This is a genomic window from Arcticibacter eurypsychrophilus (assembly GCF_001730525.1).
Taxonomy (GTDB): Bacteria; Bacteroidota; Bacteroidia; order Sphingobacteriales; family Sphingobacteriaceae; genus Arcticibacter; species Arcticibacter eurypsychrophilus.
The window spans coordinates 1-57,671 of record NZ_MDFN01000015.1 but is presented as its reverse complement, the minus strand read 5'-3'; the positions used below and the strand labels follow the sequence as shown (position 1 = coordinate 57,671).

Below are 57,671 nucleotides of genomic sequence, written 5' to 3'. Positions count from 1 at the left end.
CTTAGTATATACCTGGAAAGAATTGCTCTTTTTCAGGTATTTATTTAATCCGTCGGGTGTGCAAACCCAGATTGTATGCTTTGAATCCAGGTAAAGATCCCTGACAATATTATTGCTGATGCTGCCTTTATTTTTTTCATTATTTGTGTATACCGTAAACCGCTTTTTTACGGGGTCAAAGCGGTTTAATCCACCACCATAAGTACCAATCCACACTGCATTATCCGCATCTTTTAACAAACTATACAAATGGTTGTTATTGATGGAGTACGAATCTTTTTTGTTATTGTAATAATGAGTAAAGGTATTGCTGCGGCTATGATAAATCTTCAAACCTGCGTCTGTTGCCAGGGCGTATTCCCCCAAACTCAGCTCAACCATATCTCTGAAAACATCTTCATTAAAGAGGTTCCCTATAGAAGAATGATGGTAATGATGAATAAAATTGCCCGTACTTTCGCTGTACTGATCAAATCCGTTTTCCGTCAGGATCCATATAGTTCCCTCCGAATCTAGGTACAACTTGCTGATTTCATTACTTGCCAGGCTTTTTGAATCACTGGTATGCAGGAACAACCTTGAGCTGCCATTTTTATAATCAAATTGATACAACCCGTTATTCGTACCCAGCCAAAGCACTGAATCTTTCAGTACTATACTTTTTACTATTTTCTGGCCAAGGGATAAGCGCAGCAGCTCAAACTTATATTGTTTGTAATCGATCTTGGTCAAACCATCAGATCCACAAATCCAAATCAGCCCATTCTGGTCCGTATAGGTATCACCAAAGGGGTTGTTAGCTAATTCCGGAAGCTTTGTCCAGGTATTATGCATCGTGTTAATCCAATAGAAGCCGGCATTACCACCCGCTACAAGAAGATTCTTTCCTGCCTTTTTAACAGTAAACACCGCAGTATTACCAGGATCGGGACATTTAAGTGCAGTAAACTTTCCGGTAGCAGGGTTGAATTGAAAAAGACCCTTCCAGTACGTGCCTACCCAAATCATTCCCTGATCATCTGTACACAAGTTCCATACATCATTCGGATTCTTCTCACCAGACCGATGGGGCTGTATGTAGTTCGTAAAATGCCGGGTGGTTTTATTGAAACTATTCAGTCCACTGCTCCAGTTTCCCAGCCAGAGCGTATGGAACCGATCTTCAACGATCGCATTAACCGACTTTCCCTTCATCGCATACCGATTTGACGTATCAGGCTGATAGACAATAAATGAATGGTTTTTTTCAACGAACTGATTAAACCCGTCGTCTGTTCCAATCCAAATGAGTCCCTCCTGATCCGCCAGTACAGACCAGATCTTATTATTGCTGATGGAGCCGGTTATGCCTTCGCCATGGTAAAACCGACTGAATTTTTCTGTTAGCGGATTGAGCAGGTTGAGTCCATCCATCGTCCCCACCCAGATCCGGCCACGCTGATCTTCAATTAACGCATTGATGTAATTATTGGTAATGGAAGTAGGATCACCGGGAATGTTGACAAAAGTCTTAAATGTATAGCCATCAAATTTACAAAGGCCGTTCTCCGTACCGATCCACATAAAACCTCGTCTATCTTTAAGCGCAGCGGTGGTGTTTTTAGATGGTAGTCCATCATTAGTGGTATAAGTTTTAATCGCATAATTCTCTGGCCTTAAACCTTTAACCAGGGTGTTGTTCCATACCTGTGCGATTGCCCCGTTGAGTGAAATCACAAAATAGAGTAAAAATAAGCTCAGGCTTAACCCTCTCTTCATAGATTATCAGGTTTTAAGTTTTGTTAGATTGGTAGCAGTTCGAATTGATTCATATAAAGGTAATAAAAATAAGTAAGCATAAAAAAAGCGGCCATTACGGCCGCTTTTTTTATTAAGCTCAATCTGTAATAATTTTAATAACCTGGGTTTTGAGTATATAAGCCTGGGACAGCATCTAACTGTGTTTGAGGTACCGGGTAGATCACATAATTAGCAACAACCGTTTTTATAGCCTTCTGTTGTGTATCCTCTTTAGCGATCCATGCATTCATGATGGTCAATAAGTCACCACTTCTTTGCAGGTCAAACCAGCGCGTTCCTTCATTTGCAAACTCCTTACGGCGTTCAACAAAAAGAGTGGTTAGTGTAGTTCCAGTAACAACAGGCAAGCCGGCTCTTACTCTAACCTGGTTCACAATGCCATCTACATCAGCTTGTGTACCAGCTCCTCCACGTAAAATGCATTCTGCCTTGCGCATTAGGATGTCGGTATAACGCATTGCGATAAAATTAATCCCCCAGTCAAAACGACTTGTAGCAGGGATTTTGGTAATATCAAGCCATTTTTTGTAGAAAGGACGATTTTCAGTACTGCCTGCGTTGGTATAACCAGCTGTGTAAATCGTGAATGCTTTACGTATATCAGCGGTAGCATAGCTGGTTAACAAGTCATTCGATACTGGGATGATCTCTAAAGTTCCATTTGCTTTCGTATCCCCAAGGGATGAAAAATAGCCATTAGGAGTCAAAGCCCAAGGGAAAGAAGCTCCGTAAAGATCGCTGTTCGCGCTGATTTTGTCCAAATACATCACATCAAAGATCGCTTCCTTATTTACTGTAGGATTTTGATTCGTGTACGAAAAGATAGAAGGGTAGCTGGTGTTAAAAACGAACAGACCAGAGTTGATAATATCATTCAACAGGGGTAAAGCCAGATTCCATTCGTTGGATGCAAGACCTGGTCCTTCGATCCCATAAGTAGGTCCTGATTTAGCCATATACATTTGCGCCAATAAACCTTCGGCTGCATATTTGGTTGCACGACCCACATTCACACCAGTATAACTGGTAGGTAGGTTAGCAATTGCAAACTGCAGGTCGGCAGTGATGAAAGCATACACATCAGCCACAGGACTCCGGTCAATCACATTGACTTCTTCTAACGATACCGGATGATCTATAATAGGCGCTTTACCAAAATAGCGAACCAGGTCGAAGTAATAGAAAGCACGCAGGAACCGTGCCTCCGCCTGAAGCCTGGTTGCCAAAGTAGTGGAACCAATAAAGCTGCCATTTTTGTCGATCTGATCCAGCAGGGTATTCGCCCGGAAGATTCCGTTAAAGTTTGCTGCCCATGCTTCGATCACATACGCGTTCGAGGCCAATGATGGTGAAAAGTCATTTATCGGATCCCAGTCACGCACTGTCACAGACACTCCGTAAATATTATCTGAGCGGATCTCTGACATATTAGCCAGGCGGACCGGGTAATTATGCAGGTCGGCATATATCGCATTGGATGCCTGTACAAAATCACTTGGGGATTGATAAAAGGTAGCTGTAGTTGACGCTGAAATAGGGACCAGATCCAAATCCTTATTACAGGAAGTCATCATGATTACGGCCGATATAGTTGATATAAAAAATATCTTTTTCATTGTGGAATTGTTGAAATAATTAAAATGAAACGTTTACCCCGAATATTAATGATTTAGCTAATGGTAATCCACCGTAATCACCTGCTTGCGGGTAGGCGCTGCTCGAGCTGATTGCCGTATTTTGCGCTTCAGGATTGAAACCACCATCATATTTATCATGACCAAAGAAGTTTTCAGCAGTCATATAAAGACGTGCAGCACCTAGTGCTTTCACTTTCATTACACTTTTTAAGTTGTAACCTAACGTAATGTTTCTCACTCTGACATAGTCAGATGAATATAACCAGTCTGTATTGGCCACAAATCCAAAAGTAGAATAAGCTTTACTAACCTTGCCATCACCAGGATCTTCAGCAGATCTCCAGCGGTTGGCATAAAATGCAGGTGCATTATCAGTGAAACCCTGACCAGTACGGGTAATCGCTCTTCCTAATAAAGAGTAAATCGATCCTCCGTTTTGTCCCTGAACCAATACACTCAGATCAAAACCTTTGTAACGGAATGAATTGGTGATACCCCAGGTATAATTCGGGTTTGGATGACCAACTATTTGTTTATCCGTTTCTGTAATCACACCATCAGCATTTAAATCCTGGTATTTAGGGTCACCGACAGTTTGTCCGGTACCATAAAGAGCCACTTTATTAGTAATATCTTCCTGAGTCAGGATGCCTGTTTGTCTCACTACATAAATACTATTCAAAGGCTGTCCCACACGTAAAATGTTATCCGTTACATCAAAAGCATTCGGGATAATAATTTGTTGCTGGTTGCCATATAAGGAGACGATTTTATTTGTATTGTGACTGATGTTGATTGATGTATTCCATTGAAAATTACCTACAAAGTTATGCGTGGTTATTTCCAGTTCCTGACCAATATTACGGACAGAACCTGCATTACGCAGCTGGAAGTCAAATCCTGTTGCTGCAAGGATCGGAACATTCAGTAACAGGTCTGTATTTAATTTGTTATAATAATCAAATGAACCGGTGATCCTGTTTTTTAACAGACCAAAATCCAGACCGAAGTCATAAGTCTGCGATTTTTCCCATTTAATATCAGGATTAGGAATGCCATTTGGAGCCTTGGCGATTGCCGAAGCTGGTGTAGTACCTGTTACATAACCGTATACTCCAATCTGGGAAATACTTCCGTAATCGGCAATACTGTTGTTTCCATTCACCCCATAACTAGCGCGTAGTTTCAAATCACTCACAGCAGTCAGGTCTTTCATAAAGTTCTCTTCTACGATCCTCCATCCGATAGAGGCAGAAGGGAAAATACCCCATTTGGTGTTTGCTCCAAACCTGGAAGAACCATCTTCACGTAAACTGGCAGACAATAAATATTTATCCTTATAGCCATATTGAACACGACTAAAATAAGAAAGCAATACGTTTTTAGTAGAAGTAGAATTACCGGCCACCGCTGCTGCAGCATTTAACGTTTTTATCACGCTACTGGTGTACCCTCCAACAGAAGACATTGTGGATTCATCCAAACGATCCGTATTATATGATTGACCAATTAATATATTCAAGCTGTGCACCGCTTTGAAATTGGCATCATAGGACAGCGTATTTTCGTTTACGAAGGTTTGCCTTTTAAAAGTGTTATAAGATCCGGAAGTATTAACTGTTACATTGGGGTTTTTAATCTCATTAAAAGTCCTGTTAGCCAGGGTACCCGCAATGGTAAAAGGCGTATAACCACTGGAGGCATTGTCCACATTATCCAGATTCAGTGATGTTTTAAAGCGCAAACCTTTAATGATTTCATATTCTCCAAAAATAGTGGCCAGGGTTCTGTATTTTTTACTTTCCCCCACTTTGTTTTCCAGTTTCGCAACAGGACTGTTTGTGGTATTACTCCAGAAATACTGAGCATTCTTAAAAGAATTGGTATAAACACCTACAGAATCTTCCTGTACCGGACTGTGGCTGATTGCCTGATGGAAGATATTGTCCTTACCTTCCACACCAGGGTCTTTGGTGATCGAATAAGTAGGCGCTATGTTTAACCCAAACTTTAATTTTTTTGTCGCTTTAACTTCGATATTCGCTCTGGCAGAAAAGGCCTCATATCCAAGCCCTTTCACAAAACCATCCTGATTTGCATAATTACCCGAAATGAAATAATTAACCGCATCAGTACCACCGCTGGCACTCAGCGCATGATTTTGCATGGCACCATTTTGCTCAATTTCCTTTTGCCAATCTACATATTCTAACCCGGGGTGACCATCCTGAGCCCACCTCGGATCAAGCATATAGGCCGCACTGAAAGCACCTGCATTAAAGGCTTGGCGTGTAGCTGTTGCATCTGTTGCTAAAGCACCTTTAGCGCCAAATTGACGTACATACGCTGCGTTGATCATTTCAGTAGCACGGTCAATCCATTGATCCCCGTTCAACATCGGCAAGGTTTTACTAGCCGCATTATAACCGTAAAACGCATTATAACTAAGGTTAGCTTTCCCGCTTTTTCCTTTTTTCGTGGTAATTAAAACAACCCCATTCGAAGCTCTTGAGCCATAAATAGCAGCAGCTGCCGCATCCTTTAATACCTGGATGTTTTCTATATCATTTGGGTTTATATTATCCAATGGGTTTCCAGAACCATAACTACCACCGCTGCCTATTGGAGTTACCGCTAAAGGAAAACCGTCAATAACATATAAGGGTTCATTACCGGCACTAATGGATCCACTACCACGAACACTTACACTGAAAGCCTTTCCCGGTACACCCGTAGTTTGCTTAACAGAAACACCGGCCATCTGACCAACTAAAGCCTGATCCACACGTACAATACCGCGCTCATCCAGATTGTCCGCTTTGAAGGTGGCTAAAGCACCGGTTACATTCGTTCTTTTTTGAGTACCGTAACCCACCACAACCACTTCATTCAGCTGGTTATTGTTATCCGTCATGGTAATGATCAAACTCGTTCTATCCCCTACGATCACTTCCTGATCATCATATCCAATTGATTTAATTGATAATACCTGCCCTTTCGAAACCTTAATTGTGAATATACCATCCACATCAGCAATAGTACCAAGTTGAGTTCCCTTGATTTTTACCGAAGCCGCGGGTACCGGTATTTTTTTGCTGTCAATTACAGTACCCTTAATTGTTAGTTCTTGTGCGAGAGCTGTGTTAGAATCTAGTGTACTGAAAAAAAACAGTAAGAGCAGGAGGATGCACCTTTGAGTGAGTAATAGTCCTTTCATGAAATTAATTTTATTGGTTAGTCTGCACAGCAGTTTTTATTGATGTACGAACATATATTGAAATTGTTACGTAACCATCCTGTGGCATCCTGCTTTTTACTTACATATGCCTGTCTAATACTAATTGTCCTGAATTATTAGTTAAGTTTCTTTCAAAGACTATTTTATCGTTTAAAATTTAATTGATTTTATTAATAACCTGATTGCAAAAAGTTCATAATGGTGCCTTTTTAATAAATCTTTATTATTTTTAAAAATAAGTATGAAACTGCTTTAATTACGCACAATAACATCAACCATGTTATTGTGGATATTTCATGTTACTGTTGTAATTATGTAACTGAATAAGTTCATGTTTTATTAGCTAGTTCAATTACAGTATGCCAATTTTTACAAACCGCGCTACATAACCCCCTCCTTTTGCCATTGGCAACGTAATAACCGAATTCTTATTCACTTCTAGAGTCTCCATTCTAAAATCACGGGCATTCCGATCCGCATTGATCCCATCTTTCCAAACCAGCATTTTGTAGTTGCCTTCACCGAGGAAAGACGCGCTAACCTTAATTACACGAGCTGTCCAATCCGTCATGCCCCCCAAATACCAATCCCCATTTTTTGCTTTTCTGGCCATCACTACATAGTCGCCCACTTTCGCTTCCAGCGGAACAGTAATATCCCACACAGAAGGAACCGCTTTCAGGAACTCCATACAGGCAGGTTCTTCCATATAATGCGTCGGGATATCACATAACATTTGAAGCGGACTCTCAAAAACTACATACATAGCCATCTGGTTACAGCGGGTCCCTAGCGTCATCGGCTCAGCCGGATTTGCCGCCCATGCCTCTTTTTGCACATTGCGCATTCCACCAGGAGTAAAGTCCATCGGCCCGGCTACCATCCGTATAAAAGGTAAAGTAGTAGTATGCTCCGGATCAATGGCAGCTGCAAACTTGCTGATCTCATTTCCGAGCACCCCTTCAGATGACATCACGTTAGGGTACGTTCTCATCCATCCAGTCGGTTTATAGGCACCATGGAAGTCAACCATCATTTTTCGTTTAGCTGCCGCTTGCGCAATCTTCTCATAATAGTTCACCATATCCTGGTCATCGCGCTGCATAAAATCTACTTTGATGCCTTTAATACCCCATTTCTCAAACTGATCCAGTGCAGTATCCAGTTGCTGATCCAACACCAGCCAGCTGGTCCATAAGATCAAGTCGACCTTTTTCAGTTTCGCATATTCCGCTAACTCCTGCACATCAATGTCCGGTGCTTGTTTCATCAGATCCCTGGTATCGCACCAGCCTTCATCAAGCAGCACATACTCGATCCCGTTTTTCGAAGCAAAATCAATGTAATATTTGTATGTATCGTTGTTGATCCCCGCTTTAAAATCGACCCCATAAATATTGTTGTAATGCCACCAATCCCATTGCACTTTACCCGGTTTTATCCAGTTGTAGTCTCCCAAAGCAGGTCTTGCAAACTGATAGACGAGTTGATTATTCAGCAGATCTTTATCCTTACGGGCGACCATAAGCAGGCGCCAGGGAAAAGAAGCTGGGCCTGATATTTTAGCTATATAATCCTCCCTTGATTCCACTTTCTCGTCCCGGTCACTGTCAATTTTCTTAGTCTTAGGATAATGCGGAAATACGGCTTGAATCCCACCATTGCCCTTACCTCTTACCCACATGCCGGCATAATTAAATAAGTCAGATTCCGTTAGCAGCACCTTGACATCACCCTTGAGTTCAAAAAGAACAGGTAAGCTAGCCAATTTTTGAGCATCAATGCTGTCCAGCCGGTAATTCCGGTACGCTCTTTCATTATGCGAATAGAATCCATCTTCCTGAGGATACCAGGAATGCCCGTTTTTATCAAAGTTAAACGAGGCGCGTTCTTCAGATATGGTATATAAGCCCTTATGGTTGCTGATCCAACGGAAACCAGTACCATTATTGTACACTTTCCATTCCAGCGAAAGTCCGTTCGGAAAATCCAGATGAAGCTGATTGTAGTTGTCTGTTATAGTACTACTTTTTTGTTGGATGACCGGCTTTAAAACAGCCGAATGAGAAGAAGTTTTGGCAGCAGATACCTTCCAGTTATTTCCTTTTAAAACACTGGTTCTGAATGATATCGCAGAAGGCGCTACCAGCTCTTTCTTATCCAGGAAGACACTGTAGTAAATGCTATCCGTTATTTCAATCCTAACCTCCAGACTTTTATCCGGTGAGCTAAGAGTATATCTCTTTTGGGCAAGAACAGAAGTACCCAACAAGGCAGGCAGCATCAGCAATATTAGTTTTACTTTATTCATAATCGGAAATCAAATCTAAATAATGTTAAACGTTTTAGCAAAATATATATAACGAAAATAGATCGCCTGAAAATCTCCATTCCTAACAATTATATAATATTTTTGATATTGTTACTTAATTATCCCTTACTTTACTCTTTAATGAGTTGCCTGATCATCCGGCGGTATCTGAATACAAGAATTACAGGTCTTAAAAGCCTGAAAAGCTCTCAGGAGTTATTAACCATAAACCCGGAGCTGTTAATCATAAGAACAAATGAATCAATATACGGATCAGGAACTGTTAAATTTGCTTAAGGAGGATCATGTCCCTGCTTTTGACGAATTATATGACAGGTACTGGTCAAAGCTATATTCTGCCGCATATAAAAGGATCAAGAGCCGGGAGGATGCAGAGGAGATCGTTCAAAATATTTTTACAGATATATGGACCAAGCGAACCGTGTTGCACATCAGCACATCATTTGAGCACTACCTATTTACTGCGGTAAAATATATGGTATTCGCCACTTTTAAAAAGGAGAATAGCCGAAGATCATACGAAAACTATATCGTTCAAATGAATCAAAACAGTGATAATTCCACAGAGGAAGTTATAGCATCGAACGAGCTGCAGCAAAACCTTGCTAAAATCGTCGAGAATCTTCCGGAAAGATGCAAAGCGGTATATGAAATGAGCCGCAAAGAACATTGTTCAAATAAAGAAATCTCCTCTTCATTAGGCATCTCAGAAAAGACAGTAGAAAACCATCTTACCCGTGCGCTAAAATCCTTGCGCATCCGATTAAAAGAGACCGGAACCCTTTTCCTGTTTTTATTTTAGTATCTGTTGGGGGGTAGGCCCTCGTTAGCACACTCTACTATATACCAGCAATAACCCTTCGCGTATTCAATGAAAATTATAAATCAGTTGATAGATAAATACCTGAACAATGCATGCAGTCCAGAAGAGGAGGCTTATGTTCAAAAATGGTATAACTCTTATGAAAATGATCCCGAGCCTGCAGAACTTCTTGATGCCAGCGAAAGCGATGCAATCAGACAAAGGATCCTTCAGAATATCAAAAGTCAGGTTAACCACAAAAGCTCCGAAATTCAAACCAAAACCTCCAGAGTACGCCGTTTATATTATACCCTTGCCGGAGTTGCCGCAACTTTAATCCTTGCTGTATACACAATAAGCTATATTAATTCCAGAAGCAGTGCAGGTCAGAACAATAATCTGGTAATTATTGTGAACAACACAAGACTTTTAGAAAACCACATTCTTCCTGACGGAAGCAGTCTATGGCTTAAACCCCAGGCCATCATCAATTACCGGATTCCATTCGGAACAAAAAACCGGGAAATAACCCTCAAAGGCGAATCTTTCTTTGATATTAAACACGATACCCTTCATCCCTTTATCATTCACACTAAAGATTTTGACACCCGCGTATTAGGTACGAGTTTTACCATCAACTCCAGTGGAAAGGGGACAGCCAAACTATCCGTTATTTCAGGGAAAGTCTTCGTGTATGTCCCTCTCCGAAATGGTAAGGCATCTAAAGGTGTTATTGTATTACCCAAGCAGAAAGTAATTTATGCCCCGACTCAAAATCAGTTGGAAAAGAGTAAGGAAACAGACCCTGAACTGCGGATCTGGGACAAGAAAAGTTTTGTATTTGACAATGTACCTGTAATAGAAGTGCTGTCAGCCTTAAAAACAAATTTCAATGTGCAGATTAAGGTCGATCCAACAGAAATAGATCATCTCACACTGAAGGCAGATTTTACAGGATTAAACCTCCCGGTGATCCTGAAATTGATGAATAAATCATTAAATGTCAACTTCGGTTTTTGCGATGAAACTATAATTATTGAAAATAGGAATTAACCAAAATAACAAACCTGAAATATATGAAATATAAGAACTAAAACTGGAAACCAAAACCTTAAAGGTCAAGCCATTAAATAAAGGTTAAGATTGCTGACACAATTCTTAACCTTTATCTCAATCTCAAGCCACCTGCATAAAAACGTGCACAGGTGGTTATTGTCTCATTTATAGCTAAATAAAACAAAATAAAAGTATGAAATTTTATTTAAACAGTTCCAAAGACTTTTGGTACATTATGAAAATTACACTCAGTCAGTTCATGCTGTTTTCAGTCTTTTGCTGCGTGTCCTACGCATCTTCAGGAAAAGCCCAGGGGGTATTAAATAATATAGTTGATGTCAACTATCACTCCGTAAAACTGCAAACTATTTTAACGGGAATAGAGAAATCAACAGGCGTAAAGTTTGTATACAGCGTCAATATGATTGATGCTAAACAAAAAGCTTCAATTTCAGCAACAGCATTGAAACTCTCAGATGTGCTGAACAACTTATTGAAAAGCCGTGGTATCCAATACGAAGTGATCAATAATCAGATCGTATTAAATAAAGCAATGCCTGAAGCGGTTATCATTGCCGTCGCAGAAAACCAGATCTCCGTCGCTAGCGCCGCTGATCTCGTTTTAAGGGGTAAAGTGACCGATAGCAAGGGCGTTCCTCTTCCCGGAGTAAGTGTCAAAATCAAAGGAACTTCAATGGGAGCAGCCAGTAATGTAGATGGCGTTTACTCCTTAAAAGTTCCTACCGCCAATGAGAATGGAACCTTAGTTGTTTCTTACATGGGCTTCATCACAAAAGAAATTGCCATTAAGGGAAGTTCAAACATCGATGTAACCTTATTAGAAGATGTAAAAGCATTAGATGAAGTGGTGGTCGTAGGTTATAACATCGTGAAGAAATCAGATGTAACCGGAGCAGTAGTAAGCATTGGAGCCGATCAGATCCGTTCCCGTCCTGTACAAAATGCATTGCAAGCCGTACAAGGTAAAGCTGCAGGGGTAGACATTACCTCAAATGAGCGCCCGGGAGAAATAGGAAAGATCTTTATCCGTGGTACCCGTTCTCTTCTGGCCATCAACAGTCCGCTTTATGTAGTAGATGGAATTCCATTAGCTGCCGGTGGTATTGAGGCCTTAAACCCGAATGATATCGAAACCATTAATATCCTTAAAGATGCCTCCGCAACCGCTATTTATGGTTCCAGAGGTGCTAATGGTGTCGTATTAGTAAGTACCAAAAAAGGTAAAACTGGAAGTGTATCCTTAAATTATGTAGGTACCGCAACCATTGAAAAACAGTATGACCTTGCTGACATGATGAATTCTGCAGAATATGTGGCATTTCGTCGCGCCTCGAAAGGTATAACCGCCGAAACAGCAACCCTTGCATCAGACGTGCTTTTGTTCCCTGGAGATACTTATGCATTATCCAATATCCAAAAAGGTTGGGCAAACGGAGCATGGGATGGAAGTTTGATTCCTACTACCAACTGGGGCGACATGGTATTAAGAACAGGATTGACTCAAGATCATACCTTAAGTGCCAGTGGAGGAACGGATAAAATAAAATCCTATGCATCATTTGGATACCTAAATCAGGAAGGTACTCAACTTGGTCAGGACTATAAACGTTATACAGGAAAGTTCAGTGCAGATCTGAATCCCGTTAAATGGTTTTCTATGGGAGGAAGTATCACTTCAACTTACGGCATTCAAAATTATGGTTATGCAACCAGCAGTGCAACAGGTCCCGGTAATCTATATGCTGCAGCAAGAGGCATGTTGCCTTATGCTGTTCCTTTTGACGATAACGGAAAACGTATCAATCTTCCTGGAGGAGATGTCAATATTCAAAATCCAATTGGCGAAGATGAATACAATATAAATGAGCGAAAGATCCTTCGTACTTTGGGAAATCTATACGCCGAAGTGAAAATTATGGATGGCTTAAAGTATCGCGTTAACTTCGGTCCTGACTTTTATAAGAGAACGAATGGAAGATGGATGGATGCAATGTCCATTAACAGAGGGGCAGGTGAATCCGGTTCTACAAACTATGCGCAACTGAATGAGGAATCAAAATTTGCATGGACATTAGACAATTTGCTTTATTTTGATAAGACATTTAACGGAAAGCATAATGTAGGATTGACCTTACTTCAAAGTGCCTCTTCTTACAATCAGGAAACATCTACGATGACGGCGACCAATCTTCCCTGGAACAGTCAAAAGTGGCATCAGATGAATTCTGTGCCAGCCTTAGATGCTTACGGAACCAATTTAGTTGAATCTTCCCTTAACTCCTATATGGGGCGTTTCAATTATGGCTTTGACAACCGTTATTTATTAACCGCATCCGCCAGATGGGATGGCGCATCCCAATTGGCAGAGGGCAACAAGTGGGATTTCTTTCCTTCCGCTGCTCTTGCATGGAGAATCGATCAGGAAGATTTCATGAAAGGTCTGTCTGCAATTAATCAGTTAAAACTACGGTTAGGAGTAGGAACAACAGGAAATTCGGCTATTGATCCTTACTCCACTCTGGGAGGATTGCAGCCCTTGTATTATACTTGGGCAAGTTTAGTCGAAGCAGGTTATGTATCATCAGATCCTTCATCAGCAAAACCTGTTACCATGGCAAATCCATCCCTTGGTTGGGAACACACTACACAATGGAACTTAGGTCTTGATTTTGACATCTTTAATGGACGAATAAATGGAAGTATAGATGCCTATACCTCTAAAACAAGCGATTTGTTGATGCCTAAGAGCATCCCGTCTATTAACGGCTTTACTGTAACCAATGATAATATTGGGAGAACTTCCAATAAGGGAATTGACATCACGCTGAATACCATTAATGTGAAGACAAAAGATTTTAACTGGTCCAGTAATATCAGCTTCTCAGCCAACAAAGGAAAAATTGACGAAACATCGAATGGTAAAGTAAATGATATTGGCAACAAATGGTTTATAGGCCAAAGTCTGGCAGTATTTTATGATTACGAAAAAGTAGGCATTTGGCAGAATACAGAGGCTGACCTTGCTGAGATGGCCTTATTTAAAGCCAATGGAAATACATTTCTTCCTGGAAGTATTAGGATTAAAGATTTAAACGGTGATTATAAAATTGATGCGAATAATGACCGCAAAATCGTTGGAGACACTAATGCAGATTGGACAGGCGGTTTAACCAACACCTTTAGTTACAAAAACTTTGATCTATCCTTATTCATATATGCAAGGATGGGATTTACTATTGAAACAGGAGCAGAATCGCTTCAAGGACGTTTTGCCCAACGTGTTGTAGATTACTGGACACCTACCAATCCAACAAATGACTATCCTGCCCCTAATTATGCAAGTGCATCCGGGGATTCTTTCAAAAGCTCCATGAACTACCAGGATGGGTCGTTCGTTAAGCTCCGTAATATTTCTCTGGGATATAATTTTTCTCAGGCAGTAGCTACTAAACTTCATTTGAGCAATCTTAAGCTATATGCACAGATCATGAATCCAGGTTTGATTTATTCAAAAGTAGACTGGATCGATCCTGATCTAGGAGGATCAACATTTAACAGAGGTGTTGTATTCGGTGTTAATGTTGGATTTTAATTTTTAAAGCGGTAAATATTAAAGAAACAGTTATGAATAATCTATTAAAACTAATATATAGCAGTATTCTTGTAGTCATTTGCATGGTTTTACCCAGCTCATGCAGCAAGAGTTTTCTGGATGAAGAATATGTTACAGCAAGGAATACGAGTGATTTTGAAACCGCTGTAGGACTTGATGGTGTGGCAACTGGTATGTATCAATCGCTCCGCTATCACTTTAACTATGAATGGGCCTATGCCACCACTAACTATGGAACAGATGAATTTGAAGTAGGAGGAGACCGCACAGAACAAATGTGGAATTCTTACGATGCAAATCTAAATTCGATAACAGGTGATGCAGGAAGTGTATGGGACAATATGTATGGTAATATTAATTCAGCCAACATATTAATTCAGAACGTTCCTTTGTTTTATGGCGATGGAGCAAATAAAAATACCCGTTTAGGTGAAGGTTATTTCATGCGGGCATTCGATTACTTTAAACTGGTAAAACAATTTGGTGGAGTTCCATTAAAGCTGATCCCATCTACGGTTGCAGAGTTTGAGTTTACACGTGCTACAGATCAGGAAGTATACACGCAGATCATCAGTGATTTTATTCAAGCCTATGAGTACTTGCCAGAAACCGCTGCACAAACAGGACGTATTACCAAAAATGCAGCAGCACATTTTCTGGCGAAAGCCTATTTATATCGTGCCAGTGAATTATACAGCGGCTGGAATACAGCTACTAAACAATCCGATCTGGAAAACGCCATTAAATATGCCGATATCGTAATCAACAGCGGTCGTAATGCACTGGCAACTGATTTTCGTTCCTTATGGGAGTTTACAACTGTAGACGGACCCAACGAAAAACTACCTGAAGTTATTCTGGCTGCACAATTTTCAAATAATACCGCTACCCAGGGGCGTTATGGAAACCAACTTCATTTACACTACCCATCGCTATATTCTAATTTGGCCGGGATGCAGAGAGATCTTGCAGGTGACCGTGAGTTTCAGCGATTGAAAGCAACAGATTTCGCATTAGGCGTTTATGACCGGGTTAATGATTCCCGTTTTTGGAAAAGCTTTAAGACCAGGTACCTGTGTAATAAACCAGCAGGCGCACCAGTTTGGACAGCAGCATACGCACCAAGTACTGCTTTAGTGGGTAAGGCAAAGTTTGCCGGTGGCGAAGAATCTATCCTGTATATCATCAACAATCCTGGAGACACCCGTTATACTGCAGCGAATCTTAATCTTCGTGCACCTTTCATGTTTGTTCGCTATTTCAATGGAGAAAACGAGAATCTGTTAGGAGTACATGGAAATTATACCGTAAGCCGGAGTGTTGCACTTTCTAAGTTCATGGACGGATCAAGGAATGCGGTTGCTTCTCAATTTGGACAACGTGACGGAATATTGGCACGAGTAGCAGAAACCTATCTGATCGCAGCGGAAGCTTATGGTCGTTTAGGCCAATATGCTCAAGCATTACCTTACCTGAATAAAGTTCGTGACCGAGCAGCTTACAAAGCTGGTGAAGACCGTTCCAGTTATGCTGATGGAGGTGTAGCTTATAAGACTAATGCCGTTACATCAACAGCCTTTGTTTCATATTCAGATAAGAACACCTACTATGAGTCAAACAATATGGCCAACACAGTAGCAAGTTCGTTAACCACTATGCACTTAAACAGTGTGGCAGACATCTTCAATTCAAGCAACGAATTTTATACCAAACTTGGTGCTACCAGTGATGCCAGTAAGTTCCTTGCTTTTATACTAAACGAACGTTCCCGCGAATTGATGGGCGAGTTGATGCGTTGGGAAGATCTATCCAGAACCAAAACATTATTCGTTCGTGCTAAAGCATTTAATAGTGAAGCAGCACCGGTTGAAAGCAAACATTATTTGCGCCCAATTCCACAAACATTTTTGGATATAATTAAGAGTGGTGGACAAGCATTAACTGCAGATCAAAAAACAGCTATGCAAAATCCAGGTTATTAGGATTTAAAAAGATGATTTGATAAAAAGGTTTTTTAATATAAAAGAGGCTATCGCATATGTGGTAGCCTCTTTTTTTAGTGTGCCGGGCATGGCAATCAGCTATAGGGTGCAAGTCCCGAACCCACTTTGCAGTAGGAAGGGTTAGCCAAAAGCAAGGGTGTTGCAGGTGACTGCGAATCTGAAGGAAGCAAGCGGCAAATATGGGGGCATACGAACAGAAACTGTATATAAGGCGGGATGATGGGGGTAATGTTGCTAAACAAACAAAAGCCCAATACTGCACAGACCATCAACACGTAAATACAGATGCCACATCCATAGAAAGCGGATTATCTTACCCCGGGAGATCTGACTATAATCTGTCAATGGTATGCGCGAATGCCGGAGAAGAAACAGTAACCAGAATAATAATGGTTAACTGATACAGTCAGAAGTCAGCAGAAGTCATAGTACTGATTGATTAACAAACAGGAAGGACTGAATGTTAGAATGGCAAAGGAAACAGGACGTTTATGGCGAAGCGATAACAACAGAACCACATCAGAGGACTACCTGCAGGAGGATAAGCCGGAAGCTTAAAGTAAAGCGTAGGAGGAGTTGAGCAGAGCCATGCAACCAATGTGCACAATGCCTGGGATTAAAAGTTTTTTTTTTAGTAGTATGCTTGAAGAAATATTAGACATCCGCAATGTACAAAAAGCCTTTAAGCAGGTTACTGCCAATAAAGGAGCCGGAGGTATTGATGGTATGCAGACCGAAGAACTTCGTGACTACCTGAACACCAACTGGCAAACATTAAGGACTGATATATTGACAGGCAGTTATCATCCCCAATCGGTGCGGAAGGTAGAGATACCCAAAGCCGGCGGGGGAAAGAGAATGTTGGGCATCCCAACGGTAACCGACCGGTTACTACAGCAAGCCATTTCCCAATGGCTAAGCCCTAAGTACGAGGGCGACTTTTCGATAAACAGTTATGGCTTCCGTCCGAGACGCAGTGCCCATCAGGCAGTGCTGGGAGCACAGGTAAACCTCAATGAAGGCTATACCTGGGTAGTAGAACTGGATCTTGAAAAGTTCTTCGACAAGGTAAACCACGACAAACTGATGAGCCTGCTATCGGGAAGGATAAAAGATAAGCGAACCTTAAAGCTTATCCGTTCTTACCTAAGCAGCGGTATCATGGAGAATGGACTGGTCATCCCCAGAAGAGAAGGAACACCGCAAGGCAGTCCTTTAAGCCCTTTATTGTCCAATATTATCCTGAATGAATTAGACCAGACACTGGAAGAGCGGGGTCATCACTTTATACGTTACGCAGATGACTGCAGTATTTACGTACGGAGCAGGAAATCTGCTTACAGGGTCATGGAAGGAATCACAGGATATTTGGAGGAGGAACTAAAACTTAAGGTAAACCGGGAAAAGAGCAAAATAAGCAGACCAACTAGCAGTACGCTTCTAGGCTTTTCTTTCTACAGGAGCAAAGCAGGGTGGCAAATGCGGATTGCGTCCCAATCTCTGAATAGAATAAAACGGAAGATAAAGGAACAGACCAAACGAAACCACCCGATCAGCACCCATGAACGGATCGCTAAACTGGAAAGTGTAATACGGGGCTGGGTAAACTACTTTCAGATCGCTAAAGCCAAAAGTCAGCTACTTAGATTAGACGAAATGGTTCGAATAAGACTAAGGATGATCATTTGGAAACAGTGGAAGAAAGTTCATACCCGTATGCGGAGCCTGATCAAACTGGGCATCTCAAAGGAGAAAGCCTATGAATGGTCAAACAGCCGGAAATCATACTGCAGGATAGCGCATAGCCCAATATTAAGCCGTACACTAAATAATGCCTACTTTACAAAGCTGAAATACACAGGTTTCGCCAACTACTACTATTGGAAAACGGAACACCAAAAGAAGTTATTCTAACAAACCGCCGTATACCGAACGGTACGTACGGTGGTGTGAGAGGACAGATAGCCAAATAATGGCTATCTTCCTACTCAATTGACCAATTTTTACGTTCTTATTAAGAATAATTCTAAATATTCTTCATTATTTCAATAAAATACACTAGTTTCGAGCACTCTTAGTAATTAGTCTAAATAAAAGACTAGCTTTTATAAGAATGAGAGGACTTAATCTGAAACAATGATCTTCCAAGCATGAAATTGACAGTAAGCCTCAAACTTCAAAAAAGTGTATTTTATACCTTCTTTACACTCTCAATTTTAGGCTCCATAGCCCATGCGCAGTCTTTAGACACCCTAAAATCATTCAAAAACCAAAAGTTGGATGAGGTGAGCATCGCTGGTAAAACAGTAGGCCGTGCCGCAAAAGAGCAGGCTTTCAATGTCAATGTCATCGACGCTAAGAAACTATACAATAGCTCTGCTGATCTAAATCAGGTATTAAGCACCACATCCGGTATCCGGGTCAGAGAAGATGGAGGAGTCGGATCGAACTTTACCTTTTCACTAAATGGCTTTTCAGGGCGACAGGTAAAGTTTTTCCTTGATGGCATCCCCATGGACAACTTTGGATCTTCCCTTACCCTGAATAATTTTCCGGCGAATATGTCCGAAAGGGTAGAAGTATATAAAGGTGTGCTTCCAATAAACCTGGGCGCCGATGCTTTGGGTGGAGCCGTAAATATAATCACCCGAACTGATCCCAACTACCTGGATGTATCCTATGGTTATGGATCTTTCAACACTCATAAGGCATCCATCAACATGGCCTATACCAATCTAAAGAATGGCTTTACTGTTCGTGCAAATGCCTTTTACAATTATTCTGATAACAATTTTAAGGTTAAAGTGCAACCTATAGTAAACAACCAAACGACTCCAGAACAAGAAATTGAACGATTTCATGATGGATATCAGTCCGCAACGGCACAAATAGAGGCTGGCCTTACCGGTCGTAAATATGCCGACAAGTTACTATTCGGCCTTATCGTTTCCGGGAATGATAAAGATATCCAAACAGGTGTAACCATGGAACAAGTTTATGGTGCCAGAACGACCAATTCTACCTCCTTGATTCCTTCATTAAAATATAAAAAGATAAACCTGTTTGTAAAAGGACTCGATCTAAGTTTTTATACGGCCTACAACACGTCAAGAAATAACTTTATTGACACCTCCAGTGTCAAATATAACTGGCTGCAGGAAACGGTATCAAGTACTGGAGGCGAATCCAGACTTAGTCAGCTAAAAAATAAAGATAACGAAGGTCTGTTTACAGCAAATCTGGCTTATCAGGTCGCCTCGCATCATACAATAGCCTACAACATCACCAAGGCCATTTTTCAGAGAAAGCCAAGTGACATAGAAGACGCTGACAATATCACCTTCAAATACCCTCAAAAGCTGAATAAAAGCGTAATGGGATTAGCATGGCAGACCACCTACAACAATTTTAGCGCAACAGCTTTCTCAAAATTGTACTTACTGAAAGCCAATTCCTACGAGTCTATATCAGTCAACAATAATCCCGAATACCAAGCTACCTCTACAAATACCGATAATCTTGGTTATGGAGCAGCTACAGCCTATTTCATCCTTCCAACTTTACAGGCCAAAGCCTCTTACGAACATACCTACCGTTTACCAGAGGCAACTGAATTGTTAGGCGACGGACTTTACTACAGACGAAATTCCGCATTAAAACCTGAGAAAAGTGATAATGTCAATTTAGGTGCTTTGTATGGGCTGAATCTGAAAAATCATCAGATCAACCTAGAAGCCAATTACATCTACCGGAAATCAGATGATTTTATACGTGTAGACCAGTCACAAGTGCAGCCCATTGACCGCCAGTATATCAATATCGGTAAGGTAACGACTAATGGAGTCGAAGGAGAAATCAGGTATTCTTGGATGGACAAATTGACGGCATCGGTCAACATGACCTACCAGTCCATCATTGATAAAGAAAAGTTTATTACCAGTACTAATCTTTCAGGAACAATAACCTCTGTCAATTTAAATCATAACTATCGGATTCCCAATATGCCTTATTTATTTGGTAATGCCGATCTGGGATATGGTTTTAATAAAGTTGCCGGCAGCAGCAATCGATTGAGTTTGAATTACAGTCTGAACTTTGTACAGAAGTATTATCTCAGCCCGAATCAGTTAGGCAATGGTAACGATGACCTTATACCCCGGCAGTTTGCTCATAACCTTATGGCAACCTACATCCTTAACGACGGAAAGTATAACATTTCCCTCGAATGTAGAAATATCGGGAATAACGATCTTTTTGACAATTACAAACTACAAAAACCAGGCAGGTCAGTCTTCCTTAAACTCAGGTATTTCATCAGTAAATAATCAATCAATTTTTAAAAAATAATTTTTAAAGCAATGAATAATAAAAATCTATTTAACACTCTCTTTTTTGCTGCGTTAGCAGTTAGCCTTGCATCCTGCAGTAAAGATAATGATGATACCACCGTTGACGCAGGTACAAAAGTATATGCACTGGGTGTAGGTGTAACTACTACAGAAGCAACGACTAACTATGTCATTCAAACGAGCGATCTCATGAGTGGTACTATCAGCCCGGTAGGCAATGGTCTTCTACAAACAGGTTACCGTGATTATGCTTTTGGTGGTACCATTTTTTACAGTGTAGGTGGTCTTGGTGTAACGGACGTAAATACGATCTCTCTGGATGCTTCCGACAAATTGACAACCAAGACAGGTCTTGTTTTTGACGCAGGAAATACAGATTTTAAAGATGTTGATGGTACCGGAAAAACGATGATCGGGCTATCTTCACCAGGTGGACCAACTGCGGGACTAAACGCCAGTTTTTATACTGTTAATGTGGCTACAAATGCTATTATTACTAAAGTTAATGTACCTGTGAACAGCATTTATCCAAGTGCACAGGACTGGATCTTGCATACAGGATTGGAAGTAAGCGGCTCCAGGTTATATCAAACCTTTTATCCAATCAACGCAACGACCTATGTAACCCAAAATACAGACAATAATTACGTAGCCATTTATAGTTATCCCGGTTTCGTTTTGGAGAAAGTCATCACCGATACCCGTACAGGCCCCTCAGGTGGTTTCAATACCCGCTCTGGTATTTTCAAAACCGAATCCGGCGACCTTTATACCGTTTCACACAATAGCTATGGGTATTCTAAAAAGACCAAAGCAGCAGGGATTCTTAAAATCGCTTCCGGAACCACTGTGTTCGATGCCAACTATTATTTTAACACCGAAACAGCAACCAACGGTGGTAAGATTATTCATGCCATGTACGTAGGAAATAATAAGCTATTTGCTGAAATCACTAATGTTGCAAGTACCGGTCAGTGGGCTGATGCAAGCCTTAAATTTGCTATTGTAGATTTAAGCGCGAAAACGATTACTCCGGTAGTTAACTCCCCTTTATTCGATGGTAATGGTGGAAGAAGTTTCGCCGCATTATTGGAAGATGGAAAGGTATATGCTGCCGCGACTGTAAACAGCGTATGCAATATATACCAGGTAGATCTTGCAACAGCAACAGCTACTAAAGGTGCAACCATTCAGGCTACATTCCTTGGGGGTATTGCCCGACTAAAATAATAAAAGGAATCATAAAAAAGCCTGTTACGAGAAAAACGTAGCAGGCTTTTTTATGATCACTTAGCATAAACCAATTCAGCGATTGTTCTGAAAAATTTGTTATAATTGGGTCTAAATTAGATCACTATGCTAGGTATAACTCAATTGCTGTTTTTGAATGTAGGAAGCGCTGAATTAATATTAATTATGCTTGCCTTAATCCCAATCGTATTAATAATTCTTTGCCTTTTAGATATTATAAAATCGAAGTTTACAGATGAAACAACTAAACTGATTTGGGTACTTATAGTTATTCTAATGCCAATATTAGGATCAATATTATATCTTTTGTTGGGAAAGAAGCAACAGGTAAATTAAAAGCCTAAGCAACAGGATAATTATACTGATCCTGTTGCTTAGGCTTTAATGCAATCACTCGGCCTCTATTGGTATAAATCCAATAAAGACGCTCTATTAAAATTATTTTTTAATACCCTTCTTCCTCTCCTTGTATCCCGCAAACCCTATTCCTCCTATAAGAAGTATAGAAGCTGCCAAAGAGATATTTTCACCGGCATAATAGGATACAGGCTCAAACTTGAACTCCAATTTATGATTTCCTCCCGGAAGCTGTGCAGCACGAAGAATATAGTTTGCCCTGAAATAAGGGATCTTTTCACCGTCAACATAAGCATTCCATCCTTTATCATACCATATTTCTGCAAACACAGCAATCATGTCTTTACCGGCAGTATAGTCATATGTCAGGTGATCAGGATGGTAATCTGTTAACGTTATTTTTGCATTAGGATCAGGTGCTCCTACTTTTTTCCCGTCAATCAGAGGTTTGAAGCTTTCGTCCACAATTGCCTCTTTCGATGGATTAAAGCTACTGATGCCCTGCATTTCCTCGTCAGCGTTTTTAACATATAAGATATTAGATACAAACCAGGCGTTTCCACAAGTAGTGCTTCTGTTTTGAATCCGTTGCGATTGTCCCTTTTCATCGTTGGTAATCACATATTTGGTATTCAGCATATCCAGCACATCCTCATTGATGGAATTATTAAACTGCTTATCCAGCACTTCCTGGAAACGTTTAAGTTTTGCAGCATGGTATCCACCTATAGTTTTATGAAAATAAGATGCATTGGCACTGGAAAAAGTATTGATGGTTAAATCAAGAACACGATAGTCCAAACTAGGATCCCTTAATATCAACTCATCAACCTGACGTGGTTTGAAGTTTTGCTCAATGGTACTTTTATCTACGAACTTATCATTGTTCAAATATCTGCGGTCTACCCCCCACATATCGATTAATATAACAATTGCAAACAATCCGTAGACATATTCCTGCTTGATCGATTTCTTAATCAGTGCCCAAATAAGACCAGCACCAATAAGAACGAAAATCAGTGAGCGGAATGCATCCGTTCTAGCCAGACTTACCCGGTCTTCAATCAATGCGCTTGCTAAAGAATTAGCAAATCCTTGATCTCCGGTAGCCTGAGTAAGCCCTTTTAATACTTCTTCGTGATTTACAGTTTTGAAACCCAGAAATACACTCGGCAGCAGAATGATCAGAAGTAGAATTCCGCCAGTGATATACAAAGAATATAAAGTCTTCTTTAAGAGATCTTTTGCATCCTGTTTACCTTCAGCAATCTCCTGAATCGTCAGGATAGCGAGAACAGGGAACAACAGGCCAGCGATGACTAATATAGACTCCACAGCCCTAAACTTATTGTATAATGGGAAATAGTCGAAAAATAGATCAGAAATAAAAGGTAGGTTCTTCCCAAAGGATAAAAACAAACTTAAAAGTGTAGCACCCACAATCCACCATTTAATCCGATCACGAACTATAAATAAACCGGCGACAAATAAGAAGCATATAACAGCACCAAAGTAATATGGGCCTGATGTAAAAGGTTTATCACCCCAATAGGTGTTCAGCAGTCCATATTGTTGTAATTGTTGCACAGCGCCTTCCAATTGATCCTGTGGGATGCCCTTGGCTGCAAGTGTCTTTCCAACTTCCGAATCTTTATCCAGCTTATGTCCTGACTCTCCGCCATACGCGTTTGGAATAAGAAAAGTGATCGTTTCTCCAACACCCTGACTCCATCCATAAGCATATTCACGATCCAAACCTGAAGATGGTTTACCAGCGTTGGCGTCCTGACTCAGGTTAGATTTGCCACGTATCGTCTCCTGACCGTATTCATAAGTTACCCATAGCGTACCAGCATTAACAGCCGCCGCCAATAATACTGCAGCAGCCAGATAGCCGACGCTTTTTGTAAAAGCAGGCAGCGTTTTATTTTTAATAGCGTGATATAGTTCAATACCTGCCAGTATCAGCAAGGCAATGAATAAATAATAGGTCATCTGGATGTGATTCGCCCGGATCTCTATAGCGAGGAAAAGTGCGGTAAGCATTGCCCCCCATAAATACCGCCCTCTGAATGTGAGTAAGACTCCTGCCAGGATAGGTGCAAAAAATGCTATAGCAAAAGCTTTATTGGTATGCCCGGCTTCAATGATGATGAAGTTATACGATGAAAATGCAATGGCAATGGCACCTGCTAATGCGAGTGCCGGCCTGACCTTAAGTGCTATAAATAATAAATAAGCACCAAGCAGATAAAGCAGAACATTATATACCGGGTTTGGAAATACAGAAGTAAAGAAGCGTATAAAATAAGAAGTTACATTTTTGGGGTATTGCGCCCATATTTGAAATGCGGGCATCCCTCCAAACATGGAGTTTGTCCACAAAGGAGCTTTCCCGTCCTTTATGGTATAATCCATGATTTCCTTCTGCATGGCCTTCGCCTGCAAAACATCACCCTGATACAATACCTTCCCCTGTATGGCCGGACTAAAGTAAACAAAGCATAATACTATGAAAAATACAATAATGGCTACGTGTACGCCATTTCGTTTAAACCAGTTACTCATTCGATCTTTAATTGAAGACCAAAAATAGAACTTTTTAGGGTATAGCAAATAGCTATATGGGTAATTTGCTTATTTTAAATCTTCAAAGTCAATAAAATCGCCTGCTTTATCAGCTGCCCGTGCTTCTTTATCCTTCGGAGGGATAAAATCTATACTAATTTTCCCATTAGTACGGGGCGGATGAGCCTGTTGCTGACCAAAAGGCTGTTGCCCGGTTGATGAATTAAATTTATCCTGCGCTTTTTTCACCATCTTTTTAAACAGAAAAGGCAGTAAAAGTTTGGCTATCATTCTGATAAGCCACATGACGAGGATTGTTATAAGTAAAAATTTAAGTAAAGCTGTCATAATTAATCTGCAAATATGACGATAAAATTGGTTACTTATTACAAATGCACTTTAACATTTACATTTGTACGACGGTAATTAATCCTCATTTTCGTCTGTAATATAGGCAACACGTCCAACCTGGCCATCTTCTAATCTAACTTTAATCCCTCTTGAGTGAAAAGAAGAGCTGGTAAGAAGATTACTCACAATGCCTCTTGTTAATTTACCTGAGCGTTGATCTTGTTTTAAAATAACATCAACCTCAAGTCCCGGATATATATCTTTTCTATTTTGTCCGTTCATGATTTTATTCTCTTATCGCCAAATCGTTCTTCCATCATCTTCTCCAACGCAAACATTTCATCACGGGTTTTGGCTGCCATCAGAAAATCCATGTCTTTCGCTGCCACCATCATATCTTTTTTCGCTTTCTCTATGGCCTTCTTAAGCTCAGCTTTCGTCATATACTGCACGATAGGGTCTGCCGCAATGCTAATTGCTTCGTCATATCCCGTGTACACTTTCTGAATGCCACCTTTAAAATCTACTACAGAGGTTTGTTCCATAATTGCTTCCCTGGACTTTCCTACCGTAGTCGGTGTAATTCCGTTCTCTTCATTATAAAGCATCTGTTTCTCACGACGCCGGTTCGTCTCCTCTATCGTAATCCGCATGCTCTCTGTCGTTTTATCTGCATACATGATCACCCTTCCGCGTACATTTCGCGCAGCTCTTCCTATGGTTTGAATTAAAGAACGATGTGAACGTAAGAACCCTTCTTTGTCGGCATCCAGAATAGCCACCAGGGATACTTCTGGCAGATCTAATCCTTCGCGGAGTAAGTTAATCCCAATCAGCACATCGAACTCGCCTAATCGAAGACCACGCAGTATTTCTACCCTTTCAAGTGTTTTAACCTCCGAATGTATGTAGCGAACCTTAATTCCCAACCTGTCCATGTATTTGGCAAGTTCTTCAGACATGCGCTTGGTTAGTGTAGTCACCAGTATTCGACCTCCATCTTTAACCGTTTTATCCACCTCGTTCAGTAAATCGTCTACTTGGTTTCCAACGGGTCTGATTTCGATAGGAGGGTCCAGTAAACCTGTCGGCCGAATTACCTGTTCCACAACCACACCACCTGATTTTTCCAGTTCAAAATCTCCAGGGGTTGCACTAACATAGATAGTTTGAGGTGCAAGACGTTCAAATTCTTCAAAATTAAGCGGTCTGTTATCTAATGCTGCAGGCAAACGGAATCCATAATCAACCAATGCCATCTTTCTTGAACGGTCACCACCATACATTGCTCTGATTTGTGGTACGGTTACATGGCTTTCATCAATCACCATCAGGTAGTCATCCGGAAAATAATCAAGCAAACAAAATGGTCGCATTCCTGGTGTCCGTCCATCAAAAAAGCGGGAGTAGTTTTCAATACCACTGCAATAGCCAAGCTCACGCATCATCTCCAGATCATAATTAACCCGTTCTTCGAGACGTTTTGCTTCTAAAAATCGCTGATCATCCAATAACTGCTTTTTCCTGATCTCCAGCTCTTCCTGAATGGCCCAGATAGATTCTGTGAAACGTTCTTTAGGCGTTACAAACAGATTTGCAGGATAAAGGACCATATGTACCATTTTCTCCAGTGTTTTACCAGTCTCAGGATCTATTGCCATCAGTTCTTCTATATCATCCCCAAAAAAGGAAATCCGATAGGCATAGTCTAAATAGGCCGGATAAATATCTACCGTATCACCCTTTACCCGGAATGTCCCTCTTTTAAAATCAGCTGTTGTCCGCGAATAAAGGATTTCTACCAGACGGTGCAGAAATGCATTCCTGCTGATCGTTGTGCCTACTGCAAAACTAAATACTGAATTGCTAAAATCTTCAGGATTTCCCATACCATAGATGCAGGAAATTGAAGAAACGACAATGATATCCCTTCGTCCAGACATCAAAGACGAGGTCGTCCTTAAACGGAGTTTCTCAATCTCTTCATTAATCTGAAGATCCTTTTCTATATACGTATTTGTGGTGGCAATGTAGGCCTCCGGCTGATAGTAATCGTAATAGGAAACAAAGTAATTAACCGAATTCTCCGGAAAAAACTGTTTAAACTCTCCATATAATTGAGCCGCCAGGGTTTTATTGTGACTTAGAATAAGTGTTGGCTTTTGCGTCTGTTGAATCACATTGGCTATGGAAAATGTTTTCCCCGAACCGGTTACCCCCAGTAAAGTTTGATAGTTTTCCTCTCTCTCTACACCATCTACTAATTGTCTGATCGCTTCCGGTTGGTCACCCATCGGCTTATAATCTGATATTAACTTAAAATCCATCAACTCAAAAATACGTATTTATAAGGACGAAAACATATCAAATAAAAATGAATAGATAAGGCAGGGATATAAAAAAACAATGCTTTGCATAGCTTGAAGAAATTGGTCAAAATTAGCCCCAAAAATTTTACACTTCATGTATTAAAATGCTTATTTTTAACTTAATGTTTATCTTGACTAATACATCCAGCATCGCCAACAACTTTATTGCTGAACTGAGAGACGCTCAGATTCAGCAGGACAGCATGCGCTTTCGTAGAAACTTAGAACGCATAGGTGAGATTTTTGCCTATGAAATCAGCAAGACATTGAATTTTGTTGAAACAGATTTCGAAACACCTCTAGGTATTGCTTCCGTCCCGGTAATTGATAACTATCCCGTAATTGCAACCATTCTTCGGGCGGGGCTGCCCTTACAACAGGGTTTATTGAATTACTTTGATCGTGCCGATTCAGCCTTTATAGCCGCGTATCGTAAAACCACAAAAGACGGTACTTTTACTATTCAAAAGGAATATGTAAGCAGTCCGGACTTGAACGACAAAGTGCTTATTGTTTCTGATACGGTGATTGCTACAGGCCAAAGTATGGTACTGAGCTGTAAAGAAATCATTGCCCGCTATAACATTAAGCAGCTTCATATCGTTTCCGTTATAGCCAGCGTAGAAGGAATTGCGCATGTCAAAGCAAATCTTCCCCGGGCAAAACTGTGGATAGGCGACATTGATGAGGAAATGACGACTAAAGCCTATATCGTACCTGGTTTAGGCGACGCTGGCGATATTGCTTATGGAATTAAAGACTAAATTCTCTGAATGAAATACAATCATATATTTTTTGATCTGGATCATACCATCTGGGACTTCGATAAGAATGCAGCAGAAACGCTTCACGAACTTTATCTCACTTATTCATTACAGGAACTTGGATTAAGTAGTGTTCATTCATTTGTCGAGCATTATACCTATCATAATCACGCGTTATGGGCATCGTATCATCTTGGTCAAATTACTAAAGAAGAATTGCGGCAGTCCCGTTTTAAAAATACCTTTGAAGCCATGGGCGTTTGTGCCGATCAGATTCCGACGGATTTTGAGGATGTTTATCTGCATACCTGTTCCACCAAGACTAATTTATTCCCACAGGCTCATGAAACGCTTTCCTATCTGTTTAGTAAATACAAACTTCATTTAATTACCAATGGCTTTAGGGAGCAGGCGCTAATGAAAATTAACCTGTCCAATTTGGGTCAATATTTTGAAACCGTAGTGATATCTGAAAATGTAGGGGCAAATAAGCCGCATCGTGACATTTTTGAGTATGCACTAAACGGAGCGGGGGCACTTAAAGAAGAAAGTGTTATGATCGGGGATAGTATTGAAGCTGATATAAGGGGCGCAATGGATTTTGGAATGGATGCCATCTTTTTTAATCCTACCCTTCAGCAAAAACCCTCTGATGTGACTAAGGAAATACACAATTTGGACGATTTACTACTTATCCTATGAGTATTCCCGCAAGTGCGCTTTCTATAAAAGAGGCCATCACTTCTTACCTGGCTTTATTGAAAGAAATAGATGAGGATAATTTTATTAAACCACCACCGCATGGGGGCTGGTCCTCTTCGGAGATTTACTGCCACGTGCTCCAGGTAAACGCAAGGTCTATACTGGCACTGGAGAGGTGTATTCACGCAAAACCCAAACATAGAAGTTCGGGTCCTAACTTAATTGCACGCCTGATTTTTTTTATGGGAATATTCCCTCCACTAAAAATTAAGTCACCACCCAATATTGCCTTCATAGTAAAATGCATCAGTAAAGAAGAAGCTAAAAATGACCTGATTAAATCTAATGATAAAATCAAGGAGCTTCTTCCTAAACTAATTAAAACACCTAAAGATAATAGGATCCGCCATCCCCGGTTTGGGAGACTCAATTCGCATGAATGGTTGCGCTTCATTGAAATTCATACCCGTCATCATTTAAAGCAGTTAGAAAGGATAAGAAAAAGTTCATAATATTGCCTTTCTTATTAGGTATTCATCCGGCATGATCAATCAATTTAGAACATTAAATCCTTTTAACCTGCTTCTTCTTGTATTAGTAGCTGTATTTCTCAGACTTGGAGTGATCTATAATTTACCCCAATCTGTAGATATATCACTTGTTGAGCCCTATACCGGAACATTATTTAACTTGCCTGCCGATTTTTTTAGTCCCTTTAGTGCTGTTTTTTATGCGCTTATCCTCACGTTCTTTCAATCATTGCTCCTAAATCGTATTGTTAATAATTATAATCTGCTGCCCAAGCCGACTTTTCTGCCTGCACTGATGTTCATGACCATGTCAGCGCTTTTACCTTCCTTCCTGATTTTAAGCCAGGTATTAATTGCTAATTTTTTCATGTTATGGCTGATAGAAAAGTTTCTTAGTATCTATAGAAAGGACAAAGCAATAAGCGTTATTTTTGATATGGGAATGATTGTAGGTGCAGGAACCTTGGTGTATTTTCCTTTCCTGGCTATGTTGCCGCTCTTGTGGTTTGTATTGATTATATTCCGACCATTTAACTGGCGCGAATGGGTAGCCGGCATTATTGGTTTTTTAACCGTTTGTCTTCTTCTTACCATGATCAATTATTTGAATGGTTCATGGGCGATATTTATTCAAAATGCCTTTCCTTTCGCCAAAGCCCTTCAACCTTCCTCTGCAATAGATATAAAGGATTATTGGGTGTTTCTGCCTGTGCTATTCATCTTATTCTTTTCTCTTTTAACCATCAGTCAGAAGTTAAACCGGAGTAATGTGCATCTTAGAAAGTCGTACTTAACGCTTCTCTTTATGTTTTTCTTTGCCTTAATCTCGGTATATATCAAAAATCCATATCATACGAACCATTTTTTACTTACCGTTGCACCAGTGTCTGTTTTCATGGCTCATTATTTCATTTCTGCTCAAAAACGATGGTTTTATGAATCTTTATACTTCATTCTAGTCACTTGCATCCTGTATTTTCAGTTTTTTTAACGCTCCAACGGTCCTACATTAACCTTTTTTAACAAAATAAAAGCCATTAGCAATCAAAATTTAAATAGTTTTGTATCATGAAGTTCGGAGTTGTTGTTTTCCCGGGATCAAACTGTGATCAGGATAGTGTTGATGTCTTAGGAAATATATTAGGTCAGGAAGTTGTTAAATTATGGCATAAAGACCATGATCTTCAACAATGCGATTTTATTATTCTTCCTGGAGGTTTTTCTTTTGGCGACTATCTCAGGTCAGGCGCTATCGCCCGGTTTTCTCCTATCATGCAGGAAGTTATTCAGTTTGCCAATAAAGGTGGGTATGTAATGGGAATCTGTAATGGTTTTCAAATACTTGCAGAAGCCGGACTTGTACCAGGGGCACTCTTACATAACGATCATAGAAAATTTAATTGCAAGAATATTTTTCTGAAGCCTCAAACTTTGGATTCACTCGTCACAAACCAGTTGGATCTGAATAAAGCACTGAAAATTCCTGTCGCTCATGGTGAAGGGAATTATTTTGCTGATGCAGATACACTTAAAATGCTGAATGACCAGGATCAAATCCTTTTTAAGTATTGTGATGAAGCAGGAAACGTAACTCTTGAATCTAATCCGAATGGATCTATTCAGAACATTGCCGGCGTTTGTAACAAACAGCGTAATGTATTTGCAGTGATGCCTCATCCTGAACGTGCTGCAGATTCTTTGCTAGGCAATCAGGACGGACTAGGGATCTTTGAATCTATTTTGAAAACGGTTGATGCTTAATGGTTAATTTGGTTATTGACATTGGGAATACTTTTTCTAAAATGGCCTTGTTCAATAACCGGGAACTCAAAGATATACAGGTTATTGATAGCCTTAGCGTGGAAGCTATACATAGTTTTTCGCATTCTTATGCTATCAAAAATGCAATCATATCTTCAGTAAAAGAGCAATCATCAATATATGAGGAATATTTAAAGTCAAGATGTAATTTTATACGTTTTACAACAGCTGTTTCTTCGCGTATTGATAACCAATATCAAACACCTCATACTTTAGGGCTCGATAGATTTGCTGCAATTATAGGTTCTGAAGCAATATTTCCTGAATCAAATTGTCTGGCTATCGATGCTGGTACCTGTATAACGTATGATTTTTTAGATACTAGGTGCAGGTATTCAGGTGGTATAATATCCCCTGGATTGAAAATGAGACTCAAATCTATGCATGCCTTTACGGAAAGGTTACCGTTGGTAGAGCTTGATGAAGATTTTGAAGCGAGTTATGGCAGAAATACACAAGAGTCTTTACTTGCGGGTGTATTAAAAGGATCCGTGCATGAAATGTATGGATTTATAAATGATTATTTTATAAAGTGGCCCGATCTTAAGGTCTTAATATGTGGAGGAGATGCAAATTTTTTTGTCAGACAACTGAAAAATAGCATCTTTGCGCGAATTATAAACCCTGAACCCAATCTGGTGCTTATTGGTTTAAACGAAGTTATTCATCAGCATAATGAGTAGAATTTTTAAAAATTTATTAGTAATATTTGTAGTTTGCGGTAGCTTTAGTGCCTATGCCCAAACTACCACTGGTTCCGCTTATTCGAAATTTGGAATAGGATCCTTAAATGGTTCTTTACTTCCTCAAAGCAGAGCAATGGGTGGAATCTCTGCTGGTCTACGTAAACCAGGGTCTTATAACAACATCAACCTGGCTAATCCCGCCTCTTATTCATCAATCAGACTGACTACGTTTGATGTTGGTCTTTCCTCTGAATATTTAAGCAGAAGTAAGGGTGGTGCTTCAGAAACTGACTTTACAGGTTCCCTCAGTCACCTTATCTTTGCCGTTCCGGTAAACAAAAAATCAGCATTAAGCTTCGGGTTAATTCCTTACAGCAGTTTAGGTTACCAGTCCAGAAAGCGCAGCAAGGTAGATTCCACAACCATAGATAAAGTTTATGGAGGAGATGGAGGGTTATCCAAATTCTACCTGGGTTACGGTGTACAACTGGGCGAGCACTTAAGTGTAGGCTTCAATGCCGGTTATGTATTTGGAAAACTGGAAAAGACCAGTTCGGCTGAATTCCCTTATGATTATAGCGCTTATAATTCCAGAATACAGCAAAATAGTAGCATCGGGGGATTTAACTTTGACTATGGCTTACAATACTTTACCAATCTTTCTCCAAAAGTAAAATTAACCTTGGGTTACTCAGGCAGTGCCAGCCCCGACTTAAATCTAGAAAGAAGCACTGTCGTTACCCGATACCTTAAATCTGCCGAAGGTGAAGATGTAGCATCTGATACCACCTTTTTTAATGAAGCTGCAAAATCAACTATCAAGTTACCGATGATGCATACTGCCGGGTTTACTATTGAAAAAACTAATAATTGGTTGATTGGTGCCGATTTTAAATACGGACAATGGAAAGACTATAAGGAAGCAGGGACAAATATGGGCCTTCAAAACTCTTATGGTATTGCTATTGGTACTCAGATCACTCCCGATATTAATTCAGTTGGTAGTTACTTAAAAGTGATCGATTACAGACTTGGTTTCAGATACGACAAGACTTACATTAATATCAATAATACCGATATCAATGATATGGCCATAACCCTTGGATTCGGTTTCCCTCTCCAGGCAAGTCCTACCCGTACCACTTTTTACAAAGTAAACTTTTCTGCCGAACTAGGACAACGTGGTCCCGAATCTATGTCTCTGGTGCGCGAACGTTATGTTAACTTCAGTTTAGGATTTACATTAAACGATCAGTGGTTTAGAAAATATAAATTTGATTAATCTTGAAAAGTCTCAAAACCTGGGCATCTGTTAGTTTACTGATCTGCTTCTTCTTCAGTTCTTGCGAGAACGATTTGAAGGATGTAGAAAAGGTATCTGCTGATAACAGCTTACTTCCCGTTGATAAATCTTATGGCGTTGAAGTGATCTATAGTGACTCTGCCATTGTGAAGGCAAAGATGCTTGCCCCCCAGGTTGACAGGTATAAAGACAAACAATATGATGAAATGGTAAAAGGTGTTACCATCATATTTTATGACGAAAATCAAAAAGAAACCAGTCGGATTGTATCCGATTACGCAATAAGGCGGGAGGCGCAGGGCATTGTGGAGTTGAAAAAAAATGTAGTGGCTACCAATGTGAAGGGCGATGTTTACAAATCAGACGAACTAATATGGGACGAAAAACAACATAAGTTTTATTCCAATAAGTTAGTCCAGGTTAATCAAAAAAACGGCAATGTGCTGTTTGGGACCAGTTTTGAAAGTGACGAAGCCTTTAAAAAACCAAGGATTTTCAATGCTACAGGGAACTTTCCTTCAGGCGGTAATCTGGTAAATTAAATACGATACAGATCATCTGCATTTTTGTGTTCAGATAGTTTTGTAAAAATTGTATCTTGCGCGCTCTTTTTAAAGAAGAATAATTAAAAGTTAATATGGGAATAATGAGTTTCTTGCGAAATCGTGCCGGGATGATCCTGGTAGGAGCTATTGGTTTCGCAATCGTTGCATTTTTACTTGGAGATGTGGTAAAAGTAGGTGGACCGTTTTTAGGCGGAGATCGTACTTCAGTAGGTGAGATTGCTGGTGAAAAAGTTCAAATAGATGAGTTTAAAGCTTTAGTAGAGCAAAACGAAACGAACTTTAAGCAACAAATGGGTCAAGCTAATCTGAATCCTCAGATGGCCTCTTACGTACTTGAAAATACCTGGAACCAAAAGGTTTCCGAAGTATTGATTAATAAAGAAGTGGAACGCCTTGGTTTAACCGTAGGCGAACAGGAACGCGAAGATCTTGTTTCAGGAAGGAACCCTGACCCTCAAATCATCCAGGCTTTTGGTAATCCCCAAACTGGTCAGTTGGATAGAAATCAACTTGCTACTTTTCAGAATAATCTGAAAACACAGGATCCAACTAGTCCTGTACGTAAGCAATGGGTTGATTTTCTGTTGTCTATTCAACGCAATCGCTTATTTCAGAAATATAACAACCTGGTAAAGAATAGTATTTATGTTACTTCTCTTGAAGCCCGTGAAGATTATTCGCAACGTAATAAACTGGCGAATTTCAACTACGTGAATCTGGAATATGCCTCTATACCCGACAATAAGGTTAAGCTTACTGATAATGATTTCAGTGATTATTATAACGAGAATAAAAAGCTATTCCTGAATAAGGAAGAAGCCCGCTCATTTGAATATGTAGCTTTTAATGGTAGTCCTTCTAAAAGTGACTCTACAGGTACATTGAAGATGATTCAAAAAATTGCTACAGACTTTAGAACCACGCCAAATGATTCTTTATTTGTAAGTATCAATGCGGATACTAAAATGCCGTTGACTTATATGAAAAAAGGTCAGCTTGATCCTGCACTTGATTCTGCCATATTCAACGCTGCAGTTGGAACTGTAGTAGGTCCTGTGTTTAGCAATGGTTCATATAAAGTAGCTAAACTTTTAGATACCAGGATGAGTCCTGATTCTGTTAAAGCCAGTCATATCTTAATTACCGCAGCAACAGCAGGCAGTCCCGAAAGAGCAAAAGCTCAGGCGGATTCGCTTTATACCCTGATTAAAGGTGGTGCTAATTTTGCTGAATTAGCTTCCAAATTTGGAGGTGACGCAACAAAGGATAAAGGAGGTGACTTAGGTACCTTCGCCAGAGGATCGATGATCCCTGCTTTTGAAGAGACTGTATTTAATGGCAAGACTGGAGATCTTAAAGTAGTAACCACTCAATATGGTACACATGTAATCCGTATTGACAAACAAGTTGGTTCTTCCAGAGTAGCTAAAGTAGGTGTAGTAGATAAAATGATCACGAGCAGTAGTCAAACTCAATCCGCTGCTTTTTCTAAAGCTTCCGCTTTCCTTTCTTCTGTTTCTGATGCCAAATCATTTGATGCACGCGTTAAAAAAGATGGTCAGACTAAATTGGTTGCTGAAAATCTTACAACATCTCAGTCTAATGTAACCGGAATTGAAAATCCACGCGAACTCGTTCGTTGGGCATTCGAAGCCAAAGAAGGCGATATGACTGAAAAGGTATATGAACTGGGTGACCGTTTTGTTGTCGCAAGGATGACGGATATCAGACCTGTTGGAATCTTACCTTTAGAGAAAGTGAAAAAACAGATTGAACCTATGGTTCGTAATCGTGTAAAAGCAAATATGCTTGCTGAGAAATTTGAAGCTGCTCTTTCTGGAGCATCATCTATCAATCAGGTAGCATCTAAAGTTGGCCGTCCGGTTACTCCGGTTCAGAACATCGTATTTGCCAATCCCGTTCTTCCTGGTATAGCTCAGGAAAACAAAGTGGTAGGTACCGTATTCGGATTGCAGCCTAAAAAGCTTTCAAAAGTAATCAAAGGTGATCAAGGCGTATATGTAGTGATGGTGAATGGATTTACTAATCCTGCACCTTTAACCAATACAGTGAATCAAAAACAACAAATTTCTCAGGCTTTAGAACAACGTGCGCAAGGACAAGTTCTTGAAGTGTTACGTGATAAGGCGAATGTTAAAGATTACAGAATAAGATTCTTTTAATCCTCTACAGGCTTAAAAAAGAAAAATCCCAAAGATCACTCTTTGGGATTTTTCTTTTTTAAACTATCTTGTAGAACAATTTGCTGTTGTAAGTTTTTACTTTTAACTTATAACAAATGCCGAAACATACACGACATTTGTGTTTTTGATAGAAGATAATGGAAATACAGGAAAATATAGTCAATAAAGTAGCACAAAGCGGATTGATTAGTTTCGATCCCGCCTCCCTGAATACGGCTGCAGAAAGAATTGTATATGATATAAAGGATAATTTGTTCCAAGGCCTTTTACTGCGTGAAAAAGACTTTCGTGAATTTATTAAACAATGCGACTGGTCGCAGTATCTAGGTAAACATGTAGCCGTCATCTGTTCATCAGATGCTATAGTCCCAACCTGGGCTTATATGTTACTGGCTAACAAGATGCAACCATTTGCCGCAACTGTCATCTTCGGCTCTCTGGAAACACTGGAAACCGTTTTGTTTGATCGCGCAGTTCAGTCACTCGATATGGAACAATTCAGAGATCAACGTGTTGTGATTAAAGGGTGCGGTGATATATTCGTTCCTGTTTCTGCTTACTCCGCGCTTACCAGCAGACTCACAACTGTAGTTAAAAGCATTATGTATGGTGAACCTTGTTCTACAGTGCCTGTATACAAGCGTAAAGACTAGATATTTAGCATGAGGAGATTTCTTATTTTATTACCATTGATACTATTGATGACAGGGGCTTTCTCTCAAAGCCTGAAGTATCGTAAAGCTCCTGCCTTTAAACCCGGCGAAGAGCTTAAATATAGATTGAGGTATGGTTTTATTACTGCTGCGGAAGGAACACTAAATGTTCTGGATTCTGATATTAAGTTTAATGGCCACCCTGTTTATCATTTATTAGTGCAAGGACGTACTTCCGCCTCGTTTAACCTTTTTTATAAAGTAAGAAACAGGTACGATTCATACATTGACAGAACTACACTCCTTCCATATTTATACACTGAAAACATTAGGGAAGCCAACTACAGGCGTCAGGATAAGGTTCGGTTTAACCAATCAGCTAATACGGTTACAGGCAAAAAAGGAATCTTTGCTGCCAGGGATATGACTTTCGACCTGGTATCCTCTTTTTACTTTGCCCGTAGTCTCGACCTCTCCGGTATCAGTGTAGGAACTGAATTCACCATTCCTTATTTTCTGAATGATGAGGTTTCGGAGTTGCAGATTACTTATGTAGGAAAAGAGCGGATCAAAACCGCAATTGGTACCTTTAACTGCCTTAAATTTAATCCTTCTATAAAACCAGGCCGAATCTTCAAAGATGAAAGCAAGTTATACCTGTGGATCACAGATGACGGAAACCGAATCCCGGTTAAGGCACAGGTAGAAATCCTCGTAGGCTCTGTTACGCTCGAAATTACTTCTGCAAAGGGACTCCTACACTAATATAGAACGATAATTAGTTCTTTTATTCCGACCTTTGCTCCTTTCAAATTCAAATAATATGTTAGAAGTACAGAAAACCCTGGTGCATGAGGATGTTTTGAGTGAGAGTTTTGTGTGCAATCTCGATAAATGTAAAGGTGCTTGTTGTGTAGAGGGCGACTCAGGTGCTCCCCTTGAAATGACAGAATTGAAGATCCTGGAAGAAATTTATCCTCTTGTTAAGCCATATATGACTGAAAAAGGGATTGAAACCATTGAGCGTACCGGTACATGGGTAAAAGATTTTGAAGGAGATCTCACTACCCCCTGTATAGATGATAATAAAGAGTGTGCTTATGTGATGTGGGAAAACGGAATCAGTAAATGTGCGATCGAAAAAGCATATCTGGACGGTAAGACCCATTGGAAAAAACCAATCTCCTGCCATTTATACCCCATCCGTATCACAGCTTACCCCCAATTTGATGTATTAAACTACGATCGCTGGCATATTTGTAAACCCGCCTGCGCCTTTGGCAAAGAATTAAAAGTGCCTGTGTATCGGTTTTTAAAAGAACCCCTGATCCGTAAATATGGTGAAGAGTGGTATACCGAACTGGAAACCTCAGCTGAAGAATTAGCTAAAGGTATATAAAACGAAAAAAGAGGATGTACCCAATCAGGATACATCCTCTTTTTAATTTATAGATCTTACTATACCGTATTTTAGATCTTCTTAAACTGTAGTTTTAATACAAAGTTCCTTCATCTGTACATCCGCAATTGTAGAAGGAGAATCAATCATCACATCCCTTCCTGAATTGTTTTTTGGAAACGCAATGACGTCCCGGATAGAATCCAATCCTGAAAATATAGAAACCAGACGATCGAACCCAAAAGCAATCCCACCATGCGGAGGAGCACCATATTCAAAGGCATCCATCAAAAATCCAAACTGTTTCTGCGCTTCTTCCGGAGTAAATCCAAGATGTTTGAACATCAACGCCTGAAGTGTACGGTCATGGATTCTGATCGAACCACCACCAATCTCAGTTCCATTAATTACCAAATCATACGCATTTGCTCTTACTTCTTTAGGATTCGTATCCAGCATGGCAATATCTTCCGGTTTAGGAGAAGTAAAGGGGTGATGCATTGCATGGAAGCGGTCAGACTCCTCATCCCATTCCAGTAAAGGAAAGTCAACAACCCATAGTGGCGAAAACTTAGTTTTATCTCTAAATCCTAATCTGCTTGCAACTTCAAGACGTAATTCGCTCAATTGCTTGCGTACCTTTTCAGCCTTTCCGGACAAGATCAGGAATAAATCCCCTGATTCTCCATCAAATAAAGCAGACCAGGCTTTCAGATCTTCTTCTGAATAGAATTTATCTACCGAAGATTTTAACGTACCATCCGAGTTGAAACGGCAGTAAACCATACCGGTTGCCCCAACCTGAGGACGTTTAATAAAGTCTGTCAGCTCATCCAGTTGCTTTCGGGTATAATGTGCGCACGCCTTGGCGTTAATGCCTACAACAAGCTCTGCGCTATCAAAAACGGGAAATCCTTTTCCTTTGGCTAACTCAGTGAGCTCCACAAACTGCATATCAAAACGAGTATCCGGTTTATCGGAACCATAAAGGCGCATGGCATCAAAATATGTCATCCTTGGAAAAGGGGCCATATCTAATCCCTTAACCGTCTTAAACAAGTGATGTGTTAAACCTTCAAACAGGTTTAAAATATCTTCCTGCTCAATAAAAGACATCTCACAATCGATCTGAGTAAACTCCGGCTGACGGTCTGCACGCAGATCCTCATCACGGAAACACTTTACAATCTGGAAGTACCGGTCAAATCCCGAAACCATTAATAACTGCTTGAAAGTTTGTGGCGACTGTGGCAGGGCATAAAACTCACCCGGATTCATGCGGCTTGGTACCACAAAATCTCTTGCCCCTTCCGGAGTAGACTTAATCAAAACAGGAGTTTCCACTTCAAGAAAGTCCTGCAAATCCAAATATTTGCGAATCTCCTGAGCCATTTTATGACGCAGGATCAGGTTATTACGTAAGGGGGCACGGCGCAAATCCAGGTACCTGTATTTCAGACGCAGGTCATCACCTCCATCTGTATCATCCTCAATTAAAAAAGGAGGAAGTTTGGCTGGATTCAGTATTTCTAAGTTAGAAACCTTTAATTCAATATCTCCTGTAGCTATTTTAGGGTTTTTATTGGAGCGTTCAACAACTGTTCCGGTTACTTTAATGACATACTCCCGGGATACCTCACGTGCTTTCGCACATAAAGAGGTATTCTCCTCCATATTAAAAACAAGTTGCGTAATTCCGTAGCGGTCACGGACATCGATAAAGGTCATTCCTCCAAGATCACGGGATTTTTGTACCCATCCGGCCAGGATAACTTCTTTACCTAAATCAGTTAAACTTAATTCACCGCAAGTATTTGTTCTATGCATAAAAGTTTTATTAGACCTGCAAAAGTAATTTTTTAGAAAATAAGAATCCATGAAGAACTCAACTTTCCTTAAAAACCCTCTCTTTTAGTATATATATTGATTTAATTGTTAGCGGAGGAAGGAAGAACTTCTGGAATAGATATATCCCCTTCAAAAACTAATTGTGCCGGACCTTCCAAAAAGATGGAATCGAAATTTGTTCCGTCATATTTAAAACGGACATTCAGCTTTCCTCCCAGAACCTTGATTTTAGTCGATCCATCACCTGTCTGGTTTTTACTTTTTGCCATCGCTAAAGCAACAGCCGTAGCACCGGTTCCGCAGGCAAAGGTCTCATCCTCAACTCCTCGTTCATATGTGCGCACAAAGTAATGGCCGTCCATTTCCTCGACAAAGTTAATGTTGATCCCTTTTTCCTTATACGTATCATTATAGCGGATTGCCTTTCCCTCTGTGTAAACATCTTTATTTTCCAGATCAGAAGCCATTATTACATAATGCGGAGAGCCTGTATCTAATACAGAAGCAGCGCCATCAGTAGAAATTTCATTTACATTGCTCATCTGCAGACTTACAAAATCACCTTGGTCTGAAATTTTGGCATAATGAGGACCGTCAACTGCCAAAAAGTTGGTTTCCAACCCGATGACACCCAGATGTCGAGCAAAAGCCACGATACAACGACCTCCGTTTCCACACATACTGCTGGGCTGTCCATCCGCATTATAATAAATCATTTCGAAATCGAAACCTGCTTTAAGCTGTAAAAATAGCAATCCATCTCCTCCAACCCCAAAACGCCGATCACATAAAGAAGCAATTAAAGCAGGATTTTGATGATTTATGCTGTTATTGCGGTTATCAACAAGTATAAAATCATTTCCCGCCCCCTGGTATTTGTAAAAATGCACTTTCATTTGAATACGAATCAATTCCTATACAAGATTACAAAAAATCGTTGATAAGCCTTGGGGAAAAACTATATGTCGTTTTTTAACGTTTAACATTTTTTAACATTACTTATGGCATTCATCTGTTGTATTTACCGTTGTAGTGATGTTATATTTGATATTATAATAAACACAATTAGAAAAAAAGATGAGAAGAATAGGTTTAGCGTTCCTAACTGCATTATTTGGAGGTGCAGTTGCAATAGGCGGATACAAGCTTATTGAAAATAATACATCCGCGAAAATGGGGATCGAGGATAAACAGAAAGTATACTTTACGAATAACCCGGTAAGTGTTTCTTCTACAGGAGAGGTAGACTTCGTTCAGGCTGCCGCAGCTGTTACGCCAGGAGTAGTGCATATTCAAACCACTTATGGAGGTACCCAACCGGAATCCCAAGGTGAGGAAGGTGGAGGAAGCGGAGATCCAATGGAGGAAATGTTTCGCGATTTCTTTGGTAGCCCTAGAGGTGGTAACGCCGAAAGACAACCAACTATGGCATCTGGTTCAGGTGTCATAGTCAGCCCGGATGGGTACATCATTACCAATAATCATGTGGTTGAAAAAGCAAGTAAGATTGAGGTGATCTTAACGGACAATCGTTCTTACGAAGCCAAAGTAATTGGCCGTGACCCCAATACAGACCTTGCCCTGATCAAAGTTGCCGCAACAGGTTTACCTGTTGTGAAATTGGGTAACTCAGATAATGTGCAGGTAGGCGAGTGGGTTTTAGCCGTAGGATACCCTTTAACCTTACAAACAACTGTTACAGCGGGTATCGTGAGTGCTAAAGGTAGAAGTATAGGTATCTTGAATGAGCAAAACCAGGAACAGGGACAACGATATGGCAACAGACAATCTCAGGAACCCCGTACAAATTCAGCAATTGAATCCTTTATTCAAACGGATGCCGCTATTAACCGCGGAAATAGTGGTGGTGCTCTAGTGAACACCCGGGGGGAACTGATCGGAATTAACGCCGCTATTGCCTCTCAAACTGGATATTATGCAGGTTATGGATTTGCTATTCCAGTTAACCTGGCTAAAAAGATCATGGATGACTTTATTAAATTCGGTACAGTTAAACGTGGTTTTGTGGGGGTTACTTTTATGCCTTTAGACGCCAGCGTTTCTAAAAAACTGAACATTAAAGAAATCAGTGGTCTGTTAGTAACTACGGTTGTTGAAGGTGGTGGTGCTGCTGCTGTAGGTATTAAAAAAGGTGATATCCTAACAAATATCAATGGTAATAAAATTATGGCCGGTTCTGATCTTCAGGAACGCGTAGCGCGTCTACGGCCTGGCGATAAAGTCCAACTGGGTTATCTTCGTGAAGGTAAGGAACGCCTTGCTTCAGTTACGCTGAAAGGTGAGTCTGAACTGAAGGTTGCTAAGAACACTAAATCTGCTTCAGAAATATACAATACGCTTGGTGCAAGCTTTAGCCCTGTTTCGGCAGCACAGAAACAACGTTACCGTATTGCCGGTGGTTTGGTTGTAACAGGTGTGCGCCAGGAGGGTCTATTTAATAGTTATGGAATAGAAAGGGGAACTATCATTACCTCTATCAATGAGAAACCAATCACTAAGGTTGATGATATTGATGGCGCCTTAGCGGTAAGTAAAAATAATATGCTCCGGATCAATGGAATATCTCCGGATGGTTCAAGAGTCATGATGACTTTCCCTTTAGCTGATTAATTATTTTTAAATACTTAAATGTTAGCCCCTGGCGATAAGCTAGGGGCTTTTTTGGTTTCTAATATAAGACACTCTATTGCTATAGAAACAAGAACTGAATTATGCTGAGATGAAGCAGAGATAATCCCGCGATAAGTCCCACCTAAACGTCCATAAATGGGACTTATACCTGATTAGACAGGGTTTGTTTGAGGTTTCATTAAGGGGAATTTAAACGGATTAGCTAATCCGAAATCTCTGAAATGTGGGTTTAAGAAAAATCTGCTGTTTCCTTACCCTTTTCTGTCTTTGTTAGGAAGTTATGCAACCACTTTACTTTAAGGTTTTAATAACGATTACCTTACCTCCCTAATATAAAAAAAACCTATTATGGCTCATGTAGATAAAAATGGAATGATACGCGGTAAAGCAGGCTCCGTTATATACCGAACTTACGGCAAAAAGAACCTTATTCAAGGCAAGCCCAAAGCATTTAAACAAACGCAGGAAAGTATTAAAACTTCGACCGAATTCGGGCTTTCCAGCTCGACTGCGGCCATTATTCGCAGGGCATTTGATCCGGCCTATCTATTTCGGGATGGGGCTGCCGTTAGTCGCAGCACCCGTTATGTATACCACAGCATCCGCAACAGTGCCAGCGCAGCTGTAGGAAAACGGGATCTGCACGATGCGGACCTGTCTTACCTGAATGGCATGGAGTTTAATGTGGACAGCCAGCTGGCCGATGTGCTCCGTGTAGTACCGCAGGTATTGCAGTCTGCCGAAGGAAAGATTTCTGTCACCCTTCCTGAGCTGAACACCCAAACGGACATCAAAAAGCCCAAATGGCTCAACGAGCAAAGTAACAAATACCGCATCAGGCTAACCCTGGTGGCCTTTAACTTCCGGGAAGAGTACTATGAACATCTGGATATCCAGGATATTGATTTGGATAAGTACGATACACTTGCCGGACAAACGGTTACCTTTAATGGCACGATCAATCCAGCATGTATACTGATGGTCTGGATATCCAGGATATTGATTTGGATAAGTACGATACACTTGCCGGACAAACGGTTACCTTTAATGGCACGATCAATCCAGCCTGTATACTGATGGTCAGCATGTCGCTGCTGTTTTATAAATATGTTGATGCTACACAGGAATACGTCCTGCTAAACTGCAAAGCCTTCAGTCCTTGCGCCATCATCGGCACCTTTCAATCTCCTGAGCCTGCTGATTATCCTAGGGCCGCTGCTATCGCTTATGCACGTGAAGGTGCGGACGTAGCCATTAATTATCTTCCTGCTGAAGAGCCGGATGCCCAGGAGGTGATTGCCTTAATTAAGGCTGAAGGCCGGAAGGCAATAGCTATTCCAGGGGATCTTCGTGATGAGGCTTTCTGTAAACGATTGGTCGAAGAGGCCCTGCATGGTCTTGGTGGTTTGGATATCATTGTTAATAATACGGGAAGGCAACAAGCCCATGCTTCGATTCTTGATATTTCGACGGAACAATTTGACTGGACGATGAAGACGAACATCTATGCTCCCTTTTGGATTATTAAAGCAGCTCTTCCATATTTGCAGCCTGGGTCTGTTATTATAGGAAGCACATCTGAGCAAGCTACCGATCCATCAGAAGATTTATATGATTATGCGCAGACCAAGGCAGCTACCACAAATTACGTAAGGTCGCTTGCCAAACAGCTGGCACGAAAAGGTATTCGTGTTAACGGAGTAGCACCTGGACCAATCTGGACGCCTTTGCAAGTTAGTGGAGGAGCCACTCAGGAGAAATTAAAGGGTTTTGGAGGCGATACACCTCTTGGAAGACCTGGTCAGCCTGTAGAACTTGGATCTATTTATGTCCAGCTTGCTGCAAGTGACGCTAGTTATGCAACCGGACAAATTTATGGTTCCGCAGGAGGAAAAGGAATGCCTTAAGTAATAATATATTAACGCTAAATCTTAACTCTATTTTCAATCAAGTAAAACCTGCTTAAGAATAGGGCTAAGATTCAGTTTAATTGTACCTGCTTTTCCTATTTCATTTCCTACGGCTAACTGAGCTAAACCTGTATACTCCTTGAGAATAGAATCATATGTTGAGCCTATTCCTGTAATATTCTGACTTTTCCGGTTTATGGTGATGTAAGCTGCAGCTAATTTACAGACTGCTTTATTTGTATCCACAAATTGTAAATGGGCATTTCCAAAAAGATAGATTAACATATTATCCTTGCTGAATTTAATAGAATCTGAAGCAGAGTAACTTATTTTATCCATTATTTTCGCACTGGTACTTTCGGCTTCTATTATGCTGTCAGAGTGTAGAAAAATAACTGTTAAAGCCGGTTTAATTTTCCCATTTCTCTTTAAGTAAGAATCATGCCCTTTTTTATTCGCAGTACTTAAAGAATTCTCCATGAGTACTGCATTTTCAGTTTTTAATTTTGATATAACAGTTTTTGCCGTATGATTAGGAACAGTTTTATTGCTCTTTTTGGCAAATACGAAGCAGCTTATTACTACTAAGGGTAGCGCAAATAAATAGGTTAGCTTTTTCATCTTACATGTAGGGTTTTTAAATAGTATTGAGATTCTTCTCTTTATAGGAACCATACTGAATTCATTGTATAGCGAGGGGTTATTGTTGCTACTTAAATAAAGGATCAAAGCAGCATAATCGCTTTTGTTCTCCTTTAGTGTAATGATTTGATCTACTTCATATTCATGATTTTCATTTATTCTTTTAATGTATAAATAAATGAATGGATTAAACCATAATACGGCCTGTACCACTTGGGTAATTATTATATCTATGGAGTGAAAGCGCCTGGTATGTGCCAATTCATGAGCAATCACCTGGTGAATTTCGGTATCATTTAATTCTTTATTGTTAAGGAAGATGTAACTGAAAAATGAGCCGCTATTCAAACTCTTACTTGCTTTTAATATTTTTACGCCTTCAACTATCATTTCAACTTTAAGTCTTTTGATTTTTAGAAGGAGAAGAAAAATTGAAATGATCAGCTTTAAGCAAAACAGCCCGCTAATAATAAAATAAAGGATAGGTAGCCATTCTTGCCATAGTAATGCGGAATGAGTTGGCTCTTTAAATAGTATTATATCCCCCGTCCTTATGCTTGCTATCGGGTTAGTACGTATTATAGAAGATGTTTTAATGGGAATTACAGCAGATAAACGAGCAGAAATAGTAATGGCAGGAATTAAGAAGCTTGTTAAAAGAGATAGTAATAAAAACCAACGGTTAAGAGTAAAAAAGGTTACCTTACTTAAAAATAGCTGGTAGAATAGGAAGAATATTCCTGTACAGACTGAAACTTCCAACAGGTAACTTAATGTTCTCATGGCCGTTTGTTTAGGTTAAATACATCTTTTATTTTTTCTATATCCTCTTTTGAAAGGTTTTGCTCCTTAACCATAAAAGAGACAAGGTTTTCTGCGGAATTATCAAAGTAACCGGACAGTATTTTTTTAAAGGAGGAATTACGATAATCAGACTTTGAAACTAAAGGAAAATATTCATAAGTTTTCCCGTAGGCTTTAAAACCAATATAACCCTTTTTTTCAAGGAGGCGTACTACTGATGATATCGTATTGTAGGGAGGCTTAGGGTTGTCACTTAATGCTTCAAGAATATCCTTAACAAACGCTTTTTTTAATTTCCACATGACCTGCATGATGCGCTCTTCCGTTTTTGTTAATTCTTCCATGTGTAAATATATAACTGATAATGCAGTTATACAACTTAATTTTCAGTTATATCGTAATTGTGTATTTTCAAGAGGTGATTTATAAAGTGTATCGGTAATAATCAGGACTGGATAACCTCTGTAATGCGGTCTGTTTATATTTTAATTAATTTAGCTTTTGGACCTTTAAATAGCCCCTAAGCAACCAATAGACTCATCTTCACCTATGTCTTTATTGAAAACCTTTTACGCCGCTTACCTATCAGCGTATTGCAGTATGCCCGAAGGCTTAGTACCCCGACTTGTGGCATTGCGTAAAGCACATTTAATGCCTAGTGCACTGATGCAATTTGAACAATCAGCGAATGAGTACAAGTTAGATGGTCAGCTTAACTATGATATATTGATCGATGATTTTGATTTTGACTGTTTATGGATCCCTTCTATGACGTATAAGCAGGTGGATCAAAATACTTACCAGATGCAGTATACGAAATTTTCTCATGTGAATACTATTACCATTGGAGTGGTAAAGCAAGGGAAAGAATATAAGATTGATAAAATTCAGATAGAAAAAATGAAGTAACTACTTTAAAGATCAATATCCGTCTTTTTAGAGGTGTCTGAAACACACGTTTATTCATAATATTTAATTTAATTTATTTTTAAGTGATATATAAATTCCCTTTATGGATAGTGTCAAACTTCGAGACGATTTGAGGAATTATTGAGATAAAAGGGCTAATTATAATCCTGCTAAATCCTTTTCTTTGCTTGTATAAATTAATTGATGCTGATGTAAGGAAGCAATTAATTGATTAAGCAATCAATAAAATAAACCAATAACATATGATAACAACTCTACATTTTTCAGGCTGAGATACTTCACCTCTTTCTCGTACTAAACAGGCTTGACCAATTTCAATTGTTGATGTTTCTTGGTATGGTGCATACCCTACCAGTTTTGACCGATATGCAAAAATGAATAGATCAGCCTTTTAAATTCAGCCATTATTAATCACAACGGCAATAAGCCGGAATTTCTAAGTTATTTTATACCCAATTAGTCATGAATCAAATCTCCATTATTAGCTGGAAGCGCGAATCGTTTCCTTAGCTCTCTCGGTTCTCTGTGCTTACAAGTTGCCCGAATTAAGTAAAGGCGTGGCTTACGAGGATCAGAGATAAGCCAAATTATCGCGGCTATAGGTCGCTCTGTAGTTGACAGCTACTTTATAAAAAGCTGGAGTACAAATTTTAACCAATAATCATATTTTATTTTTTATGAGAGCTAATCAGAAAAGAGATAGTCGGCTCCTATGCTGGATGCTATCTGCCTTTATCGCCTTAACTTGTGTGATAGGGGGCTGCAAGGATGACAACGGGAGTAGTATCGCAGATGCACTTCCCTTCGACCCATCCAAGCCTGTCGTAGTATCGAATTTCAATCCTAAAGCGGGAGGTATGGGACAACGTCTTGTCATTTTTGGAAAAAATTTCGGAAATGATCCCGATAGTGTATCGGTATTTATAGGAGGCAAAAAGGCAGTTGTCATCAGCGTGGAGGGTGAATCACTCTACTGCCTGGTCCCGGGAAAAGCATACAGAGGCGACGTTGAAGTGCGCGTCGGAACTAATGACAAACAAGTTATTGGCAAGACAGATATGGTTTTTGACTATCAGCGCAAGCTAGTGGTATCAACTGTGATCGGATACAGAAATGACAGAGGTGACGAACCCTGGATGGACGGAAAATTCAAAGATAAGGATCAGAATAAAATGGCGAGTGGATTCTGGAATCCCTCTACCATGAGATTTGACCCGTTAAATCCGAAACACCTTTGGGTGGTATTTGATGGTAACAGGGGACTTTACCTGATCAACTTCGAGGATAGCACCGTGACTCAGAAGCGTACGGATCTTGAGCGTCCCCGTAGCCTTGATTTTACTCTTGATGGCAAGTACATGATCATTGCGGAAGATCGCGGTGGAAATGATGAGGCGTCAACCCAATTGTTATCGCGAGAAAATGATTGGCAGGATAAAGAAATATTGACAAAATCCAGGCAGTGTAATGGCGCAACCGTTCACCCGGTTAATGGTGAAATGTATTATAATAGCTATGGCAGCGGAGAATTTTTCCGTTATGACCTGAATCAATATTTCAATGGAGGACTTGGATTCAAGGGTGACATTCAATTTGTGGTTCAGGATCCGGAATGGGAATATAAGGTTTTCATACATCCATCCGGAAACTACGCATATATTGTCGTCATTAACAAGCATTATATTCTTCGTTGTGATTACAACTGGGAAAAGAAAGTATTCAACCAACCCTACCTGGTATGCGGACAGCTCGGAGCTGCCGGCTATGAAGATGGAGTAGGCTCAACTGCCCGTCTCAGAGTTCCTTATCAGGGCGTGTTCGTGAAAAATCCGGCATACGTTGCTCAGGCAAAGCCTGATGAATATGATTTCTATTTCACAGAATTGGACAACCATGACATTCGGATTTTAACGCCTCAAGGAAGTGTCACAACCTTTGCGGGGAGAGGCAGTTCCAGTATCAATGGTGATCCATGGGGGTATGTCGATGGTGATTTGAGAAAGGAAGCAAGGTTTGACAGGCCAACCGGACTTGCATACAATGAAGCAGAAGGTGCCTTTTACGTTGGAGACTACGCAAATCGTCGTTTTCGTAAAATAGCCCTTGAAGAAGTAGATGAAGTAATTAAAAAGTAATCAGTAAATAGAATTATGAATAAATTCTTATTAACCTGTATGTTGCTTCTCAGTGTCACTGTAAGTGCTCTGGCTCAGGAAATAGTAGAAGTAACCGGCGTTGTTGCCGATGTAAAAAAAGAACCTTTAATTGGTGTAACTGTCGGTGTCCCCGATGCTCCTGGCTTGGGTACAACTACCGATGTAAATGGAAAGTTCAAAATCAAAGTGGAACGATATAAGAAGCTGAGATTCTCATACGTTGGCTTCGTAACTAAGGAAATACTTGTAAAAGATGCTTTCGTTCTTAATGTAACGCTTGTAGAATCAGAATTGAGCGTACTGGATGAAGTAGTCGTGACAGGTACAGGTGTTCAAAAAAAGCTAACGCTTACTGGTGCCGTTACTTCAGTAAATATTGCAGATCTGAAATCAAATCCGACATCGAGTCTTTCAAACGCACTGGCCGGAAACGTGCCGGGAGTTATGGCCATGATGCAATCGGGTCAGCCAGGAAGGAACGTCTCTGAATTCTGGATCCGGGGGATCTCTACCTTTGGAGGTGGATCAGCAGCTTTGGTCTTAATAGATAATATTGAGCGGAGCCTGAATGAAATTAATATTGAAGATATCGCATCCTTCACCGTACTTAAAGATGCGGCGGTTACCGCTATTTACGGCTCAAGAGGAGCAAACGGTGTTATACTGATTACCACTAAACGTGGTAAGGATGGCAAGATTAACATTGACTTGAAAGACGAAACCATTTACAATACCCGTACGATTACACCTGATTTTGAAGATGGTGTGACATATAGTAACCTGTTAAATGAATCGCGCATTACCCGCAATCAGCCACTTATTTATCAGCCTGAGGAATTGGATATCATGCGGTTAGGTCTGGATCCGGATTTATATCCTAATGTGGACTGGAAAGATCTATTATTGAAAGACGGTGCCATGACTTATCGTGCCAACTTGAATATAAATGGAGGGGGACCTACAGCGCGTTATTTTGTTTCTGGTAGCTATGTAGACGAGGGTGGAATGTACAAAACGGATGAAACGCTGAAGAAGGATTACAGTACAAATGCCAACTTTAAACGCTGGAACTATCGTGTGAATACGGATATAAACATTACGAAATCAACGTTATTGCAACTTGGTATAGCAGGCTCTCTCGATACGCGTAACAGTCCTGGAATCGGTGATAATGATTTTTGGGGCGTGCTTTTTGGTTATTCTCCCATACGTACACCAGTTATGTATTCCAACGGTTATGTACCAACAATAGGGACGGGAAATCAGACGAATCCCTGGGTGGTTGCTACGCAAACAGGATTCAATCAGAATTGGGCGAACAAGATACAGACCAATCTTGCTTTGGAGCAAAATTTCGACTTTATTACAAAAGGCCTCCGTTTCAGAGGAATCTTTGGCTTTGACACAAACAATTACAGTGATATTCAACGAATTAAATGGCCAGAGCAGTGGCGTGCTGAACGTGCCCGCACGCCAGAAGGGGCACTTATATTTACGCATGTTTCCAATCCAAGTGAATTGTTCCAGAGGAGTGGTTCAAATGGCGACAGGCGCTCGTTCCAGGATCTCATGTTCAATTACGACCGGGGTGTTGGAAGCCATAATTTCGGTGCCGTAGCTAGGTTTACCCGTGACGCATTGATTAGAACGGTAAATCTTGGCGACGATATTAAAAATGGAATATCCAGACGAAATGAAGCCTTGGCCGGGCGCGCGACTTATAATTATAAGTTCCGCTATTTTGCTGACTTCACCTTCGGTTATACCGGTTCGGAGAACTTTGCTACCGGGCAACAATATGGCTTTTTCCCTGCGTTTTCATTTGCCTGGAATGTGTCGGAAGAGAAGTTTATCAAGGACCATGTTAAATGGATTAATATGTTCAAGATCCGCTATTCCAAGGGTAAAGTGGGTAATGATCAGTTGGGTGGTGACCGCTTCCCTTATTTATACTCGTTGGGAGAGGGTGCAAGCGGATATCAATGGGCCGATTACGGTTTTGACAGAGGCTTTGGAGGAATGAGGTATACTCAGGTTTCTTCTCCTTATGTGACCTGGGAGATTGCAACTAAACAAAATCTGGGCTTTGACGTCTCACTTTTTAGAGATAAGATCAACGCAAATTTTGATATCTTCAACGAAGATCGCAAAGGTATTTACATGGGGCGAAACTTTCTACCAGGAATTGTTGGTTTGGAAAGCACGCCTCGGGCCAACGTAGGAGCAGTAAAATCAAGCGGTTTCGAGGGACGTTTAGCATATAATCAGAAACTTGGAAATGTAAACCTTACTACCAGAGGCAACTTTACCTATAGCAAGAACGAAATTCTGGAAAGAGATGAACAAAATAACGTATATCCATATCAGAATGATGAAGGCTTTCGTGTAGATCAAGCAAAAGGACTGGTATCTCTAGGCATGTTTAAGGATTATGATGACATTCGTAACAGTCCGAGACAAAATTTTGGGACCTACCAGCCAGGGGATCTCAAGTATAAAGATGTAAATGGCGATGGTGTGGTTGATGATGGAGACCGTGTGGCAATTGGTGCTACCAGACGGCCCAACCTTATATATGGATTAGGCGCCTCTGCCAGTTGGAAATCATTGGATGTAAATGTCTTCTTCCAGGGTGCTGGTAAATCTACCTTCCAAACTTACGGAAAAACCGTATTTGCATTCAGCGAAGGGGAGTGGGGACAGGTAATGAAAGGTGTGATGGGAGATAACCGTTGGATTTCTGCTGATATCTCGGGTGATCCTGCTACGGAAGATCCTAACGCCTCCTATCCACGATTAAGTTTTGGTGGAAACGGCAACAACTTCAGAGAGTCAACTTTCTGGTTGCGTAATGGTCAATATCTCCGTCTCAAAACAGTAGATATTGGTTATAGACTTCCAAAGCAATTGGTTAACAGAATTAGAGCCAATAATATTCGTCTTTTCCTGGTTGGCAGCAATTTGCTTACCTGGTCAAAATTCAAGCTTTGGGATCCGGAACTTGCCAGTGCCAGAGGAGAAGAGTATCCCCTGCCTAAATCATTCACATTTGGCATAAGTGTTAACCTATAAATTTAAAAGAGATGCAAAAAAAGATATATTGTGTGCTATTGATTATAGTCGGCATGGGTATCATTTCTTCCTGCAAGGATGATTATCTAAAATCCGACCAATATTTCAAGGACCGGCTCACTACTGAAAAAGTATTTAAAAGCAAGGTGTACACAGAAGAGTGGCTGGCCCACATATTTTCCGAATTCGCAGGTATCAATGCTGATGTGGCAAGTAAAGGCAATACGCCTCATTGTTTTGCTGACGACATGTATTACGGCGATAGAGACCATGAATTTGATCCATCTAAGAATGAGCTTTCTTATAACTTGTTTAAACAAGGGCTCTACAACGAATACGATAAACAAGGCACCTGGTTTCAGTGCTACCGCGGAATACGCAATGCGTCCACTATGATTCAAAACGTGTATATGAATACGGAATTGAAACCTGTCCAAATAGAAGATTACCGGGGACAGGCCCGCTTTGCAAGAGCCTATCTTTATTGGCTACTTCTACGCAAGTATGGTCCTATTCCGCTATTGCCTGAGGAAGGAATTGACTATACAGAAAGTTATGATGAAATAGCGACTCCCCGTAGTTCATACGAAGAATGTGCAGCATATATAAGCAATGAAATGTTGCTTGCTGCAAAGGAAATGCAAGAACTGGGAATGAAACGTGGCCAGGATGCCTCTGCCCGCCCTACTTGCGGTGCAGCACTGGCAACTCGTGCCAAAGCTCTGCTCTACGCAGCAAGTCCTCTGGCTAATGGGAATAAGTCTGGCTATGCTGCCAAACTAACCGATGATGCTGGGAAAATGCTACTTTCTGCTGACTATAATGAAGAGAAATGGGCTAAAGCCGCTGCAGCAGCCAGAGATGTAATCGAACTGGGCGTATACGACATATACCATGTTCGTAAACAGGTAACTGGAACGGATGCCACAATTGCACCACCGAATGACAACAATTTTTCAGAAAAATCCTGGCCAGGAGGCTGGGCAGACATTGATCCTGCAAAATCATACGCCCAGGTATTTGATGGCACCCTAAATCCATCAGGAAACCCGGAACTGATATTTACAAGGGGCCAGAATCAGGCGGGTGAAACTATTGCGGATATGGTTCAGCACCAGTTGCCACGTTCCGCCACTGGCTGGAATGCGCATGGACTGACACAAAAGCTCGTCGATGCCTACTATATGAACGACGGGGCTGATGCTCCAGGGAAAGACAAGGAAATTGGACGGGGAAACGGTTCTGCACGTGTAACCGGTTATGTAACGCAGGAAGATTTCGATGCCGGCAGATATAAGCCCCTCAGACCAGGTGTTTCTTTACAGTATGCAAACCGCGAACCCCGCTTTTATGCTTCTGTAGCTTACAACGGCAGTTTCTGGACTTTGCTTGACGAGGAATTTCCAGAAAACAGGAACCAGCAGGTATTCTATTATCGAGATAATACCAAAGGGAATGGATTTAACTCTTCTAATGCATATTGGTTGCGTACAGGTTTTGGCATAAAGAAATTTGTTCATCCGAATGATACCTTTGAGGGAAGAAAAGGAGAAAAAATACGGCAAAAAGCTGAACCTGCTATCCGCTATGCAGATATTCTACTTGGCTATGCCGAGGCGCTAAATGAACTTGGTGGTAGTTACAACATTCCATCATGGCGTGGGGAAAACTATACCATCAGTCGTGACATTATGCAAATGCAAAGAGGTATTCAACCTGTCCGTATTCGCGGAGGTGTGCCCGACTATTCATCTAATGTGTACAGTGACAAGACTGAATTAAGGAAAACATTAAAGCGTGAACGTTTTACAGAGCTTATGGGTGAAGGGCAACGCTATTATGACTTACGCCGTTGGATGGATGCTCCTATAGAAGAGGCATTACCTGTCTATGGATGTAATATACTAATGAATTCCAACGAGCGAGATCTTTTTCATCAGCCAGTAGCCGTATGGTCGCTCAAAAGCACTTTTGCCGACAAGATGTGGTTTTGGCCGATTGATCCGAATGAGCTTAAACGAAACAAGCGGCTTACCCAGAATCCAGGATGGAATTATAACGATTAATAAAATATAAAGAATATGAAAAGATCATATATACAGCTCTTTCTCCTCACGCTGATAATAATCTGCGGCTCCTGCAACGACGAGTGGGAAGAAGAACAATTTAAAAATCTCATCTCATTTAAGGCACCTTTAGAAAACGAAGGGGTATCTAATATCTATGTTCGATTCAAAGATGATGTGAGTACCACATTCCAGCAGCCTATGGTAGTGAGTGGATCTAAAGCAAACGAAAAAGACTTAACAGTAAATGTTGCCGTAGATCCCGATACATTGAATGTGTTGAACTTTGAACGCTATCAGAACAGGGACGACTTTTATTACACTGCAATGAAAAGTGAGTATTTCTCCATTCCTTCAACGGTGGCGTTTAAGGCTGGCGAGAGCGTCGCATTAATGCCAATTAACTTTACACTTAAAGGTATTGACATGGCAGAGAAGTGGGTACTTCCCCTTACAATTGAGGCTGATCCTTCTAATAGTTACACAGCGAATCCCCGGAAATACTACCGGAAAGCAATCTTGCGTGTAAATCCCTTCAATGATTATTCGGGTACTTACAGCGGGACTGCATTGAAGGTAAATATGGCAGGCTATGAAAATGAAACTCCTACTGTTAAAAGTCAAATCAAGAGCTATGTCGTAGATGAGCATACCATCTTCTTTTACGCAGGAAACATAGATGAAGAGCGGCAAGATCGCCGCAATTATAAGATCTATGCAAGCTTCAATGCAACAGGTGGAGTAACCTTCTCGGCCGACAATCCTGCCATAAAGTTTAAGGTTAACAGAGATGCCAGTTATACTGTAGACGAGATGATGGACGCTGTTCGTCCTTACCTAATGCACCGTTATATAACTATCAACAACATTGATTATGAATATTCTGATTATACGATGGTTTCTAACTACGAAATCAGAAATAAGGTTAAAGGATCGTTGATATTAGAACGTAGATTAAACACTCAGATTCCTGATGAAGATCAGGCTATTGAATGGTAATTAAAAAAGAGGTGGCTTTGATAGCGTTACCGGTCTAAGAAATATCAGATCCATCAGCCAATGCCTGCGCTCCCATTTGGGCTGGGCTTTGGCTGATGGTCTGATTTATAAAGCAACATGAGACTCTATGAGCTTATACAGTTCTATTTATGTCTAGGGCAATATTCCATTTTTCTATCCTCTTTGAATATTCCAGTAGCCCCCTGTTCTAGGTGCTCCTTTAAATTCAATTTTGCCTTCAGTTTTTAATGTTTTGAGCCAGCGTTCAATGGTTTTTGCCGGAATATGCATTCTTGTTACAAAGAAAGGAACTCTTTTACCTGGATATAAATTTATTAAATTCAATAATTCATTAACACCCTCATTAACACCCTCATTAACACCCTCATTAACACCCTCATTTACATGCGTTGTATTGATTTTTTGTTCATTATAGCTTAACGATATTAAGAAGCCATTAGGTATCTCATCAAAATTCATTTGCATTGTCGAATATGACTGAATCTCTTTTCTTATCCTTAAAAAACCACTTCCGTATTTCTCAATATCACCTGTAAGGTAAAATGCTTCAGCAATCAGCTTATTGCGTGCGAAAGCCTGATAACTGTCCTTTTTTAAATCATCAATGGTTAAGTCTCCAAATAATTTTCCAGGATTAAAAAAAGTAATCTTGTTATCAAATACTTTTATTTGAACGTCAATAGGGCTTAAATAATCCCGGTGTATTAAGGCATTTAATACCAATTCTCTTAAAGCAGGCAGGGGATATTCAAATATCTCTGTTCGCTGGGTTGGCATTCCTTTAATTTCAAAAGCAACTTTAATTTGAGAGATCAGATATCGCATTGTTTCTTCTACCATTTCAAATAAAGTGCCGTTAAACATTTTATCATCAATAATATATGATGGTGTTTTAAAGCGGCCAAGATGGATATTATACCCTGTGTTTTCTTTCCCAAACAAAAGCCAAGCGGCATTGGTAATAGCTTCTCCTTTAATCAATTTTAGCTTTTCAAGGTTTTCTGGAATATCTCCTGTCAGTAAAAATCTATTGGTTATGTTTATTTTTTGTATGAATAGTTCAACTTTTTTAAAATCGAGGTCATCAATAGTTTTGCCATGAGCTGTATATGAATCCCAAGAAATTTGGAGTGATTGTAAACTGAGATCTGCTATTTCTAATACAGATAATTGATGATTAGCATTATTAACACGCTTAAAGTACCTGCCTTTAAAAGCAACCGGTTTAATAGGGAATTCATGCATATAGAATGATACAGCCTTTTTGCCTTTAATGTGGATAATTTGGGCATCGGGTATAATACTGGGCTGTGTTTTATTCTTTATTTCGTTTACCCATTTTTGAAGACTTTCAGTTCCGATGTTGAAGTCTTTTATTGGATTTCCTTTATCATCAATACCAATAAGAACCTTACCGCCCTTCGCATTTGTAAAAGCAACTAAACTTTCTATTACGGCATCTGAAAAACTGCTCTTGAATTCGGTATAATTATCTTCCTGCATTGAGTTTCTTAAATTTGTATTGTAAGTTTATAATTGAATGGGGAATCAAAACTACATAATATACTATAATAACAACAGTAATTAAGAAGTAGCATATATTGAAGTATTAGCATTGATTGGGTTATTAAATTGTTTTTAATATTAAGATAGCTTTATTATCTTTTTAATTATCTACACTATTATATCCTTTTGCTATTAAGATTGAGCATTAATTCTTGATATTCCGCATCAGTGGGGCTCTTTGTATGCTGAATCCGCATTTTATTTATCTTAAAATTATAAATAAATCACTTTATTTTCTTCCCTTAACAGGCTGTCGGATAAGCGTCCCTGCTTGTTGCCTGCGTATAGCGCCTGTTTATCCTGTTCAAAAGACTGCGAAAAACTTGCAGGACTGGGATAGAATGTGCACTTTTGCAATCCCAAAAGGAACGGGGAAAAGCAAAGCGCGAGGCGGAGCGGAAGATGAAGAGAGATGGAAAGAGGAGCTGGAAAAGAAAATCATTTTTTTCTTGCAAATATGAAAAAGCTTCTTACCTTTGCAATCCCAAATCGGGGATAACAAAACGCTGCAAGCGCAAGGCTTAAAGCACACAGGATTACAGGATTGAAACTAAGAATAACAGCTTAGAAGAAGCCAAATAAGATTGACATAATTCAAAAGGTTAAAACCTTAAATTGAAATATAGATTG

43 protein-coding genes (1 of these 43 running past the window's edge) are annotated in these 57,671 nt (G+C 40.2%); 30 read left to right on the top strand and 13 right to left on the bottom strand.

Annotated elements, in window-relative coordinates; all coding sequences use genetic code 11:
* The 4 genes from BFL47_RS09860 to BFL47_RS09845 all read right to left on the bottom strand — a co-directional run.
* A protein-coding gene (locus tag BFL47_RS09860; RefSeq protein ID WP_069659629.1) for a hybrid sensor histidine kinase/response regulator transcription factor crosses the window boundary here: on the bottom strand, positions 1-1,758 show its start. 2,382 nt of this gene lie to the left of the window's left edge; only the first 1,758 of its 4,140 coding nucleotides appear in the window; its start codon is at positions 1,756-1,758; the stop codon falls past the left edge of the window.
* 134 nt (positions 1,759-1,892) lie between these two features.
* The gene (locus BFL47_RS09855) at positions 1,893-3,416 is read right to left on the bottom strand and encodes a RagB/SusD family nutrient uptake outer membrane protein (RefSeq protein WP_069659628.1); all 1,524 of its coding nucleotides are present in this window, start codon (positions 3,414-3,416) and stop codon (positions 1,893-1,895) included.
* A gap of 19 nt (positions 3,417-3,435) precedes the next feature.
* A complete protein-coding gene (locus BFL47_RS09850; protein WP_069659627.1) occupies positions 3,436-6,654 on the bottom strand; it encodes a SusC/RagA family TonB-linked outer membrane protein in 3,219 nt (1,072 codons plus the stop codon).
* Between the two features lie 373 nt (positions 6,655-7,027).
* On the bottom strand, positions 7,028-8,986 hold the full coding sequence (locus BFL47_RS09845) for a glycoside hydrolase family 97 protein (RefSeq protein ID WP_069659626.1): 1,959 nt from the start codon (positions 8,984-8,986) through the stop codon (positions 7,028-7,030).
* Positions 8,987-9,242: 256 nt separating this feature from the next.
* Here BFL47_RS09845 and BFL47_RS09840 point away from each other — a divergent pair, with 256 nt between their 5' ends.
* The 9 genes from BFL47_RS09840 (at position 9,243) to BFL47_RS20500 (ending at position 22,438) form a co-directional block, all read left to right on the top strand.
* Positions 9,243-9,809, top strand: coding sequence for an RNA polymerase sigma-70 factor (locus BFL47_RS09840; protein ID WP_069659625.1), 567 nt, complete (start codon positions 9,243-9,245; stop codon positions 9,807-9,809).
* Between the two features lie 69 nt (positions 9,810-9,878).
* Positions 9,879-10,862: a FecR family protein gene (locus BFL47_RS09835; protein ID WP_069659624.1), complete on the top strand. Its 984-nt coding sequence runs from the start codon at positions 9,879-9,881 to the stop codon at positions 10,860-10,862.
* Between the two features lie 196 nt (positions 10,863-11,058).
* Complete coding sequence (locus BFL47_RS09830) at positions 11,059-14,478, top strand: TonB-dependent receptor (protein WP_083257102.1); 3,420 nt, start codon at positions 11,059-11,061, stop codon at positions 14,476-14,478.
* A 32-nt stretch (positions 14,479-14,510) separates the two neighbouring features.
* Positions 14,511-16,481, top strand: a complete 1,971-nt coding sequence (locus BFL47_RS09825) for a RagB/SusD family nutrient uptake outer membrane protein (RefSeq protein WP_069659623.1) — start codon at positions 14,511-14,513, stop codon at positions 16,479-16,481.
* Positions 16,482-16,681: 200 nt separating this feature from the next.
* Complete coding sequence (locus BFL47_RS19780) at positions 16,682-16,903, top strand: hypothetical protein (protein WP_069659622.1); 222 nt, start codon at positions 16,682-16,684, stop codon at positions 16,901-16,903.
* A 238-nt stretch (positions 16,904-17,141) separates the two neighbouring features.
* Positions 17,142-18,416, top strand: a complete 1,275-nt coding sequence (gene ltrA / locus BFL47_RS09815; RefSeq protein WP_211480961.1) for a group II intron reverse transcriptase/maturase — start codon at positions 17,142-17,144, stop codon at positions 18,414-18,416.
* Positions 18,417-18,652: 236 nt separating this feature from the next.
* Entirely contained in the window at positions 18,653-20,827 is a 2,175-nt protein-coding gene (locus BFL47_RS09810) for a TonB-dependent receptor plug domain-containing protein (RefSeq protein ID WP_069659621.1), read from the top strand.
* A gap of 33 nt (positions 20,828-20,860) precedes the next feature.
* Positions 20,861-22,081, top strand: coding sequence for a DUF4374 domain-containing protein (locus BFL47_RS09805; protein ID WP_069659620.1), 1,221 nt, complete (start codon positions 20,861-20,863; stop codon positions 22,079-22,081).
* 126 nt (positions 22,082-22,207) lie between these two features.
* Complete coding sequence (locus tag BFL47_RS20500; protein WP_069659619.1) at positions 22,208-22,438, top strand: PLD nuclease N-terminal domain-containing protein; 231 nt, start codon at positions 22,208-22,210, stop codon at positions 22,436-22,438.
* A 102-nt stretch (positions 22,439-22,540) separates the two neighbouring features.
* Here the strand turns inward: BFL47_RS20500 and BFL47_RS09795 are convergent, their stop codons facing one another.
* From BFL47_RS09795 to uvrB, 4 genes are all read right to left on the bottom strand, one after another.
* Positions 22,541-25,027, bottom strand: coding sequence for a YfhO family protein (locus BFL47_RS09795; protein WP_069659618.1), 2,487 nt, complete (start codon positions 25,025-25,027; stop codon positions 22,541-22,543).
* A gap of 69 nt (positions 25,028-25,096) precedes the next feature.
* The gene (locus BFL47_RS09790) at positions 25,097-25,375 is read right to left on the bottom strand and encodes a DUF4834 family protein (RefSeq protein WP_069659617.1); all 279 of its coding nucleotides are present in this window, start codon (positions 25,373-25,375) and stop codon (positions 25,097-25,099) included.
* Between the two features lie 78 nt (positions 25,376-25,453).
* Entirely contained in the window at positions 25,454-25,660 is a 207-nt protein-coding gene (locus tag BFL47_RS09785; protein ID WP_069659616.1) for a YwbE family protein, read from the bottom strand.
* Positions 25,657-27,705, bottom strand: coding sequence for an excinuclease ABC subunit UvrB (uvrB, locus tag BFL47_RS09780; protein WP_069659615.1), 2,049 nt, complete (start codon positions 27,703-27,705; stop codon positions 25,657-25,659). Before uvrB ends, BFL47_RS09785 begins: the two co-directional genes overlap by 4 nt.
* Positions 27,706-27,869: 164 nt before the next feature.
* On the opposite strand from uvrB, the gene upp reads away from it, so the two are divergent.
* The 12 genes from upp to BFL47_RS09720 all read left to right on the top strand — a co-directional run bounded on the left by upp (position 27,870) and on the right by BFL47_RS09720 (position 38,375).
* Entirely contained in the window at positions 27,870-28,511 is a 642-nt protein-coding gene (gene upp / locus BFL47_RS09775; protein WP_083257107.1) for a uracil phosphoribosyltransferase, read from the top strand.
* Between the two features lie 9 nt (positions 28,512-28,520).
* On the top strand, positions 28,521-29,213 hold the full coding sequence (locus BFL47_RS09770) for a YjjG family noncanonical pyrimidine nucleotidase (protein ID WP_069659613.1): 693 nt from the start codon (positions 28,521-28,523) through the stop codon (positions 29,211-29,213).
* Positions 29,210-29,725 carry a DinB family protein gene (locus BFL47_RS09765; RefSeq protein ID WP_069659612.1) on the top strand — a complete coding sequence of 172 codons (516 nt, stop codon included), beginning with the start codon at positions 29,210-29,212 and terminating at the stop codon, positions 29,723-29,725. The genes BFL47_RS09770 and BFL47_RS09765 overlap by 4 nt, the downstream gene beginning before the upstream one ends.
* Before the next feature lie 31 nt (positions 29,726-29,756).
* Positions 29,757-30,734 (top strand): DUF6427 family protein, encoded by a 978-nt coding sequence (locus BFL47_RS09760; RefSeq protein WP_069659611.1) that lies wholly within the window; start codon positions 29,757-29,759, stop codon positions 30,732-30,734.
* 77 nt (positions 30,735-30,811) lie between these two features.
* Positions 30,812-31,504, top strand: coding sequence for a phosphoribosylformylglycinamidine synthase subunit PurQ (gene purQ, locus BFL47_RS09755; protein ID WP_069659610.1), 693 nt, complete (start codon positions 30,812-30,814; stop codon positions 31,502-31,504).
* Entirely contained in the window at positions 31,504-32,247 is a 744-nt protein-coding gene (locus tag BFL47_RS09750; protein WP_069659609.1) for a type III pantothenate kinase, read from the top strand. Before purQ ends, BFL47_RS09750 begins: the two co-directional genes overlap by 1 nt.
* Positions 32,240-33,532: a porin family protein gene (locus BFL47_RS09745; protein WP_069659608.1), complete on the top strand. Its 1,293-nt coding sequence runs from the start codon at positions 32,240-32,242 to the stop codon at positions 33,530-33,532. The genes BFL47_RS09750 and BFL47_RS09745 overlap by 8 nt, the downstream gene beginning before the upstream one ends.
* A 2-nt stretch (positions 33,533-33,534) precedes the next feature.
* Positions 33,535-34,095, top strand: coding sequence for an LPS export ABC transporter periplasmic protein LptC (lptC, locus tag BFL47_RS09740; RefSeq protein WP_069659607.1), 561 nt, complete (start codon positions 33,535-33,537; stop codon positions 34,093-34,095).
* A gap of 104 nt (positions 34,096-34,199) precedes the next feature.
* Positions 34,200-36,302 (top strand): peptidylprolyl isomerase, encoded by a 2,103-nt coding sequence (locus BFL47_RS09735; protein WP_317042931.1) that lies wholly within the window; start codon positions 34,200-34,202, stop codon positions 36,300-36,302.
* A gap of 158 nt (positions 36,303-36,460) precedes the next feature.
* Complete coding sequence (locus tag BFL47_RS09730; RefSeq protein ID WP_069659605.1) at positions 36,461-36,976, top strand: DUF2480 family protein; 516 nt, start codon at positions 36,461-36,463, stop codon at positions 36,974-36,976.
* A gap of 9 nt (positions 36,977-36,985) precedes the next feature.
* The gene (locus tag BFL47_RS09725; protein ID WP_069659604.1) at positions 36,986-37,741 is read left to right on the top strand and encodes a DUF3108 domain-containing protein; all 756 of its coding nucleotides are present in this window, start codon (positions 36,986-36,988) and stop codon (positions 37,739-37,741) included.
* A 58-nt stretch (positions 37,742-37,799) separates the two neighbouring features.
* On the top strand, positions 37,800-38,375 hold the full coding sequence (locus BFL47_RS09720; RefSeq protein ID WP_069659603.1) for a DUF3109 family protein: 576 nt from the start codon (positions 37,800-37,802) through the stop codon (positions 38,373-38,375).
* Positions 38,376-38,456: 81 nt separating this feature from the next.
* On the opposite strand, the gene aspS is transcribed toward BFL47_RS09720, so the two are convergent.
* Positions 38,457-40,202, bottom strand: a complete 1,746-nt coding sequence (aspS, locus tag BFL47_RS09715) for an aspartate--tRNA ligase (RefSeq protein ID WP_069659602.1) — start codon at positions 40,200-40,202, stop codon at positions 38,457-38,459.
* A 101-nt stretch (positions 40,203-40,303) separates the two neighbouring features.
* Positions 40,304-41,119: a diaminopimelate epimerase gene (dapF, locus tag BFL47_RS09710; protein ID WP_069659601.1), complete on the bottom strand. Its 816-nt coding sequence runs from the start codon at positions 41,117-41,119 to the stop codon at positions 40,304-40,306.
* A gap of 181 nt (positions 41,120-41,300) precedes the next feature.
* Between dapF and BFL47_RS09705 the strand changes: the two genes are divergently transcribed.
* The 3 genes from BFL47_RS09705 (at position 41,301) to BFL47_RS09695 (ending at position 44,782) form a co-directional block, all read left to right on the top strand.
* Entirely contained in the window at positions 41,301-42,854 is a 1,554-nt protein-coding gene (locus BFL47_RS09705) for a Do family serine endopeptidase (RefSeq protein ID WP_069659600.1), read from the top strand.
* 369 nt (positions 42,855-43,223) lie between these two features.
* The gene (locus tag BFL47_RS09700) at positions 43,224-43,952 is read left to right on the top strand and encodes a hypothetical protein (RefSeq protein WP_069659599.1); all 729 of its coding nucleotides are present in this window, start codon (positions 43,224-43,226) and stop codon (positions 43,950-43,952) included.
* On the top strand, positions 43,844-44,782 hold the full coding sequence (locus BFL47_RS09695) for an SDR family oxidoreductase (protein ID WP_245681342.1): 939 nt from the start codon (positions 43,844-43,846) through the stop codon (positions 44,780-44,782). The genes BFL47_RS09700 and BFL47_RS09695 overlap by 109 nt, the downstream gene beginning before the upstream one ends.
* A gap of 36 nt (positions 44,783-44,818) precedes the next feature.
* On the opposite strand, the gene BFL47_RS09690 is transcribed toward BFL47_RS09695, so the two are convergent.
* Together BFL47_RS09690 and BFL47_RS09685 are read right to left on the bottom strand one after the other, a co-directional pair.
* On the bottom strand, positions 44,819-46,210 hold the full coding sequence (locus BFL47_RS09690; protein WP_069659598.1) for a M56 family metallopeptidase: 1,392 nt from the start codon (positions 46,208-46,210) through the stop codon (positions 44,819-44,821).
* Entirely contained in the window at positions 46,207-46,575 is a 369-nt protein-coding gene (locus BFL47_RS09685; RefSeq protein ID WP_069659597.1) for a BlaI/MecI/CopY family transcriptional regulator, read from the bottom strand. Before BFL47_RS09685 ends, BFL47_RS09690 begins: the two co-directional genes overlap by 4 nt.
* Positions 46,576-46,780: 205 nt before the next feature.
* Here BFL47_RS09685 and BFL47_RS09680 point away from each other — a divergent pair, with 205 nt between their 5' ends.
* From BFL47_RS09680 to BFL47_RS09660, 5 genes are all read left to right on the top strand, one after another.
* The gene (locus BFL47_RS09680; protein WP_139125802.1) at positions 46,781-47,140 is read left to right on the top strand and encodes a hypothetical protein; all 360 of its coding nucleotides are present in this window, start codon (positions 46,781-46,783) and stop codon (positions 47,138-47,140) included.
* Positions 47,141-47,838: 698 nt separating this feature from the next.
* A complete protein-coding gene (locus tag BFL47_RS09675) occupies positions 47,839-49,296 on the top strand; it encodes an IPT/TIG domain-containing protein (RefSeq protein WP_069659595.1) in 1,458 nt (485 codons plus the stop codon).
* A 15-nt stretch (positions 49,297-49,311) separates the two neighbouring features.
* Entirely contained in the window at positions 49,312-52,389 is a 3,078-nt protein-coding gene (locus BFL47_RS09670) for a SusC/RagA family TonB-linked outer membrane protein (RefSeq protein WP_069659594.1), read from the top strand.
* Between the two features lie 11 nt (positions 52,390-52,400).
* Positions 52,401-54,455 (top strand): RagB/SusD family nutrient uptake outer membrane protein, encoded by a 2,055-nt coding sequence (locus BFL47_RS09665; protein WP_069659593.1) that lies wholly within the window; start codon positions 52,401-52,403, stop codon positions 54,453-54,455.
* Between the two features lie 15 nt (positions 54,456-54,470).
* Positions 54,471-55,454, top strand: coding sequence for a DUF4973 domain-containing protein (locus BFL47_RS09660; RefSeq protein ID WP_069659592.1), 984 nt, complete (start codon positions 54,471-54,473; stop codon positions 55,452-55,454).
* A gap of 174 nt (positions 55,455-55,628) precedes the next feature.
* Here BFL47_RS09660 and BFL47_RS09655 read toward each other — a convergent pair whose 3' ends face one another.
* Positions 55,629-56,978 (bottom strand): RNA-binding domain-containing protein, encoded by a 1,350-nt coding sequence (locus tag BFL47_RS09655; RefSeq protein WP_069659591.1) that lies wholly within the window; start codon positions 56,976-56,978, stop codon positions 55,629-55,631.
* 215 nt (positions 56,979-57,193) lie between these two features.
* On the opposite strand from BFL47_RS09655, the gene BFL47_RS09650 reads away from it, so the two are divergent.
* Positions 57,194-57,502, top strand: a complete 309-nt coding sequence (locus BFL47_RS09650) for a hypothetical protein (RefSeq protein WP_139125801.1) — start codon at positions 57,194-57,196, stop codon at positions 57,500-57,502.
* Positions 57,503-57,671 lie beyond the last annotated feature (169 nt).

What these genes read in the sequence shown, in the direction of transcription:
- uvrB (WP_069659615.1), bottom strand. Translation starts at nt 27,705, where the DNA reads ATGGATTTTAAGTTAATATCAGATTATAAGCCGATGGGTGACCAACCG.
- BFL47_RS09795 (WP_069659618.1), bottom strand. Translation starts at nt 25,027, where the DNA reads ATGAGTAACTGGTTTAAACGAAATGGCGTACACGTAGCCATTATTGTA.
- BFL47_RS09765 (WP_069659612.1), top strand. Translation starts at nt 29,210, where the DNA reads ATGAGTATTCCCGCAAGTGCGCTTTCTATAAAAGAGGCCATCACTTCT.
- BFL47_RS09685 (WP_069659597.1), bottom strand. Translation starts at nt 46,575, where the DNA reads ATGGAAGAATTAACAAAAACGGAAGAGCGCATCATGCAGGTCATGTGG.
- BFL47_RS09730 (WP_069659605.1), top strand. Translation starts at nt 36,461, where the DNA reads ATGGAAATACAGGAAAATATAGTCAATAAAGTAGCACAAAGCGGATTG.
- BFL47_RS09675 (WP_069659595.1), top strand. Translation starts at nt 47,839, where the DNA reads ATGAGAGCTAATCAGAAAAGAGATAGTCGGCTCCTATGCTGGATGCTA.
- BFL47_RS09840 (WP_069659625.1), top strand. Translation starts at nt 9,243, where the DNA reads ATGAATCAATATACGGATCAGGAACTGTTAAATTTGCTTAAGGAGGAT.
- BFL47_RS09805 (WP_069659620.1), top strand. Translation starts at nt 20,861, where the DNA reads ATGAATAATAAAAATCTATTTAACACTCTCTTTTTTGCTGCGTTAGCA.
- BFL47_RS09750 (WP_069659609.1), top strand. Translation starts at nt 31,504, where the DNA reads ATGGTTAATTTGGTTATTGACATTGGGAATACTTTTTCTAAAATGGCC.
- BFL47_RS09735 (WP_317042931.1), top strand. Translation starts at nt 34,200, where the DNA reads ATGAGTTTCTTGCGAAATCGTGCCGGGATGATCCTGGTAGGAGCTATT.
- BFL47_RS09830 (WP_083257102.1), top strand. Translation starts at nt 11,059, where the DNA reads ATGAAATTTTATTTAAACAGTTCCAAAGACTTTTGGTACATTATGAAA.
- BFL47_RS09690 (WP_069659598.1), bottom strand. Translation starts at nt 46,210, where the DNA reads ATGAGAACATTAAGTTACCTGTTGGAAGTTTCAGTCTGTACAGGAATA.
- aspS (WP_069659602.1), bottom strand. Translation starts at nt 40,202, where the DNA reads ATGCATAGAACAAATACTTGCGGTGAATTAAGTTTAACTGATTTAGGT.
- BFL47_RS09725 (WP_069659604.1), top strand. Translation starts at nt 36,986, where the DNA reads ATGAGGAGATTTCTTATTTTATTACCATTGATACTATTGATGACAGGG.
- BFL47_RS09845 (WP_069659626.1), bottom strand. Translation starts at nt 8,986, where the DNA reads ATGAATAAAGTAAAACTAATATTGCTGATGCTGCCTGCCTTGTTGGGT.
- BFL47_RS09680 (WP_139125802.1), top strand. Translation starts at nt 46,781, where the DNA reads ATGTCTTTATTGAAAACCTTTTACGCCGCTTACCTATCAGCGTATTGC.
- BFL47_RS09785 (WP_069659616.1), bottom strand. Translation starts at nt 25,660, where the DNA reads ATGAACGGACAAAATAGAAAAGATATATATCCGGGACTTGAGGTTGAT.
- BFL47_RS09705 (WP_069659600.1), top strand. Translation starts at nt 41,301, where the DNA reads ATGAGAAGAATAGGTTTAGCGTTCCTAACTGCATTATTTGGAGGTGCA.
- BFL47_RS09655 (WP_069659591.1), bottom strand. Translation starts at nt 56,978, where the DNA reads ATGCAGGAAGATAATTATACCGAATTCAAGAGCAGTTTTTCAGATGCC.
- BFL47_RS09700 (WP_069659599.1), top strand. Translation starts at nt 43,224, where the DNA reads ATGGCTCATGTAGATAAAAATGGAATGATACGCGGTAAAGCAGGCTCC.
- purQ (WP_069659610.1), top strand. Translation starts at nt 30,812, where the DNA reads ATGAAGTTCGGAGTTGTTGTTTTCCCGGGATCAAACTGTGATCAGGAT.
- BFL47_RS09745 (WP_069659608.1), top strand. Translation starts at nt 32,240, where the DNA reads ATGAGTAGAATTTTTAAAAATTTATTAGTAATATTTGTAGTTTGCGGT.
- BFL47_RS09695 (WP_245681342.1), top strand. Translation starts at nt 43,844, where the DNA reads ATGTATACTGATGGTCTGGATATCCAGGATATTGATTTGGATAAGTAC.
- BFL47_RS09835 (WP_069659624.1), top strand. Translation starts at nt 9,879, where the DNA reads ATGAAAATTATAAATCAGTTGATAGATAAATACCTGAACAATGCATGC.
- dapF (WP_069659601.1), bottom strand. Translation starts at nt 41,119, where the DNA reads ATGAAAGTGCATTTTTACAAATACCAGGGGGCGGGAAATGATTTTATA.
- BFL47_RS09665 (WP_069659593.1), top strand. Translation starts at nt 52,401, where the DNA reads ATGCAAAAAAAGATATATTGTGTGCTATTGATTATAGTCGGCATGGGT.
- BFL47_RS09670 (WP_069659594.1), top strand. Translation starts at nt 49,312, where the DNA reads ATGAATAAATTCTTATTAACCTGTATGTTGCTTCTCAGTGTCACTGTA.
- upp (WP_083257107.1), top strand. Translation starts at nt 27,870, where the DNA reads ATGTTTATCTTGACTAATACATCCAGCATCGCCAACAACTTTATTGCT.
- BFL47_RS09760 (WP_069659611.1), top strand. Translation starts at nt 29,757, where the DNA reads ATGATCAATCAATTTAGAACATTAAATCCTTTTAACCTGCTTCTTCTT.
- BFL47_RS09790 (WP_069659617.1), bottom strand. Translation starts at nt 25,375, where the DNA reads ATGACAGCTTTACTTAAATTTTTACTTATAACAATCCTCGTCATGTGG.
- BFL47_RS09720 (WP_069659603.1), top strand. Translation starts at nt 37,800, where the DNA reads ATGTTAGAAGTACAGAAAACCCTGGTGCATGAGGATGTTTTGAGTGAG.
- BFL47_RS09660 (WP_069659592.1), top strand. Translation starts at nt 54,471, where the DNA reads ATGAAAAGATCATATATACAGCTCTTTCTCCTCACGCTGATAATAATC.
- ltrA (WP_211480961.1), top strand. Translation starts at nt 17,142, where the DNA reads ATGCTTGAAGAAATATTAGACATCCGCAATGTACAAAAAGCCTTTAAG.
- BFL47_RS09810 (WP_069659621.1), top strand. Translation starts at nt 18,653, where the DNA reads ATGAAATTGACAGTAAGCCTCAAACTTCAAAAAAGTGTATTTTATACC.
- BFL47_RS09770 (WP_069659613.1), top strand. Translation starts at nt 28,521, where the DNA reads ATGAAATACAATCATATATTTTTTGATCTGGATCATACCATCTGGGAC.
- BFL47_RS20500 (WP_069659619.1), top strand. Translation starts at nt 22,208, where the DNA reads ATGCTAGGTATAACTCAATTGCTGTTTTTGAATGTAGGAAGCGCTGAA.
- BFL47_RS19780 (WP_069659622.1), top strand. Translation starts at nt 16,682, where the DNA reads ATGGGGGCATACGAACAGAAACTGTATATAAGGCGGGATGATGGGGGT.
- BFL47_RS09825 (WP_069659623.1), top strand. Translation starts at nt 14,511, where the DNA reads ATGAATAATCTATTAAAACTAATATATAGCAGTATTCTTGTAGTCATT.
- BFL47_RS09855 (WP_069659628.1), bottom strand. Translation starts at nt 3,416, where the DNA reads ATGAAAAAGATATTTTTTATATCAACTATATCGGCCGTAATCATGATG.
- BFL47_RS09850 (WP_069659627.1), bottom strand. Translation starts at nt 6,654, where the DNA reads ATGAAAGGACTATTACTCACTCAAAGGTGCATCCTCCTGCTCTTACTG.